Below are 55927 nucleotides of genomic sequence, written 5' to 3'. Positions count from 1 at the left end.
CAGCCCTCCACCAAGGCCTGGAAGAAATGCCCTGGTAGACGTTGCCAGACCGGCGGACGAGCGCCACGCGGGCAACACGGTTCTTTGCCGCCACCTGGCAGAAACTCGGCCGCCGCAGAAGGAGCGCTTGATCGCACTCGACACACAGACCACGAGCCGCCCGAACCATCCGCATGTGGCCCGAACTCCCGCAAAAAACCTGGGCCCGGGGCGAACATTCGCCGCCCATGGGGCATCCAAGGTTTTACATGGAGCATGTCATGCCCGGGTTTAGGATGCACCGTATTGCCACGAGGGGGAGGGTTATCCAGCATGGGTTCCCGTATGTCGAGTATCGCGCGGCTGGCGGCGGCCGCGACGGCGGCCGGCGTGGTGGCCGCCGCGATCGCGTTGCCCGCTGTCGGAGGCACCGGAGCGGTGTTCGTCTCGGCGTCGGAGGAACTTGGCATCCAGCCTGAGGAGCTGAAGGAACCCCCGCTGGCCGAACGGACCACCGTGGTCGACGCCGACGGCAACGAGATCGCGTACTTCTACGAGGAGTACCGCGAGAACGTCCAGCTCGACCAGGTGGCCGACATCATGAAGACGGCCATCATCTCGATCGAGGACTACCGCTTCTACGAGCACGGCGCGATCGACATCGAGGGCACCATGCGCGCCCTGGCCAAGAACCTGGCCTCCGGCGGCATCGCCCAGGGCGGCTCGTCCATCACCCAGCAGTACGTCAAGCAGGTGCTGCTCAACTCGGCGACCACCGAGAAGGAGAAGAACGCCGCCCTGGAGGCCAGCTACGGCCGCAAGCTCAGGGAGCTGCGGTACGCGATGGCGGTCGAGGAGAAGTACACCAAGGACCAGATCCTGGAGAAGTACCTCAACATCGCCTACTTCGGCGCCGGCGCGTACGGCGTCGAGGCGGCGGCCAAGCGCTTCTTCGGGGTCAGCGCCTCGGAGCTGACCCTGCCGCAGGCGGCGACGCTGGCCGGCGCCGTGCAGGACCCGAACGCGACCGACCCCAACCTCGGCAAGGACCACCGGGATCGGCTGCTGAACCGGCGCAACGTGGTGCTCGACCGGATGGCCGAGCTGAAGAAGATCACCCCCGAGCAGGCCGCCGAGGCCAAGGAGACGAAGCTCGGCTTCAAGGGCACCCCGATCCCGGGCGGCTGCGGGGAGAGCGACTACCCGTACTTCTGCATGTACGTGCGCAACGAGGTGCTCAGCAACCAGGCGTTCGGCAAGACGAAGGTGGCGCGCGAGCAGTTCCTCAACCGGGGCGGCCTGACGATCCAGACCACGCTCGACCCGAAGATGCAGAAGGCCGCCGAGCAGGCCATCAGGAAGCACGTCCACGCCGGCGACAACCCGGTGGCCTCCGAGGCGCTGGTGGAGCCGGGCACGGGCGCGATCAAGGCCATGGCCGCCAGCCGGAAGTACGGCACCAACAAGCGCAAGAAGGAGATCTCGTACAACGTGGTCGCCGACGCGGTGCACGGCGGCGGCGTGGGCTTCCAGGCGGGCTCGACGTTCAAGACGTTCACGCTGCTCACGGCCCTGAAGAAGGGCATGAAGATCAACGACGGGATCACCGTCGGCAGCGGCTACCGGGCGCCGTACTACTCCTCGTTCAAGAACTGCAAGGGCGAGAACATCGGCGACCCGTCCCACACCGTCACCAACGACGAGGGCGGCGGCGGCTTCAAGACGCTGGCCACCGGCACCTGGGAGTCGGTCAACACCTTCTTCGTGGCGCTGGAGCAGAAGGTCGGCCTGTGCGACACGGTCAAGACCGCCAAGTCGCTCGGCATCAAGCGCTCCGACGGCCTGCCGCTGCAGGAGTACGAGACGTTCACGCTCGGCATCAACGAGATGGACCCGGTGACCGTGGCCAACGCCTACGCCGCGATCGGCGCGCGCGGCAAGTACTGCCGGCCGATGGTCATCACCAAGATCACCGACCGCAACGGCAAGGTGACGAACTACCAGCCCAAGTGCAAGCAGGCGATCGACCCCGGGGTCGCCGACGCCGCGGCCGACATCCTGTCCGGCGTCTTCACCAAGGGCACGATGCGAGCCGTGGGCGGCATCGGCCGCCCGGCGGCCGGCAAGACGGGCACCACCGACGCGCAGGCCACGGCCTGGTTCGCCGGGTTCACCCCCGACCTGGCCGGGGCGGTCAGCATCGGCGACCCGCGCGGCTCGCAGGACTACAAGCTGAACAACATCACCATCGGCGGCCGATACTACCCGTCGGTCTTCGGCTCCTCCATCCCGGGCCCGATCTGGAAGGACACCATGATCAACGCCCTGAAGGGCGTGCCGCCGACCGACTTCCACCCCGTCGACACCGAGCGGTTCGGGGGCTGCGGCTCCAGCTGCCGGCCGGTGCAGCAGGAGCCGGACCGGGAGGAGCCCACGGGGCCGCTCGACGAGGCGGACGTGACGACCGTCCTCGACTGAGGATTTTCCTGATCGTCGGATATGGAGGAATCGGGCGCGGAAATAATCCGTGATCCGCGACTCCGGTCGATCTAGCTGAGCGAATTCGGAGTGCGTCCGCACAGGCGGGCGCACTCCCAGCAAAGGCCCTATTAACAAGGGCGAAACATTGCTAACGTGGGAGCGCTCCCAGGATCTTTTCCCGCGAGGTGATCCATGACCGAGCAGCCCACACTGGCACAGGTCGCGGCCGCTGCCGGGGTCTCCCCCGCGACCGCGTCGCGCGTTCTCACGGGCTCGGTGCGGGTCAGTACGTCGACCCGCCGCCAAGTGTACGACGCGGTGTCCCGAATGGGATACGTCCGACATCGCGCACCCCGCGGAACCTCCGCCGGAACCATGACCGACGGCGTCACGGCAGTGGTCTGCGACCACCTCCCCCGGCTCTTCTCCGAGCCGTACTACGCCAGGCTGCTCTCCGCCGCCGGCAACGTGATCGCCGAGCACGGCACCCACCTCATGGTGACCACCGTCAGCCCCGCCTCCGCCACGCTGCCCGCGTTGTCCGGCTCGGTGCTGATCGTCGGCGCGCGCGAACGCCACCCGCTGGCGATCAAATTGTCCACCTCCGGCATGCCCGTGCGGGGCATCGGCCGGCCGCCGCACGACCTCAAGCTCCCGTTCGCCGACGTCGACAACCGCGACGGAGGCCGTCAGGCGGCCGAGCACTTCCTGCTCACCGGCCGCCGCACCATCGCCGCCATCGGCGGCCCGCCGTCCCTGCCCGGGGCCCGCGACCGGCTGGAGGGCCTGGTCCGCACCCTCCAGGCGGCCGGCCTGCCCGACGTGCCGGTGGCCTACGGCGACTTCACCGCCGCCTCGGGCGTCCACGCCATGCAGTGGCTGCTGCGCCACGCGCCGGGCGTCGACGCCGTCTTCGCCGCCTCCGACCTGATGGCGGCGGGTGCGATCCAGGCGCTGCGCCGGGCAGGACGCAAGGTGCCGACCGACGTCGCGGTGATCGGGTTCGACGACGCCCCGGTCGCCCGGCAGACCGTCCCCACGTTGACCACCGTCCGCCAGCCCGTCGAGGAGCTCGCCACCGTCGCCACCCGGCTGCTCCTGACCGGAGCCGGGGGCGTCGATCCCGTGCTCCCCACGGAACTGGTGGTCCGTGAGTCGGCTTGAGCCGGGGGACGTGCTGGCCCGGCGGTATCTGCTCCTGGATCCGCTGGCCCACGGGGGGATGTCGGTCATCTGGCGTGCCTTCGACCAGTCGCTGCACCGGATGGTCGCCGTCAAGGTGCTCACCGCCTCGCTGCACACCGACCCCGGCCAGCGGGTCCGCGTGCGCAGCGAGGCCAGGGCCGCCGCCCGGTGCATCCACCCCGACGCGATCGACATCTACGACTACGGCGAGACCGTCACCTCCTACGGCGGGGTGGCGGCGTACGTGGTGATGCCGCTGCTCGACGGCACGCCGCTGGCCGAACGCGTCGAGGAGGGGGCGCTGCCGTGGCAGGAGGCGGCCTCGATCGCGCTGCGGCTGGCGCGGGTGCTGACGGCCGGGCACGCGCGCGGCCTGGTGCACCGCGACGTCACGGCCGAGAACGTGCTGCTCACCGCCGACGGCCCCAAGCTGCTCGACTTCGGCATCGCGGCCTGGGCGGGCGACCCTGACGACGACCGCGGCACGCCGCCGTACGTGGCTCCGGAGCGGCTGCTCGGCGCGCCGACCCATCCGGCGGTCGACGTGTACGCGCTCGGCGTGCTGCTGCACACCATGCTCACCGGGCGGAGGCCGTACCCGGAGACGACGTGGGAGGAGATCGAGGCGGCCCGCCGGACGTCACCACCGCCGCGCGTTCCCGGGGTCCCGAAGGCGGTCGCCGACCTCTGCCGGCGCTGCCTCGCGCAGGACCCCCGGCAGCGGCCGACGGCGGCCCAGGTCGCCGCGACCCTGACGTCCGTCCTCGGCACGGCCACGCTCACGCGGAACGTCCGGCGCGGCGTCACGCTGATCGGCTCCGTCCTGCTCGCCCTGTCCGCTCTGCTGTGGTTCCAGCAACCGACGCCGCCCCGTCACCAGTCCGCCCCACCTCCCTCGTCCACGCCGTCGGAAAGCACACTTCCGTCGCCCGCCTGGACCTCGCCCAGGGAACGCACGGTCGAGCGTCCACCGCCATCGGAAGGCGCCGTCGAACAGGCGGTCGCGGAGTTCCGTACCGTCCTGGAGGACGGCACGGCCTGCGGCAGGACCGACGCCGACGTCATCCTGGACCTGCGCCAGGTCCTCCAGCACGCCGTCACGCCCCACGGCCCGGCGGAGACCCGCACGGAATCCCTCCGCCGCAAACTCTCCGACCGCTCCCGCGAAGGCCGCCTCGCCCCGGCCTGCGCCAACGCCCTCCACCTCCACCTGGACGCCCTCGACGCCGCCCTCCGATCCGAGTGACACCCCATCCGGAGCCGAACGGCTTCATTTTGGGAGCGCTCCCAAAAGTGCATGACCGTGATCGGCTGAAAGTTTCACCGCGCGTTGTCGGACCGCCGCCGACCGTGTTTCAATGCGGGAGCCGGGCGGGCAGGTCGGGTTTCCTCTGTCGTCAGCGCAAAGGAATCCCCCATGAGGTCCCTCAAATCGGCGGTCGTCGCCGCCGTCCTCGTCCTCGTCACCGCACTCCTGATGGCGCCCACGCCGGCGCAGGCCCACGGCGTCACCATGTTCCCCGGCAGCCGTACGTTCCTGTGCTGGCAGGACGGGCTGCGGGACAACGGCCAGATCCAGCCGTACAACCCCGCGTGCGCGGCCGCCGTCCAGCAGAGCGGCACGACCCCGCTGTACAACTGGTTCGCGGTTCTGCGCTCCGACGCCGCCGGTCGCACCAGCGGCTTCATCCCCGACGGCCAGGTCTGCAGCGCCGGCACGGGCGGTCCGTACGACTTCACGGCCTACAACGCGGTCCGCTCCGACTGGCCGGTGACGCACCTGACGTCGGGCGCGACGATCCAGATGCGGCACAGCAACTGGGCCGAGCACCCCGGCACGTTCAGGTACTACGTCACCAAGAACGGCTGGAACCCGGACGCCCCGCTGAAGTGGTCGGACCTGGAGCCGTTCGGCAGCGTCACCGACCCGCCCAAGTCGGGCGGTCCGGGCGGGCTCAACTACTACTACTGGGACACCCGGCTCCCGTCCGGCAAGTCCGGCCGGCACATCATCTTCACCCACTGGATCCGTTCGGACAGCAACGAGAACTTCTACAGCTGCGCCGACGTCGTCTTCGACGGCGGCAACGGCGAGGTGACCGGGGTCGGCCCCGGCGGCAGCGGCCCGTCGCAGCCGCCGACCGAGCCGCCGACCGAGCCGCCGACTGAGCCGCCGCCGTCGAACGGCGCCTGCACCGCCACCTGGCGGGCCACCGACACCGGCTGGGCCGGCCACTTCCAGGGTGAGGTGACCGTCCGCAACACCGGCACCGGCGCGATCAACGGTTGGACGGTGAAGTGGGCGTACACCGGCGGCCAGGGCTTCGACGGCTCGCCGTGGAACGGCGTGCTCACCGGGCAGCCGCCGAACGTGACCGTCAAGAACGCCGCCTACAACGGCACGCTCGCGCCGAACGCCACCACCACGTTCGGCTTCAACGCCACCGGCTCGATCCCGAGCCCCGCTCCCACCCTGACCTGCACGAGCCCATGACCGAGCGACGTCGCGGGCTCCTCGCGGCGATCGTCACCCTGGCCGGCCTGGTGCTGGCCGGGGTGACGCTGTTCGCCGCCAGGCAGCCGTCGTCACGACTCGGCGAGGAGCTCGCCGCCCAGGTGACCCTGGCCCTGGAACGGGCCTCGCCCGGCGAGCACCACGCCCACGGCCACGGCTTCGACTCGCGGGTGGTGTGCGCCGTGGAGCCGTTCGGCGTCGAACCGGCGGACGCCGACTCGCTGGTCGAGGTGCGGTGGGTGTACGCGCGCCACATGTGCGCGATCACCGGGGAGAGCCCTGACTGGGCCGCCTCCGTACGGGCCTCCGGGCCGATCGCCGTCGAGATGGGCGTCCCGCCCCGGATCACGGTGCCGGAGCCCGGCGCCGGCTATCCGGACCGGGTCCGGCGGATCATCCCCGAGCGTTACCACGAGGAGGCGTTCGCGGACTTCTCCGACGACGCCGCGATCGAGGCTGCACGCGAACGGTTCGCGCTGGCCACCACCCGCTGAACGGCCGCTCCCGGCGGACGAGGCCCTCGCCCCTCACCAGGCCTGCCGGGATGAAAGTTTCAGCTCTGTCCGGTGGCGTTCGGCGAGCGTGCGGGGCGGTCGGCGCCCGTACGGCGGCGGGCCGCTGTACAGGGCGGCGGGCGCGACACACGATGGGAGCGCTCCCAGCCACCTATTCCTGGAGATGATCGCCCGTGAGACATCGCCTCCGCAGATGGGCCGTGACGATGACCGCCGTCAGCGTCGCGGCCCTGGGACTCGTCGCCGGCCAGGCCACGGCCGCGAACGCCGCCGTCGCCTGCGACGTGACCTACACCGCCAACACGTGGACGAGCAGCCCGGGCCAGGGCGGCTTCACCGCGAGCATCACGTTGCGGAACACCGGCGACCCGCTCACCTCGTGGACGCTGGCCTTCGACTATCCCACGACCACCCAGCGGTACACGCCCAGCGGCTGGGGTGCGAACTGGAGCCAGTCGGGCACCCGGGTGACCGGGACGAACCTGGCGTACAACGGTGACCTGGCCACCGGCGCGTCCGTCAGCGTCGGCTTCAACGGCACTTGGTCGGGCGGCAACCCGAACCCGACGGCGTTCAGCGTCAACGGCACCGCCTGCGGCGGCACGACGCCGACCACCCCGTCGGTGGTCACCTCGGCCGGGTCGGTCGCGGTGAACGAGGGCGGCACGGCGACGTTCACCGCCCGGCTGTCGGCGGCGCCGTCCGCGAACGTCACCGTCACCACCACCAGGACGGGCGGCGACGCCGACCTCACCGTCGCCTCCGGGGCGAGCCTGACCTTCACCCCGCAGAACTGGAACACCCCGCAGACGGTCACCCTGGCCGCCGCCCAGGACGCCGACACCACCGCGGGCACGGCCGCGTTCAGCCTCGCCGGCACCGGCGTGACCGGAGCCACGGTCAACGCGACCGAGGTGGACGACGACTCCACGGTGGAGCAGGCGATCATCGTGACCCCGGCGTCGGTGACGGTGCCGGAGGGCTCGACCGGCACGTACACCGTACGTCTGGCCGCCCGGCCCGACGCGAACGTGACCGTCACCACCACCGCGGGCGGCGGCGACACGAACCTCACCGTCTCCGCCGGGGGCGGCCTCACCTTCACGCCGCAGAACTGGAACACCCCGCAGACGGTCACCCTGGCCGCCGCCCAGGACGCCGACACGGACAACGGCACCCGTGCGTTCACCGTCGCCGCTCCCGGCCTGACCTCGCGCACGGTCACCGCCACCGAGGCCGACGACGACGGCGGCAGCACGCCGGGCCACGTCGAGAACCCGTACGCCGGGGCGACCGGCTACGTCAACCCGAACTGGGCGGCCAAGGCCGCGGCCGAGCCCGGCGGCGACGCCGTGTCGGACGTCTCCACCGCCGTGTGGATGGACCGCATCGCGGCCATCGGCGGATCGTCGTCGGCCATGGGCCTGCGCGCCCACATGGACGAGGCCGTCCGGCAGGACGCCGCCAACGGCTCGGCGCCGCTGACCATCCAGGTCGTCGTCTACAACCTGCCCAACCGCGACTGCTCGGCGCTGGCCTCCAGCGGCGAGCTGCTCATCGCCGAGGACGGGTTCAACCGCTACAGGACGCAGTACATCGACCCGATCGCCGCCATCCTCGGCGACCCCGCGTACGCGAACCTGCGCATCGTCACGATCATCGAACCCGACTCCCTGCCGAACCTGGTCACCAACCTGAGCGTGCCCAAGTGCCAGGAGGCCAACGGCGCCGGCGGCTACGTGGACGGCGTCCGCTACGCCCTCGACCGGCTGCACGCCATCCCGAACGTCTACACGTACGTGGACGCCGGGCACCACGGCTGGCTCGGCTGGGACTCGAACTTCGCCCCGGCGGTGAACCTCTTCCACAGCATGGCCACCGGCACCGCCGCGGGTGTGGACAGCGTGGACGGCTTCATCGTCAACACCGCCAACTACTCGGCCACCACCGAACCGCACTTCACGGTCAACACCACCGTGAACGGCACGTCCGTCCGGGACTCGACCTGGGTGGACTGGAACCAGTACGTCGACGAGCAGAGCTTCGCCGCCGCCCTGCGCTCCGCGCTCGTCGGCCGGGGCTTCGACGACGGGCTCGGCATGCTGATCGACACCTCCCGCAACGGCTGGGGCGGCAGCGCCCGCCCGACCGGCCCCAGCACCTCCACGGATGTGGACGTCTTCGTCGACGAGTCCCGCGTCGACCAGCGCATCCACGCCGGCAACTGGTGCAACCAGAGCGGCGCGGGCATGGGCATCCGTCCCACCGCCGCCCCCGCGGCCGGCTTCGACGCCTACGTCTGGGTGAAGCCGCCGGGCGAGTCGGACGGCTCCAGCAGGGAGATCGAGAACGACGAGGGCAAGCGCTTCGACCGAATGTGCGACCCGACGTACGGGGGCAACGACCTGAACGGCAACAACCCGTCGGGCGCCCTCCCCGACGCCCCGCTGTCAGGCCAGTGGTTCCCCGCCCAGTTCCGCGAACTCCTCCAGAACGCCTACCCGCCCATCGACTGAAAGGCCGGGAGAGGCCCGCCACCCGGGCCTCTCCCGCACGTCGATCGGCCATCAACAGGACGTCGTAAAGTTTTCATTCAAACAGGGATTGATGAAAAGAAGTTTCGGGTCTATGTTCCTGATCAACGGGGCGCCCCCACTTACCCACCTGTCCAGAGAAGGTGAGTAGTCCCCATGATCAGTTCCCTCAGCCGGTTACCGATCCGTACCTCCGCCGCCGTGGCCCTGCTGGTCACCCTGGCGACGGCCCTGCTCCCCCAATCCGCATCGGCGCGGAGCACCGGCGTCCTCGCCACCCACAAGAGCCCGTTCAACTGCGGCAAGACGTTCTACGCCAACAACTGGACCCCCTCGCACAACCCGTCAGGCTCCATCGACTGGCAGAGTTACGGCAGCGACGCCATCAACGGCGAGACCGTACGCGCCACCGCCGGGGGCACCGCCTACTTCAACGACGCGGGCAGCACGAGCTACGGCAAGTGGGTGGAGGTCCGTCACAGCGACGGCACCAGGACCCGCTACGCCCACCTCGCCACGATGGTGCGCGCGGCCGGCGGCTCGATGAGCGTCAGCCAGGGCACCGTGATCGGCACCGTCGGCTCGACGGGCGGCAGCACCGCCCCGCACCTGCACTACGAGCAGCGCACCTCCACCGGCGCGGTCGACACCAGCCCGACCGTGGACGGCGTGACCGTGTCCCTGGGCCAGCGCAAGGCCGTCACCAGCACCAACTCCTGCGGCGGCGGCACCAACCCCTACACGCCGGAAGAGGTCTGCGGCAGCGGTTACGCGGTCATCGACTCGGCCGCTCTCACCGGTGGCCGCACGTACCTGCTCTACAACTCCGGCAACGGCTACAACTGCGTCACGACGCTGAAGACGACGAATGTCGGCACCGCCTCGTCGATGTCGGCCTTCCTCGAACCGCAGGGCGAGGCCAGAGCGACCGACTCCGGCAGCTACGGCTACTACGCCGGGCCGGTCAGTCGCTCCGCTCCAGGACAGTGCGTCAGGTGGGGCGGCTCGATCGGCAGCAGCTCGTACACGAGCCCCTTCGAACACTGCGGCTGAGTTTCGGATGACCCGCCGGGCCCAGGGGGCCCTGGGCCCGGTTTCGTGGTTTCGCGCCAGTTTGACGCCCCTTACGGCTAACCGCTATCTATTAGCTCACCGTTAGGGGGTCCGCATGCAAGACGCAGTGCTGGCGATGCTCGCCAAAGAGCCGTCGCACGGATACGGCCTGCGCGCCCGGCTGCGGCAGAGCCTCGGCCCGCTGGGCGAGTCGATGAACCCCGGCCAGATCTACGTGACGCTGGCCCGGCTGGAGAAGGCCGGGCTCGTCGTCTCCGAGCGGGCACACGGCCTGCCCGAGCGGCCGGAGCGCAAGGTCTATGCGCTGACGCCGGCCGGGCAGGAGCGGGTGGCGGCCTGGCTGATCGAGGTGGACTGGCCGAAGCCGGACCTGGCGGAGTTCCATCTCAAGCTCGTCGCGGCGGCCGCGACCCGCCTCGCCGACCCGGTCGAGCTCGTGGCGGCGCAGCGCCGCGAGCTGCTGCGCCGCCTGCGCGAGGCGCAGCACGCGCTGCTGGCCGAGCCGGCGGGATCGCCCGCCGCCCTGCTGCTGGAGGGGATCGTGCTGCGGCTGCAGGCGGACCTGCGCTGGTTGGCGGCCTGCGAGCAGGCGTGGTCCAAGGTGGATCGCGAAGCTGAGGACGCATGAACGTGGTGGTCCGGGTCCGCGGCCTGGTGAAAGAGCACGGTCAGGGCCAGAGCCGGGTCCGCGCGGTCGACGCGGTCGACCTGGAGGTGCCCCAGGGGCAGACGCTGGCGGTGATGGGGCCGAGCGGCTGCGGCAAGTCCACCCTGCTGCATCTGCTGGGCGGCCTGGAGCGGCCCACCGATGGGGAGGTGTGGCTGGCCGGGCGGCGCGTCGACACCCTGACCGAGCGCGCCCTGGCGCGGCTGCGGCGGCGGTCGATCGGGTTCGTCTTCCAGGCGTTCCACCTGGTGGAGGAGCTGTCGGCGGCCGAGAACGTCGAGCTGCCCGCGCTGCTGGCCGGCTGCTCGCGGCGGGAGGCCAGGCGGCGCGCGGGCGACCTGCTGGAGCGGGTGGGGCTCACCGCCCGCGCCCGCCATCTGCCCTCGGAGCTGTCCGGCGGGCAACGCCAGCGGGTCGCCATCGCCCGCGCCCTGGTCAACGAGCCGCTGGTCGTCCTGGCCGACGAGCCGACCGGCAACCTCGACACCGCGGCGACCCTCGACGTGCTGCGGATCTTCGAGGACCTGCGCGCGGAGGGCCAGACCCTCGTGATCGTCACGCACGACGAGCGGGTCGCGGCCAGCGCCGACCGGCTGGTCTCGATGCGCGACGGGATGTTCGTCGACGACACGCGGCTGGCCGGCACCGGCACCGGGTGGCTCGGCGGGCTGATCGGGCTGGAGGGCTGACCGCCGTGGGCTCCGTCGTGCTCGTCGTGCGCCTGGTGCTGGCCGACGTGCGGCGACACAAGGCCCAGGCCCTGATGCTCCTGCTCGCGGTGGCCGTGGCCACCGCGACGATGGCCCTGGGGCTGTCGCTGCGCGGCGTGAGCGACGCGCTGTACGAGCAGACCCGCGCGGCCACCGCCGGGCCGGACGTGGTGGCGCTCTCCGGCGACACGGGCCCCGACGTGACCGCGGCCCTGACCGCGCTGGCGGACGCCCCCGAAGTGGTCGCCCACCACGGCCCCTACCGCATCGTCTACGCCGACCTCACCACCCGCGACTCCATTTCGTCCCCCGTGGTGGTGCACGGCTTCGCCGAGACGCCCGGCGCGGTCAACCGGCCGCTGGTGACCTCGGGGCGTTGGGTGCGCAACGGCGGCACGGTCCTCGAACGCGGCTTCGCCACCGCGCTGGGCGTCGGCGTCGGCGACCGCGTCACCATCGCCGGCCGGTCGTACCCCGTCGTCGGGATCGCCGTCACCGCGGCCACCTCCATCTACCCCTGGGCGGCGCAGATCGGCCCGGGCGGCGGCCCCAGCGACTACACCGGCCTGGCCTGGATGACGCGATCGGACGCCTGGGCACTGGCGTCGGCCCAGGATCTCCCGGTGACCACGGCCCTGGACCTCAAGCTGCGCGACCCCGCCCGCACCGAGGCCTTCCGCGAGGCCCACCCCGTCTCCACCGTCAGGGTCACCTTCCACTCCTGGCAGTTCAAGGCCCAACAGGACATGGTCATCCTCAGGAACAGCCGGCCGATCCTGGTCGTCGGGGGCTGGCTGCTCAGCTTCCTGGCCGTCACCGGAGTGGCGGCGCTGGCCGCGGGACGCGCCGTCGAGCAGACGCGCCGGGCCGGGCTGCTCAAGGCCGTCGGCGCAACCCCGGGCCTGGTCGCCACCGTCCTGCTCACCGAGTACCTGGCGCTGGCGCTGGCCGGCGGCGCGCTCGGGCTGACGATCGCCCGCCTGACCGCGCCTGTCATCGCCAGCCCCACCGCCAGCCGGATCGGCGACGCCGCCGGGCTGACCGGCGCCACCGTCGCCACGGCGACCGTGCTCGCGGTGGCGGTGGCGGTGTTGTCCACACTGCGTCCCACCCTGCGGGCCATGCGAACGGCGACCGTCACGGCGCTGACCGTCACCGCGCACCGGCCCCGTCATCGGCCCTGGCTCACCGCGTTGTCGGCGCTGCTGCCCACGCCGCTGCTGCTCGGGCTACGGCTGACCGCCCGCCGACCGGGCCGCGCCGTGCTGCAGGCATGCTCCACCGCCACCACGGTCATCGCGATCGTCGCTCTGCTGGCCATCCACGTCCAGCCGGAGAGGGGCTACGGCCTGGGCGACTCCTCGGCCCTGCCCAACCTGCGGGGCGAGCAGGACCGCCTGCTGATGCTCACCGTCACCAGTCTCCTGATCGCCCTCGCTGTCGTGAACACCATCACGCTCACCTGGACCATCGCCATGGAGGCCCGGGCGAACATGGCCATCGCGCGTACGCTCGGCGCCACTCCGGGGCAGGTCTCCGCGGGGTTGTCCACCGCCCAGCTCCTGCCCAGCCTGCCCGGCGCCGTGCTCGGCGTCCCTCTGGGCCTCGGCCTGCTCTCGCTCTTCTCCGCCAGGAACGCGGTGGACCCCCCGCTCTCCTGGATGCTCGGCGCCGCACTCGCGACCCTCCTGGCGACGGCGGCGCTCACCGCCCTGCCCGCCCGCCTGGCGGCCCGCCGCTCGGTCGCGCAGACCCTCAGCGCCGAACACTAGCGATTCCTGCGCCACTCCGAGACGATCGTGTCCACGTCGTACGGCATCAGGTTGAGCGGAGGGCCGGACAGGCCGGTTCTGATCGCCTCGCGGATCCTGTGGTTGATGTCCTCGAGGATCTGCCGCACCTCGGCCTCGGAACGCGCGCCGCGCGCCTCGGCCAGCGCCTGCTCCGCCTCCTTGCGCAGCGCCAGGGTGGGCGGCAGGGGCATGGACAGCCCCTCGCTCTCGATCTTCTGCTTGATCCACCACATCTCGTCGAGGTGCCGGTCGAGCCCGGGCAGCGGCTTGCCCTTGCCCGGCAGGTCGTCGAACTCGCCGCGCTGCTCCGCCTCACGGATCTGCCGGTCGATCCAGGTCTCGAACGGAAGGCCGATGGGCTTGCGATCGCTCATGGACGGACCTCCTCAGGCCAGGTTGTGACTGGGCGCCAGCGGGCCGCGCCACCCGAGCACGGCCTCGGTCATGCGGACGGACGCGACCGTCGCGGCCACGTCGTGCACGCGCAGGATGCGGGCGCCCTTGAGGATGGAGACCACGTTGGCGGCGATCGTGCCCTCAGTCCGCCGGCCCTGGGGCCGGTCGAGGGTCTCGCCGATGAAGTCCTTGTTGGACAGCGCCACCAGCGTCGGGTATCCGATCGAGGTGATCTCCTCGAGCCGGCGCGTCAGTTCGAGGGAGTGGAAGGTGTTCTTGTTCAGGTCGTGCCCGGGGTCGATGATGATCTTGTCGGGCCCGATGCCGGCCTTCAGCGCGTACGCGACCCGCTCCCGCAGAAACGCGGCCACCTCGGCGACGACGTCGGCGTAGCTCGGCCGGAAGACGCGGCGGCCGGGGCCGCCGAGGCTGTGCGTGACCACCACCGTGGCGCCCGTCTCGGCGGCGACCTCGGCCATGCCCGGCTCGCGCAGGCCGTTGGTGTCGTTGATGACGTCGGCCCCGGCCTCGACGGCCGCCCTGGCCACCTCGGGCCGGTGGGTGTCGACCGAGATCACGGCGTCGGTGGCGGCCCTGACCCGGGTGATGACCGGCACGACCCGGTCGATCTCCTCGGCGGCCTCGATCGGATCCTGCGCGGCGCTGAAGGCGAACCCGCCGATGTCGACCCAGTCGGCCCCCTGATCCACGGCCTGGACGGCCGCCGACACCGCGTGGTCGAGCGCGAAGGTGCGGCCCTGGTCGTGGAAGGAGTTGGGGGTGCGGTTGACGATGGCCATGATCGCCACCTGGCGCTCGAAGTCGAACTCCCGCCGACCGATGCGCCGGACGGGAGAGATGATCCCGGGGGAAAGCTTCTCGCCGCTCAACGTAGTGATCCCTTTCCGTCCCCTCGAGACTACCTGGCGGCCTGCCAGGTCAGACGGGCCAGGTCAGGGGGACGGGATCAGTGGGTGAAGCGGCCGAGGAGCCGGGATCCGGGCGCCTGCACCCGGATCCCTCGCATGCCCCCGCGGACCCTCCGGCGCGGTAACCGCATGGTCAGCCGGACCGTCGTGCCGTCGGGGCCGGTGCGGAAGTCGGCCTCGTCGCACAGGTGGCGGATCAGGAAGATGCCCCTTCCGTAGTCGGCGCGTTCGGAGGGCAGGCGGTCCCCCCGTACGTACGCCTCGGGGATGCCGGTGCCGTGGTCGGTCGTCTCGGAGCAGACGACGCCGTTCACCGTCCACAGTTTGAGGAACCCGCGGCCGCCGGCGTGCTCGACGACGTTGACGACGCTCTCGTGGACGGCCAGCACGAAGTCGTCCCGGCGTGAGCCGTGCAGTCCCGCCTGCTCGGCCTTCTCCGCCACCGCGCGGCGCAGCCGGGTCACGTCCCGCTCGGTGAAGGGTTCGGCCATCAGCGTTCGCATGCGTCTCCTCGTGTCATCGCGGACGACTCATCCCGGACGACGCGGAACGCCCCGCGCAGCCCTCTCCCTCGCCTGCGGGGAACGGGCTGCGCGGGATCATGACGTCACGGCCGCCGGCCGATCCCCGTCGCGAGCTCGCGGACCCGGCCCACCGGCCCCTTGTCGGGCGCCAGCGGGGCGGTCTCCATGCCCGCGCCGTCGTGCAGTCCGTCGAACAGTTCGCGCAGGGCCTGCAGGGACGAGTGCCGCGGCGTCCACCCCAGCACCTCCCTGGCCCGGTCGGTCTTCATGATCGGCATGCGCAGGACGAGCTCCAGCAGCCCCGGCGCGGCGGGCAGCAGCCGCAGGTGCCAGCCCGCGGCCATGGCCGCCCTCGCCATGCGCTCCGGCACCCGCACCGTGCGGGCCCCGAGCAGCCCGGCGAGCTCGTTCGGGCCGATCACCGGCTCCGCCGCCAGGTTGAACGCGCCCCGCGCCCGCCCGGTGACCGCCAGCCGGTACGCCTGCGCGGCGTCGTCGGCGTGCAGCACCTGCATCCGCAGCCCGGGGATGTCGGGGATGAACGGGACGCGTCCCGTCCTGACCATCCGCCCCGGCACGAACGGGCCGCCGAACAACCGCCGCTGCTCGGTGGCCGCCGCCCGCTGGAAGATGAACCCGGGGCGCATCCGCACCACGCGGACGTTCGGGTGGTCGTGCTCGAAGACGTCGAGCACCCGCTCGACGTACGCCTTCTCCCTGCCGTACGCGGCGCCGGGCCAGCCGTGCGTGGGCCAGCTCTCGTCCACCGGCTGGTCCTTGGGCGCCGGCGAGTACGCCCCCACGGACGAGGCGTGCACCAGGGACGGCACCCCGGCCTCGGCGACCGCGCGGAAGACCCGCATGCTGCCCAGCACGTTCGCCCGCCACGTGACCGCGGGGCTCCTGGTCGGCTGGAACAACCACGCCAGGTGCACCACCGCGTCGGCGCCGTCGAAGATGCGCGTCAGGTCGGCGGTGGCCACGTCGGCCTGCCGCCAGTCGGTGCGATCGACCCGCCAGCCGGGCAACCGCCGGGCGACGCCCACGATCGAGGTCACGCCGTCGTCCGCGGCGAGTGCGCGCACGACGGCGGTGCCGACGTTCCCCGTGGCTCCCACCACAACGACTCTCATGCGTGCTCCGCTGCCCGGGGCGGGGCCCGTGAAACGCGCGTGAACTGCCCCGTCACGGCGTCAGCAGGATCTTGATCGCGCCGTCCGCCTTCTTCTGGAACATCTCGTACGCCTCGGGCGCCTGCCGCAGCGGCATCCGGTGGGTGGTGAAGTCCATCACGCCGAGCGGGTCGGTGTCGTCGGTCAGCAGCGGCATGAGGGCGCTGATCCACTTCCTGACGTTCGCCTGGCCCATGCGCAGGGTGATGCCCTTGTCGAACATGCGCAACATCGGCATCGGGTCGGTCATGCCGCCGTAGACGCCGGTGATGGAGATGACGCCGCCGCGGCGGACGGAGTCGATGGCCTGGTTGAGCGCCGCGAGCCGGTCCACGCCGGCGTTCGACATGAGCGGCGCGGCGACCACGTCGGGCAGCAGCCCGGTGATCGTCTGGGCGAGCTTGGCGGCGGGCGAGCCGTGCGCCTCCATGCCGACGGCGTCGATGACCGAGTCGGTGCCGCGACCGTCCGTGCGCTGCCGGATCTCGCCGGGCACGTCGGACACCTCGCTGGCGTCGACGACCTCGATGCCGTGGCGGCGGGCCATCTCCAGGCGGGCGGTGACGCCGTCCACGCCGATGACGCGGTGGCCGAGGTGGCGGGCGATGCGGGCGCTCATCTGGCCGATGGGGCCGAGGCCGAAGACGGCCACGCTGCCGCCCTCGGGGATGTGGGCGTACTCGACGGCCTGCCAGGACGTCGGCAGCACGTCGGACAGGTAGACGAAGCGCTCGTCCGGCGGCCCCTCCGGGACCTTGATCGGGCCGAACTGGGCCTCGGGCACCCGCAGGTACTCGGCCTGCCCGCCGGGCACGTGGCCGTAGAGCTTGGTGTAGCCGAACAGCGCCGCGCCCATGCCGTGCTCGCGCACCTGGGTGGTCTCGCACTGCGCGTAGAGCTCCATCCCGCACATGTGACAGTGACCGCAGGCGATGTTGAACGGGATGACGACGCGGTCGCCTGGCTTGATGGTGCTGATGCCGGACCCGACCTCCTCGACGATGCCCATGGGCTCGTGCCCGAGGATGTCGCCTTCGGCCATGAACGGCCCGAGCACCTCGTACAGGTGCAGGTCGGAGCCGCAGATACCGCTGCTGGTGACCCTGATGATCGCGTCGTTGGGTTCCTTGATGACCGGGTCGGGGACGTCCTCCACCCGTACGTCGCGCTTGCCGTGCCAGGTGACTGCTTTCATGCTCGTCTCCTTCACTGCCGGGGGCACAAATGCCGCATACCCCTGCATAGAGCCTCAAACAGGCACCTCCTTGGTACGGCTGTGGCCATCGAAAAGCAAAGTGGCGGAAGACTCTTTACACTTCCGGTGATCGATGAGTAACTGTGTGTAGCCATTGACGTACCGAAGGAGCCGTCCGCATGCCGGTGAGCCTCACCCAGCAGACCTTGGGGTCACGCATCGACGAACGCCTCAGCGGCTTTCTGGAGTCCTCACGGGCTCCCGTCTCCGATCCCGGCGTCGAGGAGGCGTACACGCTGCTGACCGAGTTCATCCTCGGCGGCGGAAAACGGATCAGGCCGCAGTTGTGCTACTGGGGCTGGCGCGGCGCAGGCGGCGACGACTGCGACGAGATCATCAGCGCCGCGGCGGCCCTGGAGCTGTGCCACGCGGGCCTGCTCATCCACGACGACATCATGGACGACAGCGACCTGCGCCGCGGCCGGTTCACGGTGCACCGCAACCTCGCCCTGCTGCACCGCGGACCCGGCGCCGAGGCGTTCGGCCGGGCCGGCGGCATCCTGCTCGGCACGCTCAGCCTCGCCTGGGCCGACGCCCTGCTGTCGTCGTGCGGCATCGACGCGGTGCGGCTGCGCGCCGCCCACCACCTGTTCGACGCCATGCGCACGGAGGTCATCAGCGGCCAGTACCTCGACGTCCTCGCCCAGCTGCGAGCCGGGGCGACCGAGTCCGAGGCGCTGACGGTGATCCGCTACAAGAGCGCGAAATACACCGTCGAACGGCCGCTGCAGATCGGCGGCGCCCTGGCCGGCGCCGACCTCGACCTGCTCGACGCCTACTCCCGCTTCGGCGTGCCGCTCGGAGAGGCGTTCCAGCTGCGCGACGACGTGCTCGGCACGTTCGGCGCCTCTCACGAGACGGGCAAGTCCGCCCTCGACGACCTGCGTGAGGGCAAGCAGACGGTGATGTTCGCCCACGCCGTCCAGCACGCCACCCCCGCCCAGCTCGCCCACCTGAAGACCTGGCACGGCAACCCCGACCTGACCGACGACCGCGCCGCCGAGCTGCGCCAGATCCTCGTCGAGACCGGCGCGCTGGCCAGGGTCGAGGCGCTGATCGGCGAGCGCGTGCGCGAGGCCACGTCGGCCCTCGGCGAGGCGCGCATCACGCCCGAGGCGGCCGCCGAGCTGGCGTCGATGGCCGAGCGGCTCGCCCACCGCACCAAGTGATCTTTCATCCCCCACTGGCCGCACTCTGAGATTGGCGGAGCATCATGACCGAAACGACGCACTCGACCATGCCCGGAAACGGGGACGGGCAGCTCAGTCTGAGCACCGACGCCGCGAGGCAACTGTCGACCACGACCAAGACCCCGCCGCAGATGCAGGAGATCACCTCCCGCTGGCTGTTGCGGCTGCTGCCGTGGGTGCAGTGTTCGGGCGGCGTGTTCCGGGTCAACCGCAGACTCACGTACACGCTGGGTGACGGCCGGATCACCTTCACCGCGACGGGGTCGGAGGCGCGGGTCATCCCGGCCGAGCTCACCGAGCTGCCCCTGTTGCGCGGCTTCGACGACATGGAGGTGCTCGAGGCGCTCGCCGGCCGTTTCACCCAGCAGGAGCTCGAGGCGGGCGAGCGGATCGTCTCCGAGGGCGCCCCCGCCGACCGGCTCGTGCTGATCGTCCACGGCCGCGTGGCCAAGATCGGGCGCGGCGCGTACGGCGACGAGCAGGACCTCGGCGTGCTGGCCGACGGCGACCACCTCGGCGAGCAGGCCCTGACCGACGGCGGCGAGTACGCCTTCACCGCGCGCGCCAAGACGGCCACCACCGTGCTGACCCTCTCCCGGAGCGACTTCGACCAGATCGCGGCGCAGTCCCCCGCCCTGCGCGAGCACGTCGACACGCGGCGCGCCGACGGCTCGCGCGCCACGAACGACCACGGCGAGGCCGCCATCGACCTGTCCGCCGGCCACGTCGGCGAGGCCGTGCTGCCCGGCACGTTCGTCGACTACGAGCAGAGCCCCCGCGAGTACGAGCTGAGCGTGGCCCAGACCGTCCTGCGGGTGCACAGCCGGGTCTCCGACCTGTACAACCAGCCGATGAACCAGCTCGAGCAGCAGTTGCGCCTGACGATCGAAGCCCTGCGCGAGCGCCAGGAGCACGAGCTGATCAACAACCGGGAGTTCGGCCTGCTGCACAACGCCGACTTCAGCCAGCGCATCCGCACCCGTTCCGGCCCGCCCACCCCCGACGACCTCGACGACCTGCTGGCGCTGGTGTGGAAGGAGCCGGCGTTCTTCCTGGCCCACCCGCAGGCCATCGCCGCCTTCGGCCGCGAGTGCAGCAAGCGCGGCCTCTACCCGCAGGCCGCCGAGATCGGCGGGCACCGGGTGCCGGCCTGGCGCGGCGTGCCGATCTTCCCGTGCAACAAGATCCCGGTGTCCGGCACGCGCACGACGTCGTTCCTGCTGATGCGCACCGGCCAGGAGAACCAGGGCGTCGTCGGGCTGCACCAGACCGGCATCCCCGACGAGTACCAGCCGAGCCTGTCGGTGCGCTTCATGAACATCAACGAGAAGGCGATCATCTCCTACCTGGTCAGCGTCTACTACTCGGCCGCCGTCCTGGTGCCCGACGCCCTCGGTGTCCTGGAGGACGTCGAACTCGGCAGGAACGACTAGCCGATGACGCAGGCCGAACGCCTGAGCCTCGACACCGCCGCGGCGCGCCCGCTCGCCACGACGACCAAGACCGTCCCGCAGACGCTGGAGGTCACCCCGCGCTGGCTGCTGCGGGTGCTGCCGTGGGTGGACGTCGAGGCAGGGGTCTACCGGGTGAACCGTCGGCTGACGTACCCCGTCGGCTCCGGGCGGGTGAGCTTCGCCAACGTCGGCGCGCGCGTCCTGGCCGTCCCGCCGAGCCTGGCCGAGCTGCCCCCGTTGCACGGCCTGGCGGACGACCCGGTGCTCGACACCCTCGCGGGCCGCTTCGAGCAGCGGGAGTACGACCGCGGCGAGACGATCGTGCGGGCCGGACAGCCGGCCGGCGAGCTGCTGATCGTCGCGCACGGCAAGGCGGTCAGGCTCGGGACCGGCGCGTACGGTGACCGCGTCGTCCTCGGCTCGCTGGCCGGGGGCGACCACGCCGGCGCCGACCCGCCCGCCGAGGGCGCGGTGTGGGAGCACACGCTGGAGGCCGGCACCCCGTGCACGGTGCTGGCCCTCCCGTGGACCGAGCTGTACGCGCTGGCCGAACGGGCGCCGGCCCTGCGCGAGGCGCTCGACCGTCACCGCGCCCGGCTCGCCCGGCCGCGCAACAAGTGGGGCGAGGCGGCGATCGTCACGGCGGCCGGCCACCGGGGCGAGCCGGTGCTGCCCACCACGTTCGCCGACTACGACCCGGGCCCCCGCTCCTACGCGATGAGCGTGTCGCAGACCGTGCTGCGCCTGCACACCCGGGTCACCGACCTCTACAACGACCCGATGGACCAGAAGGAGCAGCAGCTCAGGATGACCATCGAGGCGATCCGCGAGTCGCAGGAGCGGGAGCTGGTCAACAACCGCGACTTCGGCCTGCTGCACCAGGCCGACGCGCGCCAGCGCATCCAGACCCGTACCGGTCCGCCCACCCCCGACGACCTCGACGAGCTGCTCTGCCGCAGGAAGAAGTCGCGCTTCTTCCTGGCGCACCCGCGCGCCATCGCCGCCTTCCACCGCGAGTGCAACGCCCGGGGCCTCTGCCCCGACAGCGTCGAGCTGAGCGGCTCCCGGCTGACCGCGTGGCGCGGCGTGCCCGTCCTGCCCTGCGACAAGATCCCCGTCAGCCGGGCCGGTACCAGCTCGATCCTGGTGCTGCGCACCGGCGAGGACGACCAGGGCGTCGTCGGCCTGCGCCCGGCCGAGGTGCCCGGTCAGGTCGAGCCGGGGGTGAGCGTGACGTTCACCGGCATCGACGCGAGAGCCATCGCGTCGTACCTGGTCAGCGCCTACTACTCGGCCGCGGTGCTGGTGCCGGACGCGCTCGGGGTGCTGGAGGGCGTCGAGCTGAACTCACACGTCAAGGAGTGACCTTGTCCCAGCCGTTCGACCTGCCCGACTTCTACGTGCCGTACCCCGCCCGGCTCAACCGGCATCTCGAAGAGGCGCGCGCGCAGTCCAGACGGTGGGCGCGCGCCATGGGCATGCTGGAGGGGTCGGGGATCTGGGAGCAGACCGACCTCGACGCCCACGACTACGCGCTGCTGTGCGCCTACACCCACCCCGACTGCGAGGCCGCCGAGCTCTGCCTGATCACCGACTGGTACGTGTGGGTCTTCTTCTTCGACGACCACTTCCTCGAGGTCTTCAAGCGCACCGGCGACCTCGCGGGCAGCAAGGAGTACCTCAACCGGCTGGCCGCGTTCATGCCGATGGGCGACGACGTGAGCATGCCCGAGCCGGCCAACCCGGTGGAGGCGGGCCTGGCCGACCTGTGGCCGCGTACGGTGCCCGGCATGTCGCACGACTGGCGGGCGCGCTTCGCCGAGAGCACCCGCAACCTGCTCAACGAGTCGTTGTGGGAGCTGGCCAACATCAACAAAGGCCGGGTGGCCAACCCGGTCGAGTACATCGAGATGCGCCGCAAGGTCGGCGGCGCGCCCTGGTCGGCCGGGCTGGTCGAGCACGCGGTGGGCGCCGAGGTGCCGGCCCGCATCGCCGGTACCCGCCCGATGCGGGTGCTGCGCGACTCCTTCTCCGACGCCGTCCACCTGCGCAACGACCTGTTCTCCTACCAGCGGGAGGTCGGCGACGAGGGCGAGCTGAGCAACGGCGTGCTGGTGCTGGAGAAGTTCCTCGGCTGCGGCACGCAGGAGGCGGCGAACGCCGTCAACGACCTGCTCACCTCGCGGCTGCAGCAGTTCGAGCACACCGTGTTCACCGAGCTCGGGCCGCTGTTCGTGGAGCACGCGATCGACCCGATCAGCGCGGCCGGGGTGCTGGCCTACGTCAAGGGGCTGCAGGACTGGCAGTCGGGCGGCCACGAGTGGCACATGCGCTCCAGCCGCTACATGAACCAGGGCGCGCGCAGGGACCGGCCGCTCGGCATGTCGGCGCTGACCGACCTGGTGGGCGCCAAGCGGGTGCGCGCCTTCACGCACGTGCCGTACCAGCGGGTGGGGCCGTCGCGGATCCCCGAGTTGTACGTGCCGTACGAGCTGAGGTTGTCGCCCCACCTCGACCGGTCGCGGCGCGAGACCGTGGCCTGGTGCGCCCGGATGGGCATGCTCGAACCCCAGGGCGGCGCGGCGGTGTGGGACGAGCGCAAGCTCGTCGACTACGACCTGCCGCTCTGCGCGGCGGGCCTGCACCCCGACGCCTCCCCCGAAGAGCTCGACCTGGCCTCGTTCTGGCTGGCGTGGGGCACGTACGGCGACGACTACTTCCCCGTGGTGTTCGGCCGGACGCGCAACCTCGCGGCGGCCAAGGTGACGGTGGACCGGTTCGGCGCCTGCATGCCGCTCGACGGCACGCCCGCGCCACCGCCGGCGAACGCGCTCGAACGCGGGCTGGCCGACGTGTGGGCGCGCACCGCCGGGCCGATGCCGCCGGCCGACCGGCGCAAGCTGCGCGCGGCGGTCGAGGAGATGTGCGCCGGCTGGCTCTGGGAGCTGGCGAACGAGATCGCCCACCACATCCCCGACCCGGTGGACTATCTGGAGATGCGCCGGCTGACCTTCGGCTCCCACATGACGATGAGCCTGTGCCGGCTGCGCCACTCCAAGGGCATCCCCGACGAGGTCTACGCCAGCGGCCCGATGGTGGCGCTGGAGAACGCGATGATGGACGCCGGGACGCTGCTCAACGACATCTTCTCCTACCAGAAGGAGATCGAGTTCGAGGGTGAGGTGCACAACTGCGTCCTGGTGGTGCAGAACTTCTTCGACTGCGACTATCCGGCGGCGCTGGAGATCGTGGGCGACCTGATGGCCGCGCGGGTGCGGCAGTTCGAGCACATCGTCGAGCACGAGCTGCCGATCGTGTGCGACGACTTCGGCCTCGACGCGGAGGCGCGGCGCGACCTCGACGGGTTCGTGGCCGAGCTGCGCGCCTGGCTGGTCGCCATCCTCAACTGGCACCGCGGCTGCTTCCGCTACGACGAGGCGACGCTGCGCCGCCACAACCCGCCGCGCCCGTTCCTGCTCGGTGGGCCGACCGGACTCGGCACGTCGGCCGCTCGTCTCTACGGCGCCGTGGGCTGGTAGGACCACCCCATGATGCGGAGGAGCCGCTCCTGGTAGGGCGTGACGTTGTGCAGGCGGATCCACCGCTGCGACGGCGGCAGCGTGGGCATCGCCAGCACCCGCAGGCCGGAGACGTCGACGAAGGTCAGCCTGCCGATGTCGACGATGATGTGGGGGCCTGTGCGGCAGGCTGCCAGCGCACAGGCCAGCGCGGAGCTGTTGCTGGCGTCGATCTGGCCGAACAGCGTGACGGCCGGCACGCCCGGTGTCATGGCTACCGTGACCCTCAACTGCTCGTCCTGGTAGAGCAGCCGCTCCTGGATGTCCACGTTCCCGCACCCCCCAACACGCGCTCTGGGGGTTGTCTGGCCGTACTGCCGGCGGCAGGGGATGACCACCGAACAATTCCGGCGATTAACCCGAATCCAGGCTACACGAGTTATGTGGCACTATGTATTTTTCATCGTGAAATGACCGAATCACGGGGAAAGTATGGAGCCAAGCGCTTTCCGAACAGGCGGGCCGTACTCACCCCTGCTGAGGGCATGACGGGCGGGGGCCCGTTCGGATCCGCGATCTACCTTAGGACCCCACGGTGTGCCCGTCCGGCCGGACAGGGGCGTTGACCTGAGACGGAGTCAGGTCCGGCGCCCGCCGGGGTCGTGACGCGCACTCCGCTCAGGGCAGCGCGGAGCCTGCGAGGACGTCGCCGCCAAGGCACTCTCGCCCGTCTCTCCCCCGCCGGGAGCGCACCCGCGTCGGGAGCCCGCCCCCTGCGGGAAGCCCGGGGAATTACCGCCTTCTCGCTCCTTCTTCACCGGGAAACCGCGTGGGACGCGCATGGTCGAGGACCCCTCCGCACGGAGTCACCGACATTTCCCGGAAACAATCGTGGGCAATATCGGCGTGTCCACGATCCGGCCGTGACACCGAAGCCTGGAAGTGAGCCGCCGTTTCCCTGACCCCGCAAAAAGCCACCGGTCTCGAAATATCCAGACCGGTGGCGTTTTGTCCGGAATCGGCCGAACAGCAATTTTTCAGCTTATGGCCATATGTGCATCTCGCTCGGCCAAAGGCCGTTTTATCCCCATAGAAGTGACGGAATGACGACCTTGCCACGTACAAACAACACGGACGATCACAGGAGCGCTGAATATGTCATGAATGCACTGAGGCCGCTGCTGCCCATTGCGCTGGCGCAGACGATGCTGTTCACTTCGCCTTCCGTCGTGGCGGCGGGCGCGCACGACTGCGCGACGGCGACCTGCCGGGCGTCCGAGGCACTCGCCGCGCAGTGGCCGGCCGGGGTCGTCGCGGCGCGGGCGGCGATCGAGATGATCGGGGTTCCGTACTCGTGGGGCGGCGGCGGTGTGCGCGGCCCCGGCTACGGGATCGGCAAGGGGGCCAGGACGTGGGGCTTCGACTGCTCGGGCCTGGCCGAGTACGCGTGGGCGCGGGCGGGGGTGATGATCGGCACGACCACGCAGGAGCAGTGGCGCGCCGGGAACCGCGTCCCGAAGGAGCAGGTCGAGCCGGGGGATCTCGTCTTCTACGACAACGACGCGAAGAGCCCTGGGCCCGAGCACGTGGGGATCGCGCTGGACGCCACCCGGATGGTGCACGCGCCCTACACCGGGCAGTTCGTGCGGGTGGATCCGCTGGAGCGGCGGACCTTCATGGGCGTGGTCCGGCCCGGCGAGAAAGCCGTCGACGGCGAACGCGGCTGACCGGACGGAGCCGCGCGGCCCCGGTCGTCCTGCAGTGATCGACCGGGACCGCGCGGCGTTGAGAACTCGGTGCGCACCAAGCCCGTGCCGTGGCTTCGCGACTTTCCACGACAGTTTTCCCGTTCCTTGCGCGGGCGCTCAGGAGGGCGACCTTGGCCGGGCGATCCGCGGGGAGCCCACGGGAACCGCCGATCGACCTCCTGCCCGCTCCGCGTGCCGGGTCGTCAGCTCCGGTCGCTGGCCTTCACGTCCTGGAGGCTGCTCAGGACGTTGGCGTTGACGTCCTGGATGTCCAGGATCGAGATGAGGTCGACGTACTTGATCGAGTCGTTCAGGACCTTGTTCAGCACCGACACGTCATTGAGGGCGCTGAACTGGCTCAGGATGTTCTGCCCCGAGTTGTACGCGTTGGGGCCGTCGGCGAGCGCTCCGGACGCGGAGAAGCCGAGGGCCGCGGCCGCGATTGCGGCACCGGCCAGAATGCGACGAATCATGTTTGGTTTCCCTCCATGGAACGGCGCGGAAATCCAGCGCCATAGTCGTTTTTGCAGGGCTGCGAGGTGCCGCCCATAACCATTGCGGCAGGCAGCGAAAACCGCAACCCAGATAGCCATCTTCGGGGTCAAGGCGACACCTCGCATTCTTGGTACGAGGTTTTATCGCCCTTCGGCGGAACGCGAGGAGAATCGTCGCTCGGAAATACCTCGGCCGGATTGGTTTGGCCGTCCGAGAGAATCGCGCGGGGATTGTTCACCGCTGTTTAGGAAACGATCGCCCGAAACTTGGGGGTCGCGTACGCCGGTCGGCGTAGCCGGGAAGCCCACTTCTGGGCGATGCCCGCGGCGGGCGGGGCCGTGACGATGGGCGTGGATTCCTTGAAGGAGGTGAGCACGATGCGGCCACGCGTCCGCAAGACGATCGTGGTCATCCACGTCATCTCGTCCGTCGCACTGCTCGGCGAGGTGTGGGCGCTGACCGTGCTGAACACTGCGGCGGCGCTGACCGAGGACGCGGGCCTGGCGCACGCCGCCTACGGGCTGATGCCGGCGCTCGTGTTCGCGGGCGGGATACCGCTCAGCCTCGTCGCGCTGGCCACCGGCGTCCTGCTGGGCCTGACCAGCCGGTGGGGGGTGTTCCGGCATCTGTGGGTGGCGGCGAAGCTCGTGCTGCTGGTGGCGGTGGTCTGTCTGGGCATGTTCCTGTTCGACCCCGAGGGGATGGCCGCGGCGACCGCGGGCGGACAGGCCGCCGACGACGCCCGCCAGTGGAGCCAGGCCGCCGTACCCGCCACCCAGGCCCTCCTCCTGGTGACGGCCACAGCCCTGTCGATCTTCAAACCCCGCCACAAACTCCGCCGCACCCTCACACCAGCCGTCACGGCCGCCCAGTGAGGGCCGAGTACCGATGACGGCCCGCACGGCCGCTCGCTGGGAGAGCCGAGGGTAGGAGGGCCTCGCAGCCGTCCAGCGGAGGAGCCGAGGGTCAGGACGGCCTCGCGGCCGTCCAGTGGAAGGGGCGAGGACCGATGACGGTCGTCGCGGTTGCTCGGTGGGAGGGGCGACGTCAGGGTTGGTCGGTGAGGCGGTCGAGGGCTGCGGACAGGTGCTGGAGCGACTGGAGGCAGCCGCGCGCGGTCTCGACGCCCAGCTCGGCCACCAGGCGGTCGGCGAAGGCCTGGTGGGCGGGGACGATCTCGGCGACGGCCGCGCGGCCGGCCTCCGTCGGCTGCAGCAGCTTGGCCCGGCGGTGGGCCGGGTTGGGCCGATATTCGGCCAGCCCCCGCTCCACCAGCAGGTCGGCGATCCGCTGAACACCCTGCCGGGTCATCCCCATGGCCCGCGCGATCCCCGCGACCGGCAGCGGCTCACGCAGGACGGCCCCGAGGACCTGCCACCACGCCGCCGTCATCCCCGCCGGCCGGGCCAGCCCCTCCGCCACGTGCAGGAACTGGCCGTTGAGCCGGAACGCCCCGAGCGCCAGCCCCGACAACAACTCGGCGCTCTCGCTCATGCCGCCGCCAGCACCTCGAAGGCCGTCGCGTCGCTCCTGGCGAACAGCCGGAACCAGGCGTCGAGCACCTCGGGCCGGCAGACGTCGAGCCGCCGGAGGATCTCCCTGGCGAAGGCCACCGGCTCCGTCGGCCCGGCGGTGATGAGATCGCCCCCGAGCACCGCGTCGGCGTCGACGTAGCGTTCGGCGCCGGCGTACCCGTCCTGGGCCATCAGGTAGTGCACCACCGCGCTGGTGTGGTCGCGGTCGTCGAGCAGCCCCTCGCGGGCCAGCCCCGCGGTGGCGCCGCAGATGGCCGCGACCGGCACCCCCGCCGCCAGGAACTCCCCGGCCTTGCGCGCGAACGGGGCCAGCGTGTCACCGGTGTCCCACAGGTCGGCGCCGGGAAGGATGAGCAGTGCGCTGTCGGCCGGCGAGAGGCGGTCGAGCGTCAGGTCGGGGGCGATGCGCACGCCGCCCATGGTGACGACCGGGTCTGCGGTCAGGCCCACGGTGACGATCTCGTAGCCGCCGGGCTCGCGGTGGTAACGCCCACTGCGCAGGTGTGCGGTCGCGTGCCCGGTCTCCCAGTCGGCGAGCGTGTCGTAGACGGCGTGGTGAACGATTCGCTTCATGACAGTATCTTGTCATTACGACAACATGCTGTCAATAGGATCCCGTGCGAGGATAGACGGCATGGCACAGATCGTCGGCGGAGGACGTCCGGTCAACGACGCGGAGCGGCGTGTGATCGCCTATCTGCGCGACCACGCCCCCGCCGACTGGCTGCTGCTGCACAACATCGAGATCCCGCGCGGCCACGACGTGTTCGAGGTCGACCTGATCGTCCTCACCGGCCACTCGCTCGTGGTGGTCGACGTCAAGGGCACCCGCGGCCGCATCGAGGTGTCGGGCGCGCGCTGGTTCCCGCCGCGCAGGGAGGCGTTCGGCTCCCCCGTGACGAAGCTGCGCGGCACGGCGAAGGCGCTCAAGGGCCTGCTCGTCTCCAGGGCCACGCAGCTCGAACGCGTCTACGTCGACAGCCTGGTCGTGCTCACCTCGCCCGACGCCGAGCTGGTCGACCCGGCCGGGCGCGACGCGGTCAACGTCACCGACCTGCCCCACCTGATCGCCACGATGAGCGACGTCTCGCGGGTCAGGCGCGGCTGCAGCCCCGACGTGCGGCCGTACCTGACGGCGATCCTCGACGCGCTCAACCAGACCGTGCGCCGCAGCGAGGCGCCGCCCCGGTTCGGCAACTGGGAGGTCGAGGAGCAGCTCGGCGGCGACGCCAAGGTCACCGAATACCGCGCGTTCAACGTCACGCTGCCGGGCAGCGAGACCGTGCTGCTGCGGGTCTACCAGGCCGACCCGCTGGCCGACAACGAGGCGCGGGCGGCCGAGCGGCAGCGCATCGCCAACGCGTACCAGACGCTGGCCCGTATCCCGCCCCACCCGTGCGTGGTGCGCTCGCGCGACTTCTTCGCGATCGACGACGAGAGCCGGTTCGTGCTGGTGCTCGACGACGTGCACGGCCAGGCCCTCCATCTGTCGCTGGGCCAGGGCGCCCGGCTCGGCGTGATCCAGGACCTGCTGAGCGGGCTCGCCCACGCCCACGCCAACGGCGTGATCCACCGGGCGCTCACCCCGGCGGCCGTGCTGGTCACCGACGACGGCCACGCGGTGCTGACCGGTTTCGACTACGCCAAGCCGGGGCCGCGCAACTTCACCCTGGTCCACGAGCTCGGCAACGTGCTCGACGCCCACTACGTCGCGCCCGAGTGCCAGGAGCGGGCCGACCAGATGAGCACCGCCTCCGACGTCTACGCGGCCGGCGTCATCGCCTACCAGCTGCTCACCGGCCACCTGCCGACGAGCGCCGACGCCCACGGCCCCGACGTTCCCGAGGTCGTGCGCCGGATGCTCGACCACTCCCCCGGCAAGCGCCCAGGCGCGGCCGAGGCGCTCGCGGCCCTGCAGCACACCCCGCTCCAGGAGTCACGGCTCAGGCGGCTCGTCCGTCGCATAGTGTCCGGATCATGACCATTCGCCTGCGACCTGTCAGCGAAAACGACCTTTCCCTCCTCCACCGCCTCACGAGCGACCCCGAAGGCGGGTTCGAGTGGTACGGCTTCCAGAACCCGCACGCGATGCGCAAGCGGTGGGCCGAGGACGGGCTGCTGGGCGACGACCACAGCATGTTGATCATCGCGGACGGCGACGACCCGGTGGGCTTCGTGTCGTTCCGCAAGCGGGTCGCCAACCGGGCCGGCCACTACTGGGAGATGGGGCTGATCGTTACCCCGGAGCGGCGCGGCAAGGGTCACGGCACGGAGGCGCAACTGCTGCTCGCCCGCTACCTCTTCGACCACTCCACGGCCAACCGCGTCGAGGCCACCACGGAGATCACCAACCTGGCCGAGCAGCGGGCGCTGGAGAAGGCCGGGTTCACCCGCGAGGGCGTCCTGCGCGGCGCCGGCTTCCGGGCCGGGGAGTGGCGTGACGGCGTGCTCTACAGCATGATCCGCTCCGACCTCGCCCCTTCGTCCGACTGACCGAGCTAGGCGTGGCCGATGGTGTCGAGCACGTCGATGACGTACACCAGCGGCGGTTCGCCCATCGACGGCACGGCCACGCGGCTGCCCACCCGCCGCCCCGTGAGGGCGCCGAGCCAGGCCGCGGGCACGGCGCCCTCCTTGAGCGTGAACGCGCTGGGCCCTCCCCTCCGGTACGAGGAGTCCACGACGGTCCGGTCGGGCCACGACGCGGCCACGTACTGGACGACCACCTTCGACCCCGCCTCGACCGTGCGGCCCGACCCGTCGATGAGCGTGCGCGCCGGCTCGCCCGGCGCGAGGTCGGCCGGCACGACCGGCAGGGTGCGGCCGACGAGGCGGGCGTCCGGCGGGTAGCCGCCGAGGATGTCGAAGACGAGCACGAGCGTGTCGGCGGGCGCGAGCCCGGTCAGCGGCACGTCGGGGCCGAGGGCCTCGGCGGCCGGGCCGACCAGCATGACGCGGCTGCCCGCCGGCCGGCCGATGAGCGACTGCCGCCAGGTCTCGGACACCTGCCGGCCGTCGAACACCACGGTGGCCGGCTGGTTGCCGTCGTAGGTGCTCATGTACGGCTGGTTGCCGGTCCAGCGGCGGATGTCGACGTCCGCGAGCACCACGTCGCCCGCGACCGTACGCCGTCCGGTGCCCATGGACAGCACGGTGATCCGCGGCGTGCGGCCGGGCTTGCCCTTGGGGATGGTGACCTTCGGCTTGCTGCCGAACTCGCCGGTGACGACGGGTTGCGTGCCGCCCTCCGCCACGCCGCACGAGGTGGCGAGGATGAGAAGGGCGGGCCAGAACAGACGCACGATTTCCTCCAGGCCCGTGGTTCAGCGAGGCCGAAGGGGTACTTGCCGCAAGTCGTGCAAGGAAAGCCGCCTCATGCGCAAAGGCGCGGGAAACTAGGGCCGTGACAACCGACGGACACAGCGCCACGCTCACAGGCCCGGCCGAGGAGGCCCGGTGAGCAAGCCGAACCTGGCGCGCCGGGTCGCCGAGGCGGCCCAGATCGCGCTGACCACCCGGAAATACGTGACGTTCATCGACGTGGTGACGGGGCTGCGCTGGCTGCACTCCCGCCACGTCGACACCTGGCGGCAGGGCCGGGTGGGCACGCTGGCCGAGCTGGCAGCGGTCGACGAGGAGCGCCTGCTCACCACGGCCGCGCTGCTGCGCGACTGGGCGCGGGCCAAGGGCCTCAAGCCGGTGGAGACGCCGTACGTGGCCGGCACCCGCGACCGGCGCGAGCTGCGCTTCACCTCGGGGCCGGAGCAGGAGCCGTTCCGGGTGCACTGGCTCTCCCCCGACCTCGGCGAGGCCCGGGTGCGCCGGCTCACCGAGGCGCAGAGCAAGGCGCCCGACCTGGTGGCGGTGGCCCCGCTGGAGGCCTGGACGTGCGCGTCGTGCGGCGACACCGGCCCGTACCTGATCATGGAGGACGACAGGCCCCACTGCCTGACCTGCGCCGACATGGACCACCTGGTGTTCCTGCCGTCCGGCAACGCGGCGCTGAGCCGCCGGGCCAAGCAGGAGAGCGGCCTTTCGGCGGTGGTCGTGCGCTACAACCGGCGGCGCAAGGTCTACCAGCGCGTCGGCGTGCTGGTGGAGGAGGCGGCGCTGGCCGCGGCCGAGGAGCGCTGCCTGGCCGACGAGGAGGTGCGGCTGCGCCGCCGCGAGCGCGACCGCGAGCGCAGGGAGCTGCAGGACGTCGACTTCCAGGCGCGGATGGCGGCCGAGATCGCCAGGCTGTTCCCGGGGTGCCCGCAGGAACGGGCGCGGGAGATCGCCGGGCACGCCGCCCAGCGCGGCAGCGGCCGGGTGGGCCGCACGGCGGCGGCCAAGGCGCTCGACGAGAACGCCATCACGCTCGCCGTCATCGCCTCGATCCGCCACCTCGACACCGACTACGACCGCCTGCTGATGGCGGGCGTGCCCCGGATGGAGGCGCGCGAGCGGATCAGGCAGGCCATCGACCGCAAGCTCACCGAGTTCCGTGGTTAGTGTCGAGTGCATGAGCGACTGGCACGAGGTCCGCGAAGAGCTCCGCGCGTTCGCGCTCGGGCTGCCCGAGGCCCGCGAGGATCACCCGTGGGGCGACACGGTGATCAAGGTGGGCAAGAAGATCTTCCTCTTCCTCGGCGTGGACGAGCCGACCGACAAGTGGCGGCCGACGTTCGGCGTGAAGCTGCGCTCGGCGGCGCACGGCCACGCGCTGAGCGTCGAGGGCGCGGCCCCCAGCGGCTACGGCCTGGGCAGGGCGGGCTGGGTGACCGTGCCGTTCCAGAGCGAGCTGCCGCCGGTCGAGGTGCTGCTCGACTGGGTCGAGGAGAGCTACCGCGCGGTCGCGCCCAAGCGCGCGGTCAAGCTGCTCGACGAGCTCAGGTGACGGAGAGCCGGCGGGCGTACCTCTCGTCGCGCCAGAGCTCCTTGCCGAGCACCTCCAGCAGCGTGGCGGCTGCGTCGTAGGCGTCGGTGTAGGAGGTGTAGAGCGGCGCGAAGCCGAACCTGAGGATGTCGGGGGCCCGGAAGTCGCCGTGCACCCCGCGGTCGATCAGCGCCCGCATCACCGGGTAGCCCTCGGGGTGGCGGAAGCTCACCTGGCTGCCGCGGGCCTGCGGGTCGGCGGGCGAGGCGAGCTCCAGCGCGTCGCCGACCAGCTCGACGAAGAGCGAGGTCAGGGCCATGCTCTTGGCCCGCACCTGCGCCATCGGCACCCGGTCCCAGATGTCGAGCGCCGCCTCCAGGGCCGCGAACGACACCACGTGCGGCGTGCTCACCGCGAACCGCCTGATCCCCTCGGCCGGGCGGAAGTCCTCCTCGAACGCGAACGGCTCGGCGTGGGCGAACCAGCCGGACAACACGTTCTCGGCGGTGGCGTGGTGGCGCGGGTTCACGTAGAGGAACGCGGGCGCGCCGGGCCCGGCGTTCAGGTACTTGTAGGTGCAGCCCACCGCGAAGTCGGCCTCGGAGACGTCCACCTCCATGACGCCGGCGCTGTGGCACAGGTCCCAGATGATGAGCGCCCCGGCCGCGTGCGCCTCGGCGGTGACCGCGGGCACGTCCTGGCGGGCGCCCGTACGGTAGTCGACCTCCGACAGCAGCACCACGGCCGCGTCGTCGAAGCGGCGCTCGGCGAGGTCGCGCACCTCGTGGTCGCCGAGCAGCCCGGCCAGCCCCTGGACGATGTAGTGGTCGGTCGGGAAGTTGTGCGCGTCGGAGACGATCACGCGGCGGCCGGGCCGCAGCCGCAGCGCCGCCGCGAGCGCCTGGAAGATCGCGATGGAGGTCGTGTTGCCCGCGACGACCTGGCCGGGGCCCACGCCGATCAGCGGGGCGATCCGGTCGCCGACCCGCAGCGGCTGGTCGTACCAGCCGGAGGTGTTCCAGCCGCCGACGAGCTCCTTGCCCCATTCGTCCTCGACCGTCCGCCGCACCCGCTCGGCGGTACGGCGCGGCAGCGCGCCCAGCGAGTTGCCGACGAGGTAGACGACCCCTTCGGGGAGCACGAACTCGTCCCTGAAGGCCCGCAGCGGATCGGCGGCGTCGAGAGCGAGGCAATGGTCGCGATCAGGCACCTGGGTCACTCCTAGTCCGTTTTCTCCCCATTGTCGCAACCCAGGAACACCTCGGCGTTGCCCCCGAGCAGCTTGGCCCTGGCCCGCTCCGGCAGGAAGCCCGCCCGCCGGATCAGCCCGCCCGCCGGCGACTCCCCCAGCGGGTACGGGAAGTCGCTGCCCAGCATCACGTGGTCCTCCCCCAGGGTGTCGACCAGCAGCCGCAGCGCACGCTCGTCGAAGACCGCCGAGTCGACGGAGAACCGGCCGAGGTAGTGGGACGGCGGGAACGCGGAGACGCCGACCACGCCGGGCCGCCGGTGCCAGGCGTTCTCGAACCGGCCGAGCCAGAACGCGAACGAGCCGCCGCCGTGCGCGAAGCAGATCCGCAGGCTGTCAGGCACGCGGTCGAACACGCCGCCGAGGATCATCGCCAGGATCGACAGGTGCGTCTCGGCCGGCATCCCGACCAGCCACTGCGCCATCCACCGGGTGACGCGCGGCCCGGCCGGCATGTCCCACGGGTGCACGAAGACGGGCACGTCCCGCGCGGCGCACTCCTGCAGGAACTCCACCACGCCGGGATCGTCGAGGTCGCGGTCGCCGACGTGGTTGCCGATCTCCACGCCCCGGTGCCCGTTAGCCAGGCAGCGGTCGAGCTCGGCGCAGGCCAGCTCCGGATCCTGCAACGGCACCTGGCAGAACGGGATCAGCCGCTCGTCCCGGCAGATCTCCAGCGCCAGGTCGTTGAAGATCCTCGCGATGCGCACGCCCTCGGCGGCCGGCCGGTCGTAGCCGAAGAAGACAGGCGTGGGCGAGACGACCTGCCGGTCCACGCCGTCGCGGTCCATCAGCTCCAGGCGGACGCGCGGATCCCAGCAGTCGTCCTGGACCGTGCGGAACTCCCGGCCGCCGACGAGGATCGTCGCCTCACGCTCGGAGTCGACCCTCAGCCGGGGAGCCCCGGGCCAGCCCAGCTCGGGCCAGCCCCGGGGCACGTAGTGCGTGTGAACGTCGGTGACCATTTACCCCTTGCCCGGGTGGAGCGCGCCGCACCGGCCGCAGGTGCGGGCCCGCTCGTCGCCGTAGAAGGCCTCGAAGACCGGCGGCAGGTCCTTGACGATGTCGCGGACCTGCAGCTCCACCTCGTGGACGAGGGCGCCGCACTCCATGCAGTACCACTGGAACCTCTCCAGTGTGCCCTCCGGCCGGATGCGCTCCACGACCAGCCCCACCGACCCGGCCTCCGGCCGCTGCGGCGAGTGGGGCGTGCCCGGCGGCAGCAGCCACATCTGGCCCTCCCTGATGTGCACGGTCTCGGGCCCGTTCTCGGTGACGACGTTCACATGCATGTTCCCCCGCACCTGGTAGAAGAGCTCCTCGTACGGGTCCACGTGGTAGTCGGTGCGGCTGTTGGGGCCGCCGACGACCATGACGATGAAGTCGTTCGCCTGCTCGAAGACCACCTTGTTGCCGACCGGCGGCTTGAGCAGGTGGGCGTGCTCGTCGATCCACCTGGTGAAGTCGATGGGGGGAATCATGATCGCTCCAGGGGGTGGTAGGCGACGGCGCGCATCTCGATGAGCAGGTGGGGGTGCGGGAGCTGGTGGACGGCGACGGTGGTGCGGGCGGGGCCCTCCTCGTCGAAGAACTCCGCGTAGACCTCGTTGTACCCGCGGAAGTCGTTCATGTTGACCAGGTAGGTGGTGATCTCCACGAGGTCGGCCAGCGAGCCTCCGGCGGCCTTGAGGATGTCGCCGATGTTCTCGATGACCGCCCGCGTCTGGGCGCGGATGTCGAGGGTGGTGGCGCCGTGCTTGTCGACCTCGACGCCCACGAACGTGTCGTCGGGGCGGCGGCAGCTCGTGCCCGAGACGTACAGGAAGTCACCGGCTCTCTTGACGTGCGGGAAGCGCCCGCGCGGGGTGGCCTTGCCCGGCACGCGGATGGCCCGGGCCCGCTCCCTCACTTGCCGAACACCGCGCGTACGGCGCCCAGCCCCTCGATGCGCGCCTCGAACACGTCCCCGGGGCTCGCGGGCACGACCGGCCCGAGCGCCCCGGTCAGCACCACGTCACCGGCCCGCAGCGGGTGACGCGTGCGGCCGAGCCGGGTGGCGAGCCAGGCGGCGGCGTTGAGCGGGTTGCCCAGACAGTCCTCGCCGGAGCCGGTCGAGACCTCCACGCCGCCGCGCGTCATCGTCATCGCGGCGGCCCGCAGGTCGAGCCCCATGAGCGGCACGGGCGTGCCGCCCAGCACGAACGCGCCCGCCGAGGCGTTGTCGGCGATCGTGTCGGCCTCGGTGATGTCCCAGTCGGTGATGCGCGAGTCGGCGATCTCGATCGCGGGCAGCGCGAACTCCACCGCCCTGATCACGTCGACCACCGTGAACGGGCCGCCCTCCAGGTCACGGCCGATGACGAGCGCCACCTCGGCCTCGGCGCGCGGCTGCAGGAACCGCCCGATCGGGACGGGCAGCCCGTCGCCGTAGCACATGTCGGCGAAGAGGATGCCGAAGTCGGGCTGCTCGACGCCGAGCTGCCGCTGCACGGCCGGGTTGGTCAGGCCGATCTTCCTGCCGACCGGCCGTCTCCCCGCGTCGAGCGCCCGCCTCGTGCCGATCTCCTGGACGGCGTACGCGTCGGCCGCCGTGCTGACCAGGTCCCTGATCGGCGCGCACGGTTCGCCGGAACGCGCGGCCTCGGCCAGCCGGTCGGCGGCCTGGGCGTGCACGTCCACCGCCTGGGACCATTCGTCATGCATCCGATTGCTCCAGTTTGATGGTGATCGTGGTGGGTTCTGAGTAGAAGTCGAGCGACCGGGTGCCGCCCTCCCGGCCGATGCCCGACAGCTTGACGCCGCCGAACGGCGTGCGCAGGTCGCGCAGATACCAGGTGTTGACCCAGACGAGCCCGGCCTCCAGCCGCTGCGCCACGCGGTGCGCCCGGTCGAGGTTCGTGGTCCAGAGCGTGGCGGCCAGGCCGTAGTCGCTGCCGTTGGCGAGGTCGATCGCCTCGGCCTCGCTGTCGAAAGGCGCGACGTGACACACGGGACCGAAGATCTCCTCACGATTGAACCTCGACCATTCCGACAACCCTGACACTACTGTCGGTTCCACGAAATATCCGGAATCGCGGTGATCGTGGAACACCGGGACGCCGCCTCCCGTCAGCACCTTGGCTCCCTCCGAGCGGGCCAGGGCGTAGAAGGACAGCACCTTGTCGCGGTGTTCCGCCGAGATCATCGGCTGCGGCTCGACCTCCCGGGCGCTCTGGGCCAGCCTGCCGCAGAACTCCTCGAAGATCGAGCGTTGGACATAGACGCGCTCGGTGCACAGGCAGACCTGGCCGCCGTTGGTGAAGACCGACCGCGCCGTGCCCTCGACCGCCCGGTCGAGGTCGCAGTCCTCGAAGACCAGGGCCGCGTTCTTGCCGCCCAGCTCGAACGAGATCGGCTTGACCCGGTCGGCGACCGTCCGCATGATCGCCGACCCGGTGGCGGTCGAGCCGGTGAACGTGACGGCGTCCACCCCCGGGTGCTCGACGAGGAGCCGGCCGGCCGAGCCGTGCCCGAAGATGATGTTCACCACGCCGGGCGGGAGGCCGGCCTCGGCGCAGATCTCGGCGAACACGGCCGCCGAGCCGGGCGTGTGCTCCGACGGCTTGACCACCACGGTGTCGCCCGAGACGAGGGCGGGCGCGAGTTTCCAGGTCATCAGCAGGAACGGCAGGTTCCACGGGACGATCACCGCGACCACCCCGAGCGGCCTGCGCACGGTGTAACTGAGCACGCCCGGCAGGTGGAAGGCGTCGTCGGGCCGCTGGGCGGCGAGGTCGGCGAAGGCGCGGAAGTTGGCGATGCCGCGGGGGATGTCGAGGGTGCGGGTCTGCCCCAGGGGTTTGCCGGTGTCGGCGATCTCGGCGGCAACCAGGTCGTCGAAGCGCCGCTCGATGCCCTCGGCCAGGCGGCGCATCCAGCCGGCGCGCTCGCCGACCGGCAGCGCCGCCCAGTCGCGCGCCGCCTCCCTGGCCGCCCGCACCGCCCGGTCGACGACCTCCGGGTCGGCCTCGTGGACGTGCCTGACCACCGCTCCGGTCACCGGGTCGTGGACGGGGAAGGACTTTCCGGCGGCGAGCGGCCCGCCGCCGATGAAGTGGGTCAGCACAGCGCTCTCCTCATGTCTGCCTCCCTTCCGGGGACACGGAACCCTCATGCGCATCGTCTCGCCGGATCGCTGAGCGCGCCATGCGCGATGCTGGTGGACATGCGGACCCGTACCGATCACATCAGCTCCCACGACGGCTCCTTCGGCGTACGCCTGTGGCTGCCCGACGCGCCGTCCGGCCCCGCCCTGGTCCTGGTCCAGGAGATCTACGGCGTGGGGCCGTACATCGAGAAGGTGGCCACCGAGCTGGCCGGGCGGGGTTACGTGGTGGCCGCGCCCGACCTGTTCTGGCGGCTGACGCCCGGTTGGGTGGGCGAGCACACGCCGGAGGGCACACAGGCGGCCATCGAGCTGTCCAAGGGCTTCGATCTCGCCCACGGGGTGTCCGACTGCGCGCTCACCGCCTCCCATCTGCGGGCGCTGCCGGAGGTGGACGGCCGCGTCGGCGCGGTCGGCTTCTGCCTGGGCGGCTCGGTGGCGTACATGCTGGCCACCCAGATCGAGCTGGGCGCGGTGCTGTCGTTCTACGGCTCGGCCGTGCCCGAGGCGACCGGGCTGATGGAGCGCATCAGCGCGCCGCTGCTGCTGGTCTTCGGGGGCAGCGATCCGTACATCCCGCGCGAGTGGGTGGCCGCCGTGGAGCGGGCCGCCGCGGGCCGGCCCAATGTCGTCGTGCACGTCGAGGAGGAGGCCGGGCACGCCTTCCACAACAGCGAGGCGCCGATGTTCCACCAGCCGGCGCCGGCCGAGCGTGCGTGGGCGGTGGCGACGGCGTTCCTGGACGAGCATCTGCCGGCCGGGTGACCTGTCCGGAGGGACAGCTTCCGGTACCCCTAGATCATCGGGATGATGGCCGGATGGCGCACACATGGGAATTGTGGGGAAATGTCATTATTGCTGGTACTTTTGCCGCCCTCCTGGCGGCGCCGGCGACCGTGGCTCTCTCCCGCCGCCGTGCCCGCGCCGGCCACCCCGCACCCCTGCGCACGGCCCTCGCCGACGTCGGCATCGTGGTCGGCACCGCGCCCTGGATCTGGATGATCCTGACGCCCTCCGACGGCCCCACGGGGGTCGGGCTGGTGCCGTTCCGCGACCTCGCCGACCTCGCGGGGGCGCCGTGGCAGACGGTCTTCGTGCAGGTCGGAGGCAATCTGCTGGTCTTCGCCGCGCTCGGCGCCCTGCTGCCCGTACGCAGCCCCGCACTGGCGTCGCCCGCCCGTGTCGCGGCCGTCGCGGCGGCGTTCTCGGCCACCGTCGAGGCGCTCCAGTACGCGCTGAGACTGGGCCGATTCTCGTCCGTGGACGACGTGCTGATCAACACCGCGGGCGCCGTGATCTTCTCTTTGGTTACCCACCGCTGGTGGGCCGGGCGATATCCGGCTGGGACCGTTCCACAGTAACGGCCCGCTGAAACACTCCGTAGTTCACCACATAGGCACGATCCGCTCAAAAGAAGCTCGCGACCAACCTCTGTATCTGTGCGATCGTGGACAAGACGGGGCAAGTTCTCTGGAGACGCCACTACCTGGTTGGTGACAGAGGGTGATCAAAGTTGTCTGAATCCCCGGTACCCCACGAGCCCCCTATCTATCGACGCATCGCCGACGGTCTCCGCGCCCGGATTCTGTCCGGCGAACTGCGCGACGGGGACCGACTACCGGGCGAGAACGCACTGATGGCCGAACACGCAATCGCTCGAGCCACCGCCAGGCAGGCGCTTGCCGTGCTGATCAACGAAGGTCTGGCGGTGCCCAAACGAGGCTCGGGGGTTTACGTGCGGCTGTTCAAACCGATCCGCAGACACGGCTCACGCCGTCTGTCACGCGAGCAGTGGGGCCAGGGCCGGTCCATCTGGGACGCCGACACCCGCGGCCGGACGTTCAGCGTGGACCGCGTGGAGGTGGCGCTGGAGCGGGCCGGCGAGGAGGTGGCGGCCGTCCTGGAGAGCGGCGAGGTCTGGGTGCGTCGCCGCCGCTACTGCGTCGACTCGCGGCCCGTGCAGCTGGCGACCTCGTACTTCCCGGCCCACCTGGTCGAAGGAAGCGCGATCACCCTCCCGGACACCGGGCCGGGCGGCGTCTACGCCCGGCTCGGCGATCTCGGCATCCCGCCCGCCCACTTCACCGAGGAGGTGCGCGCCCGCATGCCGGGGCCCCGTGAGAGCGCGCTCCTCGACCTGCCCGGCGGCACACCGGTCATGGTGATCTCACGCACCGCGTACACGGCCGGCGGGGTGCCGGTCGAGCTCAACGAGATGGTCCTGGACTCGGCGGCGTACGTGCTGCAGTACGACTTCGACGCCTAGGTCACGACGAGCTATCCATCACGATCATTGAATTCTCTAGAGAGGTGCCGCATCTTCAGGAAAGGAGATGGAAACCTCGCCTGGGGGTCCGGGAAGGGTGGACAGGATGTCCTTTGATCGGCATCTTGCCGAAATCGCCCGGGACTACCCCCAGTGGACCATCTGGCGGAGCGATGCCGGCCGCTGGTGGGCCACGAGACACCATCCGCTCAGCGCGGCGCAGCGCGATGCCGGATGTGCGATGACCATCGACGCGGACGACCCGGAGGGCCTGCGCGACCTCCTCCGGGACCAGGAGAGGCGGGCCGGCGAGCAGCACCCGTGGCAATCCGGCCCCGCCCCTCCTTGACGCGGGCCGTGGACCGTTCCGCGGCCGGCGTACTCAAGCAGCCCGGTGCCTGGTCCTGCGTCCAGGCGGCCCCGGCACCGGGCCACCAACCCGGAGGGGCCACGAACGCGGAAGCCCCCGACCCGATCGGGGGCGGGGGCTTCCGCTCGCGGTTCGCCTACTTGCCGGCCTCCGACAGCCGCACGATGTTCACGTCGGTGTCGTCGGAGACGGGCGTCTCGCGCGGCTCCTCCTCCGCCTCGTCCTCCTCGACGATCACCCGGACGTCCTCCTGCGTCTGGACGGGCGGGGCGGGCTGCGCGGCCGGGGGCAGCGCGACGGTCTCGGGCACCAGCGGCCCTGCCGCCGACTCGGCGTGCATGAGATCCCCGAGCACCGAGCTGATCTCGGTCAGCCGCCGCACCACCTCGGTGTGCGTGTTGGTCAGGTATTCGACCCGGCGCCCGGCCTGCTCGTCCAGCACCGCGGTGCGCTGCTGCGCCGCCGCCAGCATCTGCTCGGCCTCGGCGCGCGCCCCGGTGACGAGCTGCTCGGCCTGCGCGTTGGCGCCCGTCACGAGCTGCTCGGCCTGCGCGTTGGCCGACTGCAGCAGCTGCTCGGCCTCGGCGCGGGCCGACGAGAGCAGCTGCTCGGCCTCGGCGCGCGACTCGCGCTGCACCTCCTCCGCCTCGGCCCGGGCGGCGGCGCGCTGCTCCTCGGCGTCGGCGCCCGCCTGGGCGAGCATGCGCTCGGCCGCCTGCGTCGCCTCGCCGACCCGCCGCTCGGCCTCGGCCTGCGCCGAGGTGAGGATCTTGTCGGCCGTCTCGCGGGAGGTCGTCATCAGGCGGTCGGCCTCCGTCTTGGCGGCCTCCCGCACGGCGGCGGCCTCGGCCTCGGCGTCCTCCCGCTTGGCCTGGGCCTCCTCCTCGCCGAGCCGCAGGATCTGCGCGAGCCGGGGGCTGAGGTCCTCGTAGCTCTGGGGCGTCTCGACCATGCGCCGCCTGGCCTCCGCCAGCTCGATCCGGCCCTGCTCGGCCTGGTCGAGCGCCCGCGCCAGCCGCTCTTCCAGATCCCGTATCTGGTTACGGGTGCGGATCATGTAGTCGTGGACCTGGCGGCGGTTGTAGCCGCGCATCACGACCTCGAAGGTGTCCTCTTGCATCAGGTCGGGGAAGCTCTCGTGCTGGTTCGTCATGGGGGTTACCTAAGGGTTTGCGTGAGGCGGGGGAAAACTGCAGGTTGTGAGGGTCTGGCGACGAGACGTCAGGAAACGACTTTCCTGCCATCTGCCCACGTCCGCAACCCGAACGCCATACCCCGACCTGGAATTACGATGTGTCGAATGTACATAGCAGCGTTGGACAACGGGGCAGTCCCGGACATTCACCCCGAGGCGTACATCGCGCCCGGCGCCGTCGTGGTCGGCAACGTGCGCATCGGCAGAGCCTCCAGCATCTGGTACGGCTCCGTGCTCCGAGGCGACGACGAGCGTATCGAGATCGGCGACGAGTGCAACGTCCAGGACCTGTCGTGCCTCCACTCCGACCCCGGCGAGCCGGCCGTCCTCGAAGACCGGGTCAGCCTGGGCCACAAGGCGATGGTGCACGGCGCCCACGTCGAGTCGGGCGCGCTGATCGGCATCGGCGCGATCGTGCTGGGCCGCGCCCACATCGGCGCGGGCACGCTCGTGGCCGCCGGGGCGCTCGTGCCGCCCGGCAAGAAGATCCCGGCGGGCGTGCTGGTGGCCGGGGTGCCCGGCAAGATCGTCCGCGAGCTCACCGACGACGACCGCGACTCCTTCGCCCGCACGCCCGACACCTACATGGCCAAGGCGCTCAGGCACCGGCAGGCGTCATCGCTTTGATCAGCACCGCGTCCGACACCGAGGCGTTGTTGAGCGGATCGGCGTAGTCGGGCAGCTCGGGCCGCAGGAAACGCACGTAGTCGACGGTGAGCTTGAGGTCGGGCGTGCCCTTGACCTGCTTGGCGTTGCCCTTGTCGGTGTCCTTCTTGAGCGTGCTGTAGCTGTCCCAGTCGGTGTAGGCGGTGACGCCCCACTGGAGCACGTCGGGCAGGGTCGAGGGCCAGCGCCGGCCCACCTTCCACTGGCCGCCCTCCTCCTTGTACAGCGCGACGAAGACGCGGCCCACCCGGCCGAGCACGAGCTCGACCCAGCCCTCCTTGACCGCCAGCTCCTGCGGCTTGGAGCTGCCGTTCTCGGTGTACTTCACCTCGACCTGGCCGGTCTTCTCGCCCGTGCCGACGGTGACCGACACCCAGTTGGGCTTGGCGTACGAGCCCGGCTGGCGGGCCATCAGGCCGCCGAGGGAGAACTTCCGCTTCGGCCACCCGGCGCTCCTCCCGGTGACCTTGACCCGGGCGTGCATGACGATGTCGCCGGCCAGGTCCTGGTAGACGAACGGCCCGCGGAAGCCGTCGAACCAGGCCGAGGTGTTCGGCTCCAGGTACATCGCGCCCTTGGCGGTCTTGTCGACGTCGAGCTTGGCGATGCGGTCGACGTCCTTCTCGGTCTCGCTCAGCTTGGTCCACATCGACAGGTCGTCCGCGTCGTCGAACTCCGTCGAGGCGCCGCCCACCTCCCCGCCCGGCGCGGGCGGCTTGGCGTTCTCCAGCGTGAGCACGCCCGGCCCGGAGAGCGTCGGCTGCGCCGACGTGGTCGTACCGCATCCGGTGAGCACGCACACGACTGCCAACATTCCTGCAACCTTCGCCCTCATGGGGGACATTCTGCCGTGAGAAGCTGAAGGATGATCCGAGGACGCCCAGTACGATGACGGCCGTGCCACCCTGGGATGCGTTCACCGCCACCGAGGCGGAGGTCCGCGCGATGGTCGCCGACCCACGCTGGCAGGGGCTCTCGGTGCCCGACCGGGCCCATGTCCTGGCGGCCAGGATTCTCGTGACCCCCGACGGCGACCGGTGGCTGTTCGGCGCGCACGCGCGCTGGCGCCTGCTCGACCCGGCCGACGGCCGCTGGCTCCTCGCCCCTCCTCCCCGTGGCACGCGGGCCCGTCAGGTGGGGCATCCGGCGGCGGCCCTGCCCGATCCCGTGGTGCCGGACGGCCACGACTTCCACGCCGAGCCCGGCTCGACCCAGGCGTTCATCGGCCCCGACGTGCCCGAGCGCCTCACCGAGCAGCTCAGGGTGCTGCTGCGGGCCAGCGGGCGCAAGTCGGAGCTCGACTACCCGCTGACGGCGTTCGGCGACGTCTTCGGCGCCGACGTGCCCGGCACGGTCGCGGCCGTCTGGGGCACGATCATGTGGACGGCGTACGCGCCGGCGTTCGACGGCAACGAGCGGCTGATCACCGTGTTCGGCGAGTACCTGCGCCGTTCGCTGCCCGGCGACGACTGGGTGCGCTGGCTGCCCGCGCCGCCGCTGCTCGAGCTCGTCACGCTGGTGGCCGAGCGGATGCGGGCCGGCCGCACGCGCGAGGCCCTGCGGCTGGCCGCCGTGATGGCCGACACGGCGCAGCTGCTGCTGCTCGACACCCGGTTCAGGCCGCGGGCGCTCGCGCTGCTCACCATGGTCGAGCCCATGCTGCGCAGGCCCGAGCTGACCGACCCCGACGACCCCGCGGCGCTGCGCGGCCTCTGGCTGGAGCGCTGCCCGGCGCGGCTGTGCCGGGCGCTGCTGGTCGAGAACGACCCCGAGGCGCACTTCTCCCACACGCTGTACGACCTCGTGGAGGCGCTGGCGTTCCTGCCCGATCCGCGGGCCGGCGCGGCGGCGTTCCTGGCCGACCTGTCCGACTCCGCCGGGAGACTGCCGGGCCTGCTGGACCACCGGCTGCGCGCGGCGTACGAGGAGCTGCGGCGGGCCGGGCTGACCGGCGCCTCGGCGGCGGAGTCCACGGAGCCCGACGGTTTCCCGGTGCGGGCGCGGCCCGGCGGCCTCTCGACGGCGCTCGTGCCGGTGCTGGAGGTCGCTCCGCCGGACCGCTGGAGCGCGGCGGCGGTGCTCGGGGCCGCGTACGCGATGGGGCTCGCCTGGGAGCGGCTAACGGGGGCGAAGGTGCCCGAGCGCGGCCTGCCCGGCCAGTCGGCTCTCGTCGCCCGGCTCATCCACGAACGCGACGACCACACCGGCCTCATGTAAACCACTAATAGCGCAATTTCCCGCTTACCTCCCCTATATCGTTCTAACACTTCCGATAACAGCTCATTCGCTGAATTGTGATCTCGGATTGGGGAAATGACCCAGAGGAGCCCCGAGGCTCCGAAAGGAATGACTCCGATGGGCCATGTCGCCCGGAGGGGCGTCCGCCGTAACCTCGTAGAGGGTGTGGGCTGCGGAAGGAAGGACGACGCGGTGGGGCACGATGACCTGGACTCTCGGGTCCACGACCGTGTCGCGTTGGACGAGATTGCGCTCTACGCCGAGGTGCTCACGGCCGTGGCTGTCAGCGAGCGGCGGCTGACCTTGGACGAACTCGACGACGCGCTCGGATTGCGGACTTCGGCGAGCCGCTGAAGGACCAGACGATTACTAGCCCCGGGGACCTAGTTCCCGGCTCCTGAGGGGTCGGGAACGGCGGTTTCCGGGGTTTCCCCCTAACTAGTCATCCTCGCCCGGCGAGGGCTACGACCGCACGAGACGGGCGATCGCCGCCGAGGCCTCCTTGACCTTCGCCTCGGCCTCAGGACCACCGCTGTTGATGGCGTCGGCCACGCAGTGGGAGATGTGCTCCTCCAGCAGCCCGAGCGCGACCGCCTGCAGCGCCCGCGTCGCCGCGGAGACCTGGGTCAGCACGTCGATGCAGTAGGCGTCGTCATCGACCATGCGCTGCAGGCCCCGGATCTGACCTTCGATTCGCCGGAGGCGGGTCAGATATGCCTGCTTGTCTCCGCTGTACCCATGCATGGTTCTACGGTACCCGTAACCGGTATTTCAGCGGAGCCCACCGATCAGCTTCTCCCATTGGCAGGCCACTTCGGTGGCCCCGTGGCGCACGGCCGTGTCGAGCGCCCCGGCCGCCAGCGAACGCCGCCGCCGCTCGTCGTCGATCAGCGCCAGCAGCGCCACCGCGAACGTCCGGGGGTCGTCCTGGTCGGGCACCAGCACGCCGTTGTAGCCCGTCGCCACGAACTCCCTGGCCCCCCGCGCCCCGTCGAACGCCACGACCGGCACCCCGCAGCCCATGGCCTCCAGCACCGTCATGCCCTGGTCCTCGCTGCGCGAGGTGTTGGCCACGATCGACGCCTTGGCGAACTCACCCGCGAGGTCGGACGTCGTGCCCATGAAGTAGACGTGGTTGTGCAGGTCGAGCTCGCCGACCAGCGAGCGCAGCCGCCGCTCCTCGGGCCCGGCGCCGTACAACCGCAGCCGCCAGTCGGGACGCTGGGCGGCCACGAGCGCGAACGCCCTGATGAGCCGGTCGTAGGCCTTCACCGCCACCCACCGGCCCCCGGCGGCCACGATGCGGTTGTCCATGCGTGAGCGCGGCCACGGGCCGTCCGGCAGCGCGTCGGGCAGGCTGTGCACCAGCGGCCCCGCGCCGAGCAGCCTCGCCCATTCCTCCTGCGCCGACTCGGTGGCCGTCACGACGGCGTCGAGGCGCGGGTAGAAGCGCTTCACCGGGCCGGGGACGGCGGGCCGCCCCCACTCCCTGGCGATCTTGACGGTCTCGCGCGGCGCGTGCCTGGCCGCCTGGACGCCGACGCCCGGCCGCGTCGTGATCAGCACGTCGGACTTGAGGCCGCGCAGCAGCCGCCAGAGCGCCACCTCCGTACGGACCTGACCGCGCGGCAACAGATGTCTCACCCCGGGCCGGACGTCGACCACGCTGCGCATGGACACCTTGGGCCCGACCGGGAAGAACGGCTTGTCCTTCTGCCGCCGGATGCTGATGACCTCGACGTCGTGCCGCTCGGACAGCGCGGTGGCGAGGTTGAGCGTGGCGCGCACGTCACCCCGCATGCCGTACGCGGAGGCGAGCACCAGGCTGATCCTCATCCCCCCACCTCGATGCGCAGCTCGTCGTCGGCGGTGTAGCAGGGCCTGATCAGCACGCCGTCGACCCGCGCCGACGGATAGTGCAGCCGGCGCCGTTTGCCGTCGACGTCGTCGAGCCGCGCGCCCAGCGGCAGCGGTGTGGGCACCCCCTCGACCTCCAGCGCGGGCTCCCACATGCCGGACTCCTCGGGATCGGCGGCCAGCACGTCCACCAGCGACACGGCCGCGTGGAAGCGCACGCCCTGCACGGTGGCCGTGGCCGACACCCGGGAGCTCGTCGGCCGCCGGTCGAGGGTGAGCACGGCCTCGTGGCGGGAGTCGTCGTCCTCCAGCCCCGTGTAGGCCAGCAGGCCCGTCACCTCGAAGCGGCCCTCGCGGAACCAGATGGCGCGCACGTCGGCGACCGGCTCGGCGTCGGAGATCTTCAGCGCCAGGTACCCGTTGCGGGTGCGGTAGGAGCGGTAGGCGAGGGTGCGCTTGCACAGCGCGTACGCGTCGAGATGGTCGAGCGAGAAACCCGGATCGACGCTGCGCAGCCGGCTGCGCGTGTCACCGCTGCGCAGGTAGGCGTCCCAGCGCCCGGCGGTCAGCCGCAGCGGCGCCAGCGAGACCGCGAGGGTGGCCTCGCGCGCCCGCGCGCCGGAGGTGCCGATCCGCACGTCGCGTTCCACCCCCGTGGTGCGGTGCCGGAGCACCAGCTCGGTGCCGTCTTCGAGTGGCTGGTCGATGGCGAGTCGCAAGGAGAGGACGTCGGCCAGTGTGACTTCGGCGTCCGTGACGACGACGCCCATCACGAGCCCCCTCCCCGTCGAATAAGGCTATGCGACGTTGAGGTTACCGTGATTTTCCCGTTATGTGGATGCCGGGTTTCTTCTGATCACGCCTGTTGACATGGGAAACTCCTCCACCACGCGGGTGGAGGAGTTTGACGAACATCGGTCAGGAAGCGCCCTTGACCGATTTGATCAAGAGCTGTGCCACGTCCACGACTTCGAGCGATTCCTTGGCCTCACCGTTGTTCTTCTTCTCGTTGATCGCGTCGCCGAGCATCACCATGCAGAACGGGCAGGCGGTGGAAACCGTGTCGGGATTCGTCGTCAGCGCCTCGTCGACCCGCTCGGTGTTGATGCGCTTGCCGATGCGCTCCTCCATCCACATGCGCGCGCCGCCGGCGCCGCAGCAGAAGCCGCGGTCCTTGTGGCGGTGCATCTCCTGGGTCTGCACGCCGGGCACCTTCGACATGATGTCGCGGGGCTGGGAGTAGACCTTGTTGTGGCGGCCGAGGAAGCACGGGTCGTGGTAGGTGATCTTCTCCTCGATCGGCGTGACCGGGGTGAGCAGGCCCTCGTCCACGAGCTTCGACAGCAGCTGCGTGTGGTGCACGACCTCGTAGGCGCCGCCGAGCTGCGGATACTCGTTGGCCAGCGTGTTGAAGCAGTGGGGGCAGGTGGCGACGATCTTCTTGACGCCGGCCTCGTTGAGCGTCTCGATGTTCTGCTGGGCCAGCATGTTGAACAGGTACTCCATGCCGAGCCGGCGCGCCGGGTCACCGGAGCATGCCTCCATCGGGCCGAGCACCGCGAACTTCACGCCCGCGATGTGCAGCAGCTCGGCGACGGCCTTGGTGGTCTTCTTGGCGCGGTCTTCGAGCGCGCCCGCGCAGCCGACCCAGAAGAGGTATTCGGTGCCCTCGGGCATCTTGTCCTCGACGATCTCGACCTCGAAGTCGAGCTCCTCGATCCAGTCGGCCCGCTTCATCTCGGACATGCCCCACGGGTTGCCCTTGTTCTCCAGGTTCTTCACCATCACCCCCGCCTCGGACGGGAACGACGACTCCACCATCACCTGGTAGCGGCGCATGTCGAGGATGTGGTCGATGTGCTCGATGTCCACCGGGCACTGCTCGACGCAGGCGCCGCAGTTCGTGCACGACCAGAGCACGTCGGGGTGGATCACGCCCTCCTCGCCGACCAGCGGCTTCTCCAGCAGCGCGAGCACGTCGGTGTCCTTGTGCTCGACGCCCTGCTGGGCGGCCAGCAGGTACGGGGCCACCTTGAAGGCGTGGTCGCGCTGGTCGAGGATGAGCATCTTCGGCGACAGCGGCTTGTCGGTGTTCCAGGCCGGACACTGCGACTGGCAGCGGCCGCACTCCGTGCAGGAGTAGAAGTCGAGGAAGCCCTTCCACGTGGTGTCGGCGATGGTGCCGCGGCCGAGCTTCTCGGGGTCGAGGTCCTCGTCCTCGAAGTCGACCGGCTTGCCGGCCACGCGCATCTCGGGCGCGCCGCCGAGGCCGTCGGGGCGGCGGGAGAAGAGCACGTTGAGCGGCGCGGTGAAGATGTGCAGGTGCTTGGAGTTCACCACGATGACCAGGAACACCAGCATGAAGCCGATGTGCAGCAGCAGCGCGATCTCCTCCAGCAGGTGGCTCTGCGGCAGCACCTCGCCGAGCCCGAGCGAGACGAACGCGCCCGAGCTGTAGGGGAGGTTCCCGTTCGCGGCGGCGGCGCCGCGGGCGAGGAAGAGCGTCCAGATGATGTTGAAGATCATGAACAGGACGAGCCACGCGCCGCCCAGGTGCGAGCCGGAGAAGCGCGAGTCGCGGCCGAGCGTCTTGGGAGAGTTCTTGACCCGGATGATCGCGAAGGCGACCAGGCCGGCGAGACACGCGACCGCGATGAAGTCCTGCAGGAACCCGAGCACGCCCCACTGCCCGATGAGCGGGATGTGGAAGTTCGGCCTGCCGGTGATCGCACCCTGGATGATCGCGCCGTACGCCTCGATGTAGACGGTCAGCAGGATGAAGAACGCCCACATGACGAAAAAGTGCGCTACGCCGGATGGTGTCCACTTCAGCAGCTTCTTCTGCCCGAACACCTCGACGAGCTGCGCCTTGACCTCGTCACCCACGTGGGTCCTGGCGTATTCGACGCGTTCCGGCGCAGGCGGCCCCACGGTCGCGAGCTTGTACAGGAACAACGCCCTGCGGCCGGCCAAGGCGACCGCCACGACGGTCATGACCAGCCCGATGATCGCTACCCAGAGCACGGGGTCCTCCCACAGACGACGTTGGCTGTCCAGCCTCCCCGAAAATCCTACCCGTGGGTAACATTACCGGGGTCCGTGACATACCCTAAGGTCACCGGCCTGTGTAGAACAATGCTCTAGACGGTGAAGTACCTCTGGATCGTCGGCCCCAGCAGCTCGACGAGCTCGTCCTCGCTCGCCCCCGCTATCGGCTCGAGCTCGAGCACGTAACGCGCCAGGATGACGCCGAGCATCTGCCCGAACGCCGCCTCGATCCGCAGGTGCGGCACCCCCAGCCGGTCGGCCACCTGGAAGAGCACGGCGTTCGTGATGAACTCGCGGAACATCGCGGCGGCCGGCTCGTTGGTCATGGCCGAGCGGATCAGCGCCACCAGCGGCTCGCGCGTCTCCGGCGCGGCCGTGACCCCTAGGAGAAAGCGTACGAGCCGCTCCCCGAGCTCCTCACGGGGGCCCTCCACCACCAGCGGGATGACGTCGTCGGGCGTGATCGGCAGCTGCATGGCCGCGGCGAACATGCCCGCCTTGGTGTCGAAATAGTGGTGCACGAGCGCCGGATCGACCTCGGCCTCCTTGGCGATGCCACGGACGGTCGCCTTGTCGAAGCCCTTCTCCGCGAACACCCTGCGGGCCGCCGCGAGGATCTCCCCGCGCGTGTCGGCCGAGCCGGGCCTGCGCCCGGGACGCCGCCTGGCCGGCTTGCTCACCGGCCCACCGCCAGGTAGACCCGCATCGGGACCGACAACACGCCCTCGGGGAACGCGCCGCGCAGCTCCGCCCGCTGCCGTTCGACCAGCTCGTCGGCCCGCTCCGGCGACAGCGCCGCCATGTAGGAGTGGGAACGGAGCCCGAGCAGGAATTCCTCGATGCCGACCAGCCTGGTCCACGGGATCCAGCGCTCCTCGACCACCTCGAACGCCGCCGCGATCGGCGGCGCCGACCACTCCTCGAGAGCCGGCCCGTTGTAGGACGGCACGGCCTCGGCCAGCCGGACCTCGTAGGCCGCCAGCCAGTCGGCCTGCGCCGCGTGGTGGAAGTTCCAGCAGCCCGCGATCACGCCGCCGGGCCGCAGCACCCGCCGGGCCTCGGCGATCGAGGCCACCGGGTCGAGCCAGTGCCACGACTGCGCGTACGTCACCAGGTCGGCCACGCCGTCGGCCAGCGGCAGCGCGTTGCCGTCGGCCCGCACCGCGGCGACCGGCGCGCCGTACTCGTCGATCCTGGACACCAGGCGGGTCAGCATCGCGGCGCCCGGATCGACCGCGATCACCTGGGAGCCGCGGGCCCGCAGCCCGCGCGTCATGATGCCCGTGCCCGCCCCCACGTCGACCGCCGTGGCGCCGGCGAGCTTGACGCCGGACACCTCGCCCAGCGCGCGGTAGAGCTCGTCGGGATAGCAGGGGCGGCCCGCGTCGTACGCGTCGGCCACCCGGTCGAACACTCTGCCGAGCTCTTGGAGCGGCCCAGCGCTCACCGGGAGGCCGCCAGATGGAGCCGGGCGAAGGCCAGCCCCTCCGCCAGGTCGTCGACCCGCTCGGTGCGGCTCGTCGCCTTGCGCGTGTTGACCTCGAGGACGACCAGGCCGGAGTAGCCGGTGGTGGCCAGGCGCTCCAGCAGCTGCGCGCACGGCTGGTTGCCCCGGCCGGGCACCAGGTGCTCGTCCTTGTTGGTCACGCCGAGACCGTCGGCCAGGTGCACGTGGGCCAGCCGGTCGCCGAGCTTGCCGGCCATCTCCATCGCGTCGGAGCCGGACACCGCGGTGTGCGACAGGTCGAGCGTGACCTGGGGGAAGTCGTAGTCGATCGGGTTCCAGTCGGGCGAGTACGGCACCACGTCGTTGCCCCTCGCACGCAGCGGGAACATGTTCTCCACCGCGAACGTGACGTCCGTCTCGTCGCGCATCCTCGCCAGGCCGGTCTCGAAGTCGCGGGCGTAGTCACGCTGCCAGCGGAACGGCGGGTGCACCACGACCGTCTGCGCGCCGAGGCGTTCGGCGGCCTTGCGCGCCTTGACCAGCTTGGCCCACGGGTCGCGCCCCCACACACGCTGGGTGACCAGCAGGCAGGGCGCGTGGATAGCGAGCACGGGCACGTGGTAGTGGTCGGAGAGCCGCTCGATCACGTCGATGTCCTGGCTCACCGGGTCGGCGCCGACCATGATCTCGACGCCGTCGTAACCCAGGCGCGCGGCCAGCTCGAACGCGTCGGGAGTGCGTTCCGGATATACCGAGGCGGTGGACAATGCGATCTTCGCATTGGGCACGCGGATGACATCAGCCACCTTGCCAGCCTAAGCCGGAGAAGCCGCTCTGGTGCGCCAGGCCCTTGTCGAGCCGCTCACACGGCTCCTCCGGTGAGTCGCGCCCCATACGGTTGGTGTCATGTCACGGATCGCCAAAGGCGCCATCCCGAGCCCGAACATCTGGAACACGCCCCAGGTCTACGAGCTGGAGAACCGCGCCGTCGACCCCGAGGGCGCGGCCGAGGCCGCCATGCGTTCCCTGCGCCCCTGGGACGGCGCCACCGTGCTCGACATCGGCTGCGGCACCGGCTACCACCTGCCCGTCCTGGCGGCCGAGGCGGCGCGCGTGATCGGCGTCGAACCGCACGGCGACCTCGCCGCGCTCGCCCGGCGCCGCTGCGCCGCGCTGGCCAACGTGACGGTGCACGCCGCCGCGGCCCAGGACCTGCCGCTGCCGGACGCGTCCGTGGACGTGGCCGTCGCCCGGTGGGCGTACTTCTTCGGACCGGGCTGCGAGCCGGGGCTGCGCGAGCTGTCCAGGGTCGTACGCCGCGGCGGCGCCGCCTTCGTCCTCGACCTCGACGCCACGCGGGGGTCGTTCGGCCGGTGGTTCTCCCGCACCGTGCCCACGTACTCCGCCCGTGAGGTCGAGGCGTTCTGGGTGCGCCACGGCTGGCAGCGGCGGCCGCTCGACCTGCGCATGGCCTTCGAGCGGCGAGCCGACCTGGAGGCGGTGCTCCGCATCGAGTTCGCCCCCGAGGTCGCCGAACAGGCCATCGCCGAGACCCCGGGCCTGGAGCTGGAGTACCCCAACGTCCTGCGCTGGCGGTACTACTGAGCTCATTCGCCCTTGACATTGACGCCGATGTCAACGTTTACCGTGGTCGCATGCGCATCGGTGAGCTGGCGGAACGCACCGGAGTGAGCACCCGCTCCCTCCGCTACTACGAGCAGCACGGGCTGCTGCACGCCCGCCGTACGCCCAACGGCTACCGCGACTACGGCGAGGACGACGTACGCCTGGTGTCCGAGATCCGGGCCCTGCTCGACATCGGGTTCACGCTGGAGGAGACCCGGCCGTTCGTCGACTGCCTGCGCCGGGGCCACAGCACCGGCGGCTCGTGCGCGGAGTCCGTCGAGGTCTACGAGCGCAAGCTCGCCGACATCGACCGGGAGATCCGCGTGCTGCTCGCGCGCCGCGCCGAGGTGGCCGCCCAGCTCGCCCAGTCCTGCCCAGGGTGTTTCGTAAGGGGATGAATCATGATCACGTTGACCACTGACAACTACGAGGAGCAGGTGCTCAAGCGCGACGAGCCGGTGCTGGTCGAGTTCTGGGCCGAGTGGTGCGGGCCGTGCAAGATGGTCGGTCCGGTGCTGGAGCAGATCGAGGCCGAGCACGGCCTGACGATCGGCAAGCTCAACACCGACGAGAACCCCGAGATCATGGCCCGTTACGGCGTGATGGCCGTGCCCACCATGCTCCTGTTCGAGAACGGCGAGCCCGTCAAGCAGATCGTCGGCGCCAAGCCCAAGCGCATGCTCGTTTCCGAGCTCGGCCTGGCGTGACCTGTCGATGATTGTCGGCGCCGGCCGCTAGCCTGCTCGGCATGGCCAAGACAGCCCAGAAGCCCGGATACCGCTGTGCCGAGTGCGGCTGGCGCACCACCAAGTGGGTCGGCCGGTGCGGGGAGTGCCAGGCGTGGGGCACGGTCGACGAGGAGGGCGCCCGCGCGGGCGTCAATGTCGTCCAGGCCGGCGCCACCACCGCCCCCGCCGTGCCGATCGGCCAGGTCAAGGCCGAGACGGCGACCGCACGCACGACCGGCGTGGCCGAGCTCGACCGGGTGCTCGGCGGCGGCCTGGTGCCCGGCGCCGTGGTGCTGCTGGCCGGCGAGCCCGGCATCGGCAAGTCCACCCTCCTGCTGGAGGCCGCGGCCCGCATCGCCGAGCGCACGACCGTCCTCTACGTCACCGGCGAGGAGTCGGCCGCCCAGGTGCGGCTGCGGGCCGACCGCATCGGCGCGATCCAGGACAACCTCTACCTCGCCGCGGAGACCGAGCTGTCGGCCCTGGTCGCCCACGTGGAGAAGGTCCAGCCCCGCATGCTGGTGGTCGACTCCGTCCAGACGATCGGCTCGGCCCAGACCACCGGCGTCCCCGGCGGGGTGACGCAGGTCCGCGAGGTCGCCGCCAATCTCGTCCGCCTGGCCAAGGAGCGCAACATGGCCACGGTCATCGTCGGCCACGTCACCAAGGAGGGCTCGATCGCCGGCCCCCGCACGCTCGAGCACCTCGTCGACGTCGTGCTCAACTTCGAGGGCGACCGCCACTCCAGGCTGCGCATGGTCCGTGCGATCAAGAACCGGTTCGGCCCCACCGACGAGATCGGCTGCTTCGACCTCCACGAGCGCGGCATCGAGGGCATCACCGACCCGAGCGGCCTGTTCGTCTCCCGCCGCAGCGAGCCCGTCCCCGGCACGTGCGTGACCGTCACCGTCGAGGGCACCCGCCCGCTGCCCGCCGAGGTCCAGGCCCTGGTGGCCCGCACGGAGGCCCAGCAGCCCCGGCGCACCTCCTCCGGCCTCGACACCTACCGCGTGCAGATGATCCTCGCCGTCCTGGAGCGCCGGCTCAACGCCCGGCTCGGCGGCTGCGACGTGTTCACCGCGACGGTCGGCGGCATCAAGCTGGCCGACCCGGCCGTCGACCTGTCGGTCATGCTCGCCGTCGCCAGCGCCGCCGGAGACAAGCCGCTGCCCGCCGGCCTGGTCGCCCTGGGCGAGGTCGGTCTGGCCGGCGAGTTGCGACCGGTCAAAGACGTGCGCAGGCGGCTGACCGAGGCCGCCCGGCTGGGTTTCAAACGCGCCCTGGTGCCCGCCGGATCCCTTGAGGAGCCGGGCCGCAGACGCGACGGCCAGCGCGCTCTCGTGCCGGTGGGGCCGGTGGCGTTCGCCCCCGGGTTCGAGGTCGTCCAGGCGGAGAACGTCTGGGACGCTCTCACGCACGTGACATAGCGCGGCTAAGCTGAGCGGTGACCGATCGACACGGGGGTCAGGTGGATAGGAGTCTGGACGACCGACGCCGCGAGGCCCTGGCGGCCGTGGCGCCGGGCACACCTCTGCGCGACGGCCTGGAACGAATCCTGCGCGGCCAGACCGGCGGGCTGATCGTGCTCGGCTACAACAACATGGTCGAGGACGTCTGCAGCGGCGGTTTCGAGCTCGACGTCGAATTCTCGCCCACCCGTCTGCGCGAGCTCGCCAAGATGGACGGCGCCATCGTCGTGAGCAACGACCACAAGATCGTCCGTGCCGCCGTCCACCTCGTTCCCGACCCGTCCATCCCTACCGACGAGTCCGGCACCCGCCACCGCACCGCGCAGCGCGTCGCCCTGCAGACCGGCCTGCCGATCATCGCGATCAGCAAGTCGATGCGCATCATCGCCCTCTACCTCGACGGCATCCGCTACGTCCTGGAGGAGTCGGCGGCCATCCTGTCCAAGGCCAACCAGGCGCTGGCCACGCTCGAGCGCTACAAACACCGCCTCGACGAGGTCTCCGGCACCCTCTCGGCCCTGGAGATCGAAGACCTGGTCACCGTCCGAGACGTGGCCGCGGTGGCGCAGCGCCTCGAGATGGTCCGCCGCATCGCCGACGAGATCAAGGGCTACGTGGTCGAGCTCGGCACCGACGGCCGCCTGCTCTCGCTCCAGCTCGACGAGCTGGTGGCCGGCGTCGACTCGGAGCGCGAGCTGGTCGTGCGCGACTACCTGCCCGCCCCGGGAGGCCGCCGCCAGCGGCGCCTGATGGAGGCCATGCACGACCTCGACCAGCTGTCCGGCAGCGAGCTGCTCGACCTGTCGGCGGTGGCGCGCGTGATGGGCCACAACGGCACGGAGCAGCTGGAGAGCCCGGTCAGCCCGCGCGGCTTCCGGCTGCTGGCCAAGGTGCCCCGGCTGCCCGCGACGGTGGTCGACCGGCTGGTCAACCACTTCGGCAGCCTGCAGAAGCTGCTCGCGGCCAGCATCGACGACCTGCAGGCGGTGGGCGGCGTAGGCGAGTCGCGCGCCCGCAGCGTCCGCGAGGGCCTCTCCCGCCTCGCCGAATCCTCCATCCTCGAACGCTACGTCTAACCCACCCCCTCGACCCACCAC

At 71.1% G+C, this 55927-nt stretch carries 55 protein-coding genes; 30 read left to right on the top strand and 25 right to left on the bottom strand.

All coding sequences use genetic code 11. The features are described 5' to 3' along the window. Nucleotides 1-324 precede the first annotated feature (324 nt). The 10 genes from C1J01_RS06910 (at nt 325) to C1J01_RS06865 (ending at nt 13432) form a co-directional block, all read left to right on the top strand. Nucleotides 325-2457, top strand: coding sequence for a transglycosylase domain-containing protein (locus C1J01_RS06910; RefSeq protein WP_111177218.1), 2133 nt, complete (start codon nt 325-327; stop codon nt 2455-2457). Between the two features lie 195 nt (nt 2458-2652). Further along, complete coding sequence (locus C1J01_RS06905) at nt 2653-3624, top strand: LacI family DNA-binding transcriptional regulator (protein WP_111177216.1); 972 nt, start codon at nt 2653-2655, stop codon at nt 3622-3624. After that, complete coding sequence (locus C1J01_RS06900; protein WP_220039770.1) at nt 3611-4891, top strand: serine/threonine-protein kinase; 1281 nt, start codon at nt 3611-3613, stop codon at nt 4889-4891. The genes C1J01_RS06905 and C1J01_RS06900 overlap by 14 nt, the downstream gene beginning before the upstream one ends. A gap of 171 nt (nt 4892-5062) precedes the next feature. Continuing rightward, nucleotides 5063-6139: a lytic polysaccharide monooxygenase gene (locus C1J01_RS06895; protein ID WP_111177214.1), complete on the top strand. Its 1077-nt coding sequence runs from the start codon at nt 5063-5065 to the stop codon at nt 6137-6139. Further along, nucleotides 6136-6654, top strand: coding sequence for a hypothetical protein (locus tag C1J01_RS06890; protein WP_111177212.1), 519 nt, complete (start codon nt 6136-6138; stop codon nt 6652-6654). Before C1J01_RS06895 ends, C1J01_RS06890 begins: the two co-directional genes overlap by 4 nt. A gap of 227 nt (nt 6655-6881) precedes the next feature. After that, entirely contained in the window at nt 6882-9191 is a 2310-nt protein-coding gene (locus C1J01_RS06885; protein WP_111177240.1) for a glycoside hydrolase family 6 protein, read from the top strand. A 174-nt stretch (nt 9192-9365) separates the two neighbouring features. Beyond that, a complete protein-coding gene (locus C1J01_RS06880; protein ID WP_111177210.1) occupies nt 9366-10262 on the top strand; it encodes a M23 family metallopeptidase in 897 nt (298 codons plus the stop codon). 115 nt (nt 10263-10377) lie between these two features. Beyond that, nucleotides 10378-10911, top strand: coding sequence for a PadR family transcriptional regulator (locus C1J01_RS06875; RefSeq protein WP_111177208.1), 534 nt, complete (start codon nt 10378-10380; stop codon nt 10909-10911). Beyond that, nucleotides 10908-11639 (top strand): ABC transporter ATP-binding protein, encoded by a 732-nt coding sequence (locus tag C1J01_RS06870; protein WP_111177206.1) that lies wholly within the window; start codon nt 10908-10910, stop codon nt 11637-11639. The genes C1J01_RS06875 and C1J01_RS06870 overlap by 4 nt, the downstream gene beginning before the upstream one ends. 5 nt (nt 11640-11644) lie before the next feature. Then, nucleotides 11645-13432 carry an FtsX-like permease family protein gene (locus C1J01_RS06865; protein WP_111177204.1) on the top strand — a complete coding sequence of 596 codons (1788 nt, stop codon included), beginning with the start codon at nt 11645-11647 and terminating at the stop codon, nt 13430-13432. Here the strand turns inward: C1J01_RS06865 and C1J01_RS06860 are convergent. The 5 genes from C1J01_RS06860 to C1J01_RS06840 form a co-directional block, all read right to left on the bottom strand. Next, nucleotides 13429-13827 carry a DnaJ family domain-containing protein gene (locus tag C1J01_RS06860; protein WP_111177202.1) on the bottom strand — a complete coding sequence of 133 codons (399 nt, stop codon included), beginning with the start codon at nt 13825-13827 and terminating at the stop codon, nt 13429-13431. The genes C1J01_RS06865 and C1J01_RS06860 overlap by 4 nt on opposite strands. Nucleotides 13828-13839: 12 nt before the next feature. After that, nucleotides 13840-14739 carry a dihydropteroate synthase gene (gene folP / locus C1J01_RS06855; protein ID WP_220039769.1) on the bottom strand — a complete coding sequence of 300 codons (900 nt, stop codon included), beginning with the start codon at nt 14737-14739 and terminating at the stop codon, nt 13840-13842. 77 nt (nt 14740-14816) lie between these two features. Next, complete coding sequence (locus tag C1J01_RS06850; protein ID WP_111177200.1) at nt 14817-15281, bottom strand: ATP-binding protein; 465 nt, start codon at nt 15279-15281, stop codon at nt 14817-14819. Nucleotides 15282-15385: 104 nt separating this feature from the next. After that, a complete protein-coding gene (locus C1J01_RS06845; protein WP_111177198.1) occupies nt 15386-16435 on the bottom strand; it encodes an NAD-dependent epimerase/dehydratase family protein in 1050 nt (349 codons plus the stop codon). Between the two features lie 52 nt (nt 16436-16487). Beyond that, on the bottom strand, nt 16488-17669 hold the full coding sequence (locus tag C1J01_RS06840) for a zinc-dependent alcohol dehydrogenase (protein WP_111177196.1): 1182 nt from the start codon (nt 17667-17669) through the stop codon (nt 16488-16490). A 179-nt stretch (nt 17670-17848) separates the two neighbouring features. Between C1J01_RS06840 and C1J01_RS06835 the strand changes: the two genes are divergently transcribed. The 4 genes from C1J01_RS06835 to C1J01_RS06820 are packed head-to-tail and all read left to right on the top strand — an operon-like array spanning nt 17849 to nt 23912. Next, a complete protein-coding gene (locus C1J01_RS06835; RefSeq protein ID WP_111177194.1) occupies nt 17849-18898 on the top strand; it encodes a polyprenyl synthetase family protein in 1050 nt (349 codons plus the stop codon). A 44-nt stretch (nt 18899-18942) separates the two neighbouring features. Beyond that, entirely contained in the window at nt 18943-20352 is a 1410-nt protein-coding gene (locus tag C1J01_RS06830; RefSeq protein ID WP_111177192.1) for a family 2B encapsulin nanocompartment shell protein, read from the top strand. A gap of 3 nt (nt 20353-20355) precedes the next feature. Then, nucleotides 20356-21738: a family 2B encapsulin nanocompartment shell protein gene (locus C1J01_RS06825; protein ID WP_111177190.1), complete on the top strand. Its 1383-nt coding sequence runs from the start codon at nt 20356-20358 to the stop codon at nt 21736-21738. Nucleotides 21739-21740: 2 nt separating this feature from the next. Continuing rightward, a complete protein-coding gene (locus C1J01_RS06820) occupies nt 21741-23912 on the top strand; it encodes a terpene synthase family protein (protein ID WP_111177188.1) in 2172 nt (723 codons plus the stop codon). Here the strand turns inward: C1J01_RS06820 and C1J01_RS06815 are convergent. After that, complete coding sequence (locus C1J01_RS06815) at nt 23891-24220, bottom strand: STAS domain-containing protein (protein ID WP_111177186.1); 330 nt, start codon at nt 24218-24220, stop codon at nt 23891-23893. The two genes, C1J01_RS06820 and C1J01_RS06815, sit on opposite strands and share 22 nt — an antisense overlap. 831 nt (nt 24221-25051) lie before the next feature. On the opposite strand from C1J01_RS06815, the gene C1J01_RS06810 reads away from it, so the two are divergent. Continuing rightward, complete coding sequence (locus C1J01_RS06810) at nt 25052-25618, top strand: C40 family peptidase (protein ID WP_181448605.1); 567 nt, start codon at nt 25052-25054, stop codon at nt 25616-25618. Between the two features lie 224 nt (nt 25619-25842). Here C1J01_RS06810 and C1J01_RS06805 read toward each other — a convergent pair whose 3' ends face one another. Further along, a complete protein-coding gene (locus C1J01_RS06805; RefSeq protein WP_146615484.1) occupies nt 25843-26244 on the bottom strand; it encodes a hypothetical protein in 402 nt (133 codons plus the stop codon). 267 nt (nt 26245-26511) lie between these two features. Here C1J01_RS06805 and C1J01_RS06800 point away from each other — a divergent pair, with 267 nt between their 5' ends. After that, the gene (locus tag C1J01_RS06800; protein ID WP_146615483.1) at nt 26512-27009 is read left to right on the top strand and encodes a hypothetical protein; all 498 of its coding nucleotides are present in this window, start codon (nt 26512-26514) and stop codon (nt 27007-27009) included. A 172-nt stretch (nt 27010-27181) separates the two neighbouring features. Here C1J01_RS06800 and C1J01_RS06795 read toward each other — a convergent pair whose 3' ends face one another. Both C1J01_RS06795 and C1J01_RS06790 read right to left on the bottom strand, forming a co-directional pair. Next, complete coding sequence (locus C1J01_RS06795) at nt 27182-27628, bottom strand: MarR family winged helix-turn-helix transcriptional regulator (RefSeq protein WP_111177178.1); 447 nt, start codon at nt 27626-27628, stop codon at nt 27182-27184. Then, nucleotides 27625-28242 (bottom strand): DJ-1/PfpI family protein, encoded by a 618-nt coding sequence (locus C1J01_RS06790; RefSeq protein ID WP_111177176.1) that lies wholly within the window; start codon nt 28240-28242, stop codon nt 27625-27627. Before C1J01_RS06790 ends, C1J01_RS06795 begins: the two co-directional genes overlap by 4 nt. A gap of 61 nt (nt 28243-28303) precedes the next feature. Here C1J01_RS06790 and mads6 point away from each other — a divergent pair, with 61 nt between their 5' ends. Further along, entirely contained in the window at nt 28304-29650 is a 1347-nt protein-coding gene (gene mads6 / locus C1J01_RS06785) for a methylation-associated defense system protein kinase MAD6 (RefSeq protein WP_111177174.1), read from the top strand. Further along, nucleotides 29647-30162 (top strand): GNAT family N-acetyltransferase, encoded by a 516-nt coding sequence (locus C1J01_RS06780; RefSeq protein WP_111177172.1) that lies wholly within the window; start codon nt 29647-29649, stop codon nt 30160-30162. The genes mads6 and C1J01_RS06780 overlap by 4 nt, the downstream gene beginning before the upstream one ends. A 5-nt stretch (nt 30163-30167) precedes the next feature. Here the strand turns inward: C1J01_RS06780 and C1J01_RS06775 are convergent, their stop codons facing one another. Continuing rightward, the gene (locus tag C1J01_RS06775; RefSeq protein WP_111177170.1) at nt 30168-30971 is read right to left on the bottom strand and encodes an FKBP-type peptidyl-prolyl cis-trans isomerase; all 804 of its coding nucleotides are present in this window, start codon (nt 30969-30971) and stop codon (nt 30168-30170) included. A gap of 154 nt (nt 30972-31125) precedes the next feature. Between C1J01_RS06775 and C1J01_RS06770 the strand changes: the two genes are divergently transcribed. Together C1J01_RS06770 and C1J01_RS06765 are read left to right on the top strand one after the other, a co-directional pair. After that, nucleotides 31126-32163 (top strand): DUF2293 domain-containing protein, encoded by a 1038-nt coding sequence (locus tag C1J01_RS06770; RefSeq protein WP_111177168.1) that lies wholly within the window; start codon nt 31126-31128, stop codon nt 32161-32163. A 10-nt stretch (nt 32164-32173) separates the two neighbouring features. Then, a complete protein-coding gene (locus C1J01_RS06765) occupies nt 32174-32548 on the top strand; it encodes an MmcQ/YjbR family DNA-binding protein (RefSeq protein ID WP_111177166.1) in 375 nt (124 codons plus the stop codon). Here the strand turns inward: C1J01_RS06765 and kynU are convergent. Genes kynU through C1J01_RS06735 form a run of 6 tightly spaced genes read right to left on the bottom strand, consistent with a single transcriptional unit; the run spans nt 32541 to nt 37881 of the window. Next, a complete protein-coding gene (gene kynU / locus C1J01_RS06760) occupies nt 32541-33746 on the bottom strand; it encodes a kynureninase (protein WP_111177164.1) in 1206 nt (401 codons plus the stop codon). The two genes, C1J01_RS06765 and kynU, sit on opposite strands and share 8 nt — an antisense overlap. Nucleotides 33747-33748: 2 nt before the next feature. Next, the gene (locus C1J01_RS06755; RefSeq protein ID WP_111177162.1) at nt 33749-34741 is read right to left on the bottom strand and encodes an amidohydrolase family protein; all 993 of its coding nucleotides are present in this window, start codon (nt 34739-34741) and stop codon (nt 33749-33751) included. After that, complete coding sequence (locus C1J01_RS06750; RefSeq protein ID WP_111177160.1) at nt 34742-35257, bottom strand: 3-hydroxyanthranilate 3,4-dioxygenase; 516 nt, start codon at nt 35255-35257, stop codon at nt 34742-34744. Further along, nucleotides 35254-35685 carry a RidA family protein gene (locus C1J01_RS06745; RefSeq protein ID WP_111177158.1) on the bottom strand — a complete coding sequence of 144 codons (432 nt, stop codon included), beginning with the start codon at nt 35683-35685 and terminating at the stop codon, nt 35254-35256. The genes C1J01_RS06750 and C1J01_RS06745 overlap by 4 nt, the downstream gene beginning before the upstream one ends. Then, entirely contained in the window at nt 35682-36479 is a 798-nt protein-coding gene (locus C1J01_RS06740) for a 2-keto-4-pentenoate hydratase (RefSeq protein ID WP_111177156.1), read from the bottom strand. Before C1J01_RS06740 ends, C1J01_RS06745 begins: the two co-directional genes overlap by 4 nt. Next, nucleotides 36472-37881, bottom strand: coding sequence for an aldehyde dehydrogenase family protein (locus tag C1J01_RS06735; RefSeq protein WP_220039768.1), 1410 nt, complete (start codon nt 37879-37881; stop codon nt 36472-36474). Before C1J01_RS06735 ends, C1J01_RS06740 begins: the two co-directional genes overlap by 8 nt. Before the next feature lie 99 nt (nt 37882-37980). Here C1J01_RS06735 and C1J01_RS06730 point away from each other — a divergent pair, with 99 nt between their 5' ends. The 3 genes from C1J01_RS06730 to C1J01_RS06720 all read left to right on the top strand — a co-directional run bounded on the left by C1J01_RS06730 (nt 37981) and on the right by C1J01_RS06720 (nt 40186). After that, nucleotides 37981-38685, top strand: coding sequence for a dienelactone hydrolase family protein (locus C1J01_RS06730; RefSeq protein WP_111177236.1), 705 nt, complete (start codon nt 37981-37983; stop codon nt 38683-38685). A gap of 131 nt (nt 38686-38816) precedes the next feature. Next, entirely contained in the window at nt 38817-39281 is a 465-nt protein-coding gene (locus tag C1J01_RS06725) for a VanZ family protein (RefSeq protein ID WP_220039767.1), read from the top strand. A gap of 152 nt (nt 39282-39433) precedes the next feature. Then, nucleotides 39434-40186 (top strand): GntR family transcriptional regulator, encoded by a 753-nt coding sequence (locus C1J01_RS06720; protein WP_111177150.1) that lies wholly within the window; start codon nt 39434-39436, stop codon nt 40184-40186. A 506-nt stretch (nt 40187-40692) separates the two neighbouring features. Here the strand turns inward: C1J01_RS06720 and C1J01_RS06710 are convergent. Further along, a complete protein-coding gene (locus tag C1J01_RS06710; protein WP_111177148.1) occupies nt 40693-41709 on the bottom strand; it encodes a hypothetical protein in 1017 nt (338 codons plus the stop codon). A 147-nt stretch (nt 41710-41856) separates the two neighbouring features. Between C1J01_RS06710 and C1J01_RS06705 the strand changes: the two genes are divergently transcribed. After that, the gene (locus C1J01_RS06705; protein WP_181448604.1) at nt 41857-42378 is read left to right on the top strand and encodes a gamma carbonic anhydrase family protein; all 522 of its coding nucleotides are present in this window, start codon (nt 41857-41859) and stop codon (nt 42376-42378) included. Here the strand turns inward: C1J01_RS06705 and C1J01_RS06700 are convergent. Further along, complete coding sequence (locus C1J01_RS06700; protein ID WP_146615482.1) at nt 42350-43231, bottom strand: DUF1349 domain-containing protein; 882 nt, start codon at nt 43229-43231, stop codon at nt 42350-42352. The genes C1J01_RS06705 and C1J01_RS06700 overlap by 29 nt on opposite strands. A gap of 74 nt (nt 43232-43305) precedes the next feature. Here C1J01_RS06700 and C1J01_RS06695 point away from each other — a divergent pair, with 74 nt between their 5' ends. Continuing rightward, the gene (locus tag C1J01_RS06695) at nt 43306-44634 is read left to right on the top strand and encodes a hypothetical protein (protein ID WP_111177142.1); all 1329 of its coding nucleotides are present in this window, start codon (nt 43306-43308) and stop codon (nt 44632-44634) included. A 483-nt stretch (nt 44635-45117) separates the two neighbouring features. Here the strand turns inward: C1J01_RS06695 and C1J01_RS06685 are convergent, their stop codons facing one another. The 7 genes from C1J01_RS06685 to C1J01_RS06655 all read right to left on the bottom strand — a co-directional run bounded on the left by C1J01_RS06685 (nt 45118) and on the right by C1J01_RS06655 (nt 51813). Continuing rightward, nucleotides 45118-45399: a metal-sensitive transcriptional regulator gene (locus C1J01_RS06685; RefSeq protein WP_043615428.1), complete on the bottom strand. Its 282-nt coding sequence runs from the start codon at nt 45397-45399 to the stop codon at nt 45118-45120. Between the two features lie 27 nt (nt 45400-45426). Continuing rightward, nucleotides 45427-46491: a glycosyltransferase gene (locus tag C1J01_RS06680; protein WP_111177138.1), complete on the bottom strand. Its 1065-nt coding sequence runs from the start codon at nt 46489-46491 to the stop codon at nt 45427-45429. Next, nucleotides 46488-47282 (bottom strand): hypothetical protein, encoded by a 795-nt coding sequence (locus C1J01_RS06675; RefSeq protein ID WP_111177136.1) that lies wholly within the window; start codon nt 47280-47282, stop codon nt 46488-46490. Before C1J01_RS06675 ends, C1J01_RS06680 begins: the two co-directional genes overlap by 4 nt. A 148-nt stretch (nt 47283-47430) precedes the next feature. After that, nucleotides 47431-49536: a (Fe-S)-binding protein gene (locus C1J01_RS06670; protein WP_111177134.1), complete on the bottom strand. Its 2106-nt coding sequence runs from the start codon at nt 49534-49536 to the stop codon at nt 47431-47433. A gap of 116 nt (nt 49537-49652) precedes the next feature. Next, a complete protein-coding gene (locus C1J01_RS06665; RefSeq protein WP_111177132.1) occupies nt 49653-50240 on the bottom strand; it encodes a TetR/AcrR family transcriptional regulator in 588 nt (195 codons plus the stop codon). After that, nucleotides 50237-51007, bottom strand: a complete 771-nt coding sequence (locus C1J01_RS06660; RefSeq protein ID WP_111177130.1) for a class I SAM-dependent methyltransferase — start codon at nt 51005-51007, stop codon at nt 50237-50239. The genes C1J01_RS06665 and C1J01_RS06660 overlap by 4 nt, the downstream gene beginning before the upstream one ends. Continuing rightward, nucleotides 51004-51813 carry a sugar phosphate isomerase/epimerase family protein gene (locus C1J01_RS06655; RefSeq protein WP_111177128.1) on the bottom strand — a complete coding sequence of 270 codons (810 nt, stop codon included), beginning with the start codon at nt 51811-51813 and terminating at the stop codon, nt 51004-51006. The genes C1J01_RS06660 and C1J01_RS06655 overlap by 4 nt, the downstream gene beginning before the upstream one ends. A gap of 100 nt (nt 51814-51913) precedes the next feature. Between C1J01_RS06655 and C1J01_RS06650 the strand changes: the two genes are divergently transcribed. From C1J01_RS06650 to disA, 5 genes are read left to right on the top strand one after another with little or no spacing between them, the layout of a single operon-like run. Next, nucleotides 51914-52612: a class I SAM-dependent methyltransferase gene (locus C1J01_RS06650; protein ID WP_111177126.1), complete on the top strand. Its 699-nt coding sequence runs from the start codon at nt 51914-51916 to the stop codon at nt 52610-52612. A 50-nt stretch (nt 52613-52662) separates the two neighbouring features. Then, a complete protein-coding gene (locus C1J01_RS06645; protein WP_111177124.1) occupies nt 52663-53031 on the top strand; it encodes a MerR family transcriptional regulator in 369 nt (122 codons plus the stop codon). A gap of 3 nt (nt 53032-53034) precedes the next feature. Then, entirely contained in the window at nt 53035-53340 is a 306-nt protein-coding gene (gene trxA / locus C1J01_RS06640) for a thioredoxin (RefSeq protein ID WP_111177122.1), read from the top strand. Between the two features lie 41 nt (nt 53341-53381). After that, complete coding sequence (gene radA, locus C1J01_RS06635) at nt 53382-54788, top strand: DNA repair protein RadA (RefSeq protein ID WP_111177120.1); 1407 nt, start codon at nt 53382-53384, stop codon at nt 54786-54788. Nucleotides 54789-54829: 41 nt separating this feature from the next. Continuing rightward, complete coding sequence (gene disA, locus C1J01_RS06630) at nt 54830-55906, top strand: DNA integrity scanning diadenylate cyclase DisA (RefSeq protein ID WP_181448603.1); 1077 nt, start codon at nt 54830-54832, stop codon at nt 55904-55906. The last annotated feature ends 21 nt before the right edge of the window (nt 55907-55927 follow it).

The organism is Nonomuraea aridisoli, assembly GCF_003236395.1.
In the GTDB taxonomy this organism is placed as follows: domain Bacteria; phylum Actinomycetota; class Actinomycetes; order Streptosporangiales; family Streptosporangiaceae; genus Nonomuraea; species Nonomuraea aridisoli.
Note: the sequence above shows the minus strand (reverse complement) of the source record. Positions and strands in the feature narration are given on the sequence as shown.

What these genes read in the sequence shown, in the direction of transcription:
- C1J01_RS06850 (WP_111177200.1), bottom strand. Translation starts at nt 15,281, where the DNA reads ATGCGAACGCTGATGGCCGAACCCTTCACCGAGCGGGACGTGACCCGG.
- C1J01_RS06895 (WP_111177214.1), top strand. Translation starts at nt 5,063, where the DNA reads ATGAGGTCCCTCAAATCGGCGGTCGTCGCCGCCGTCCTCGTCCTCGTC.
- C1J01_RS06685 (WP_043615428.1), bottom strand. Translation starts at nt 45,399, where the DNA reads ATGCATGGGTACAGCGGAGACAAGCAGGCATATCTGACCCGCCTCCGG.
- trxA (WP_111177122.1), top strand. Translation starts at nt 53,035, where the DNA reads ATGATCACGTTGACCACTGACAACTACGAGGAGCAGGTGCTCAAGCGC.
- C1J01_RS06700 (WP_146615482.1), bottom strand. Translation starts at nt 43,231, where the DNA reads ATGTTGGCAGTCGTGTGCGTGCTCACCGGATGCGGTACGACCACGTCG.
- C1J01_RS06780 (WP_111177172.1), top strand. Translation starts at nt 29,647, where the DNA reads ATGACCATTCGCCTGCGACCTGTCAGCGAAAACGACCTTTCCCTCCTC.
- C1J01_RS06750 (WP_111177160.1), bottom strand. Translation starts at nt 35,257, where the DNA reads ATGATTCCCCCCATCGACTTCACCAGGTGGATCGACGAGCACGCCCAC.
- C1J01_RS06835 (WP_111177194.1), top strand. Translation starts at nt 17,849, where the DNA reads ATGCCGGTGAGCCTCACCCAGCAGACCTTGGGGTCACGCATCGACGAA.
- C1J01_RS06710 (WP_111177148.1), bottom strand. Translation starts at nt 41,709, where the DNA reads ATGACGAACCAGCACGAGAGCTTCCCCGACCTGATGCAAGAGGACACC.
- C1J01_RS06740 (WP_111177156.1), bottom strand. Translation starts at nt 36,479, where the DNA reads ATGCATGACGAATGGTCCCAGGCGGTGGACGTGCACGCCCAGGCCGCC.
- C1J01_RS06825 (WP_111177190.1), top strand. Translation starts at nt 20,356, where the DNA reads ATGACGCAGGCCGAACGCCTGAGCCTCGACACCGCCGCGGCGCGCCCG.
- C1J01_RS06890 (WP_111177212.1), top strand. Translation starts at nt 6,136, where the DNA reads ATGACCGAGCGACGTCGCGGGCTCCTCGCGGCGATCGTCACCCTGGCC.
- C1J01_RS06860 (WP_111177202.1), bottom strand. Translation starts at nt 13,827, where the DNA reads ATGAGCGATCGCAAGCCCATCGGCCTTCCGTTCGAGACCTGGATCGAC.
- C1J01_RS06875 (WP_111177208.1), top strand. Translation starts at nt 10,378, where the DNA reads ATGCAAGACGCAGTGCTGGCGATGCTCGCCAAAGAGCCGTCGCACGGA.
- C1J01_RS06755 (WP_111177162.1), bottom strand. Translation starts at nt 34,741, where the DNA reads ATGGTCACCGACGTTCACACGCACTACGTGCCCCGGGGCTGGCCCGAG.
- C1J01_RS06840 (WP_111177196.1), bottom strand. Translation starts at nt 17,669, where the DNA reads ATGAAAGCAGTCACCTGGCACGGCAAGCGCGACGTACGGGTGGAGGAC.
- C1J01_RS06650 (WP_111177126.1), top strand. Translation starts at nt 51,914, where the DNA reads ATGTCACGGATCGCCAAAGGCGCCATCCCGAGCCCGAACATCTGGAAC.
- C1J01_RS06845 (WP_111177198.1), bottom strand. Translation starts at nt 16,435, where the DNA reads ATGAGAGTCGTTGTGGTGGGAGCCACGGGGAACGTCGGCACCGCCGTC.
- mads6 (WP_111177174.1), top strand. Translation starts at nt 28,304, where the DNA reads ATGGCACAGATCGTCGGCGGAGGACGTCCGGTCAACGACGCGGAGCGG.
- C1J01_RS06675 (WP_111177136.1), bottom strand. Translation starts at nt 47,282, where the DNA reads ATGGGCGTCGTCGTCACGGACGCCGAAGTCACACTGGCCGACGTCCTC.
- C1J01_RS06910 (WP_111177218.1), top strand. Translation starts at nt 325, where the DNA reads ATGTCGAGTATCGCGCGGCTGGCGGCGGCCGCGACGGCGGCCGGCGTG.
- C1J01_RS06800 (WP_146615483.1), top strand. Translation starts at nt 26,512, where the DNA reads ATGCGGCCACGCGTCCGCAAGACGATCGTGGTCATCCACGTCATCTCG.
- radA (WP_111177120.1), top strand. Translation starts at nt 53,382, where the DNA reads ATGGCCAAGACAGCCCAGAAGCCCGGATACCGCTGTGCCGAGTGCGGC.
- C1J01_RS06695 (WP_111177142.1), top strand. Translation starts at nt 43,306, where the DNA reads ATGACGGCCGTGCCACCCTGGGATGCGTTCACCGCCACCGAGGCGGAG.
- C1J01_RS06790 (WP_111177176.1), bottom strand. Translation starts at nt 28,242, where the DNA reads ATGAAGCGAATCGTTCACCACGCCGTCTACGACACGCTCGCCGACTGG.
- C1J01_RS06680 (WP_111177138.1), bottom strand. Translation starts at nt 46,491, where the DNA reads ATGAGGATCAGCCTGGTGCTCGCCTCCGCGTACGGCATGCGGGGTGAC.
- C1J01_RS06880 (WP_111177210.1), top strand. Translation starts at nt 9,366, where the DNA reads ATGATCAGTTCCCTCAGCCGGTTACCGATCCGTACCTCCGCCGCCGTG.
- C1J01_RS06765 (WP_111177166.1), top strand. Translation starts at nt 32,174, where the DNA reads ATGAGCGACTGGCACGAGGTCCGCGAAGAGCTCCGCGCGTTCGCGCTC.
- C1J01_RS06905 (WP_111177216.1), top strand. Translation starts at nt 2,653, where the DNA reads ATGACCGAGCAGCCCACACTGGCACAGGTCGCGGCCGCTGCCGGGGTC.
- C1J01_RS06885 (WP_111177240.1), top strand. Translation starts at nt 6,882, where the DNA reads ATGACCGCCGTCAGCGTCGCGGCCCTGGGACTCGTCGCCGGCCAGGCC.
- C1J01_RS06645 (WP_111177124.1), top strand. Translation starts at nt 52,663, where the DNA reads ATGCGCATCGGTGAGCTGGCGGAACGCACCGGAGTGAGCACCCGCTCC.
- C1J01_RS06705 (WP_181448604.1), top strand. Translation starts at nt 41,857, where the DNA reads ATGTACATAGCAGCGTTGGACAACGGGGCAGTCCCGGACATTCACCCC.
- C1J01_RS06730 (WP_111177236.1), top strand. Translation starts at nt 37,981, where the DNA reads ATGCGGACCCGTACCGATCACATCAGCTCCCACGACGGCTCCTTCGGC.
- C1J01_RS06830 (WP_111177192.1), top strand. Translation starts at nt 18,943, where the DNA reads ATGACCGAAACGACGCACTCGACCATGCCCGGAAACGGGGACGGGCAG.
- C1J01_RS06795 (WP_111177178.1), bottom strand. Translation starts at nt 27,628, where the DNA reads ATGAGCGAGAGCGCCGAGTTGTTGTCGGGGCTGGCGCTCGGGGCGTTC.
- C1J01_RS06810 (WP_181448605.1), top strand. Translation starts at nt 25,052, where the DNA reads ATGAATGCACTGAGGCCGCTGCTGCCCATTGCGCTGGCGCAGACGATG.
- C1J01_RS06870 (WP_111177206.1), top strand. Translation starts at nt 10,908, where the DNA reads ATGAACGTGGTGGTCCGGGTCCGCGGCCTGGTGAAAGAGCACGGTCAG.